This window comes from Mesorhizobium sp. M0047 (genome assembly GCF_040323315.1).
GTDB lineage: Bacteria > Pseudomonadota > Alphaproteobacteria > Rhizobiales > Rhizobiaceae > Mesorhizobium.
The window spans coordinates 1-56,069 of record NZ_JAMYUW010000035.1 but is presented as its reverse complement, the minus strand read 5'-3'; the positions used below and the strand labels follow the sequence as shown (position 1 = coordinate 56,069).

The window sequence follows — 56,069 nt, the reverse complement described above, 5'->3', positions numbered from 1 at the left end:
CGGCGCGACGGGAATGGGCGGGGCGGCCTCGGGACTGTTTGCGGCGGAAGGCGCCAAGGTGGCGATCATCGACCGCAATGGCGAGGCCGCTGCCGCAACCGCGGCGGCGATCCGGGAGCGTGGCCATGTCGCCGTGCATTTCGTCGCCGACGTCTCCGATGAAGGCCAGGTCGAGTCGGCCGTTAAAGGCGCGACTGAAAAGTTCGGTCCGGTCACCGTGCTGTTCAACCATGCCGGCACCATCGTCATCAAACCCTTCCTGGAGACGACGGTACAGGAATGGGATTGGCTGCATGCCGTCAACGTCCGCTCGATGTTCCTGATGACGCGCGCCGTGTTGCCCGGCATGATCGCGGCGGGCGGCGGCTCGATCGTCTGCACCTCGTCGATCTCGGCCGTGGCAGCGACGCCGATGGAGGTGCTCTACGACACCACCAAGGGCGCTTGCCACATGTTCGCGCGCGCCATCGCCGTCGAGTTCCGCGACCGCAACATCCGCTGCAACGCCGTATGCCCCGGCTTCATCCGTACGCCGCACGGCCTGCGCGAGGTCGCCGATTTGGGCAGGCTCGGCGTCGATGTCTCCGACGCCGCGCTGGCCGCGCAACAAGGCCGCATCGGCGAGCCGGAAGAGGTGGCAAGGGCGGCACTCTACCTGGCCAGCGACGAGTCCAGCTTCGTCAACGGCACGCATCTGTTCGTCGACAACGGCTTTACCGCAATGTGATCTTTTCCTCGCCCCCACGAGAGTGGGGGAGAGGTGGCTCGGCGAAGCCGAGACGGAGAGGGGGAAAGGCTCGACCTGTCTTATGGCCTCATAGACAATTCACCAGCGTTGCTCCCCCTCTCCGACCGCTTCGCGGCCACCTCTCCCCCGTTTCACGGGGGCGAGGAACCCAAGTCCTGCTCGCCTACCGCTCTTCCCGTCGAAATGGCTTGAGCAGCGCCGAGGGCGCCACCGCATTGCGCGACATCACCGCCATGGCGACGATGGTGAAAATGAAGGGCAGCATCAGGAACGTTTCGTAGGGGATGTGCCCGAGCCCGCTGGCCTGCATGCGCAGCTGCAAGGCATCGACAAAGGCGAACAGCAGCGCGGCCCCTGCCGAGCGCCACGGATCCCAGCGGCCGAAGACGACCAGTGCGATCGCCACCCAGCCGCGCCCCGACACCACGCCGAAGGTGAAGGCGTTGAACTGCGCCATCGACAGGAAGGCGCCGGCAAGCCCCATCAGCGCGCCGCCGAGGACAACCGCCTGGAAGCGTGTGGCGATGACGCTGACACCGGCCGAATCGGCGGCGCGCGGGTTTTCACCGACCATGCGCACCGACAGGCCCCAAGGCGTGCGGTAGAGCACGAAGGCGGCCAGTGGGATCGCAAGGATCGCCATGTAGACCAGCGCAAACTGGTTGAACACCGCCGGCCCGAGCACCGGGATGCCGGAGAGGACGGGGATCGGCAGCGTCTCGAACCCCTTGATGCTGGGCGGCACCGACTGCTGGCCAAAGATCAGCCGGTAAAGGAAGTAGGCAAGGCCCGACGAGAACAGCGTCACGCCGATGCCGCAGACATGCTGGCTCAAGCCCAGCACCACCGTAAACAGCGCATGCAGCGCGCCCATCAGCATGCCGGTCAGTACCGCCGCCAGCACGCCGAGCCACAGGCTGCCGCTGAGGCTGGCGGCGGTGAAGCCGGTCATCGCCGACAAAAGCATGATGCCTTCGATGCCGAGATTGAGCACTCCGGCGCGCTCGGAGAACATTTCGCCGAGCGTCGCAAACGCCAGCGGCGTGGCGATGCGAATGATGGCGGCGAGGAAGCCTACCTGAAAGATTTGTTCGAACACCGCGCTCATCGGGCAGCCCCGACGCGACGGATGCGATAGGCGGTGAACAGCAGCGCCACCAGCATGGCGAGCAATGCGGTGCCCTGGATGACGTCGCTGAGGAACGCCGGCACGCCGGTTGCTCGCGACATCGCCTCGGCGCCGGTCATGACGGCGGCCAGGAAGGTCGCCGCCGGCACGACACCGAGCGGATTGAGCCGCGCCAGCATGGCAACGACGATGCCAGAATAGCCGTAGCCCGGCGAGATGTCGCTCATCACCTGGAAATGCACGCCGCCGACCTCGCCAACGCCGGCCAGCCCGGCCAGCGCGCCGGACAGCAGAGCGGTCGAGATCAGCACGCGCTCGACATGGATGCCGCCATATCTGGCCGCTTCCTGGTTTTCGCCGGTGACCCTGATCCTGAAACCGAGTGTCGTGCGCACGATCAGGAACCAGATCAGCGGCGCCGCGATCAGCGCCACGAGGACGCCGAGATGCAGCCTTGTGCCCTCGAGCAGCACCGGAAAGTTCGCCGAATCCTCAATCGGCGGTGAGATCGGATAGCCGCTGAACGTGTCCTTCCACGGCCCCTCGATCAGCGCCATCAGCGCATAATAGATGACCGAGTTGAGCAGCAGCGAACTGACGACATCGTCGACCTTGAATTTCACCCGCAGCGTGGCGGGAACAAGGGCTACCGCAGCGCCGGCCGCAGCCCCGGCCACCGCCATCAAGAACATGGCGAGCGGCCCCGGCATGGGGATCGCGCCGACAAAGCAGCTGGCCACGGCGCCGGCCAGCAATTGCCCCTCGGCGCCGATGTTCCAGAATTTGGCCCGGAAGGCGACCGCGACCGCCAGTCCGGTGAAGATCATCGGTGCTGCGCGCACCATGGTTTCGGTAGTAGCATAGCTATCGCCGAGAGATGCCGTGAACATCACGCCATAGGATTCGAGTACGCCGGCGCCGGCTAGCTCGATGAGCCCGCTGCACAGGACAAGCGTGGCGCCGATCGCCAGCAGCGGCAAAGCCAGATTGAACCAGGCAGGAGTGCTTGCGCGGACTTCCAGGCGGAACATTAGGCGGCACCCTCTGTTCGGTCTGTCGAACAAGGATTCTGACGAAGAGGAACCCCCACCCCTAGCCCCTCCCCACAAGGAGGGGAACTCTCGGAGGCGCTGACCACGACAAAACGGCTGAAGTTTGGGCTCGGAAGCTGTGTGAACGGCGCGCGGCAGCATCCCCCTCCCCCTTGTGGGGAGGGGTTGGGGGTGGGGGTCAGCGCCGCCAGAAGGTTCATCTAGACTCTCCCCTCCGCCCCGGTCATCATCAGGCCAAGCCGCGCGATCGTCGCATCGGCGCTGTCGAGCGTGCCGACGATGCGGCCCTCATACATCACCGCGATGCGGTCGCAGAGCACCAGCAGCTCTTCGAGATCCTCGCCGATGACGACGATGCCGCAGCCCTTCGCCCGCATGTCGAGGAATTTCTCGTGGATGAAGCGGGCGGCTCCGATATCGAGGCCGCGCGTCGGCTGCGAGACAACAAGCACCTTCGGATCGAAGGCGAGTTCACGCGCCAGCAGCGCTTTCTGCAGATTGCCGCCGGACAGTGCCCCAGCCCGGGTCATCGGCCCAGGGCACCTGATATCATAGGCCTTGATCTGCTCTTCAGTGAAGGCGCGGATCGCATCCGGCTTGAGCAGGCCCCTGCTGCTGAAAGCGGCGGTGCCGATGCGTGGCAGCACCATCGAATCGGCGAGCGGCAGGTTGGTGACCAGCCCGGTGGTCATGCGGTCTTCCGGGATGCGGCCAAGGCCAAGCGCCTGCACCTCGCGCGGCGAGAAGCGTGTGACCTTGCTGCCGGCGATCGTCATCTGGCCGGCGTCAGGCACACGCGTCCCGGAAATCACCTCCGCCAAGGCACGCTGGCCGTTGCCCGACACGCCGGCAATGCCGAGGATCTCACCGGCACGAACGGCAAGCGACACGTCGCGCAGCGGCGTACCCGAATGATGCGATGTCGAGATGCCCTTGAGGGTGAGCACATCAGCACCGGGCGTCGATGGTCCCCGCGCCGGCGGCACGATCTCGTGTCCGCACATCAATTGCGCCATTGCGGCCGATGTCGTGTTGGCGGGGTCATCGACCCGACCGGCAACGCGGCCATGCCGCAGCACCGTGCAGCGATGCGTCAGCGCCCGCACCTCGTTGAGCTTGTGCGAGATGAAGATGATGCCGAGACCTTGCGCCGCCATCGAGCGCAATGCCGAAAAAAGTCCGTCGACCTCGCTCGGCGCCAGTACCGCCGTCGGTTCGTCGAGGATCAGCAGCCTGGCGCCGCGAAACAGCGCCTTGACGATTTCCAGCCGCTGCTGTTCGCCGACCGACAGCGCCGAGACCGGCTGGTCCGGGTCAAGTGTGAGGCCATGTTGGCGGCCGATCTCTGCCAGCCGTGCCAGCCCAGCGGCGCGGTCGATCCGTCCTGTCTTGCCGGGAATGCCGATCAGAAGGTTTTCCAGCACAGTGAGGCGCGGCGCGAGATGAAAATGCTGGTGCACCATGCCAATGCCGGCAGCCAGCGCATCGGCCGAACTGGTGATCCGCACCGGCTGGCCCTGGATGAGTATCTCGCCGGCGTCGGGCGCATAGGCGCCGAACAGCACATTCATCAGCGTCGTCTTGCCGGCGCCGTTCTCGCCCAGCAGTCCGAGGATTTCGCCGGGAGCGACCCTAAGATCGACAGCCTCGTTGGCCTTGACCGCGCCAAAGCTCTTGGTGATGCCGCGCATTTCGATGAGTGGGGCGGGCAAGGGCAAGGATGCTCCTGATCGGAATTGGAATCGACGGATGGGGCGGCGCTGCACCCCCTCTGGCCTGCCGGCCATCTCCCCCTCAAGGGGGGAGATCGGATGTCACTTTCGGCCTTCGCCAATTTTCCGCCCTGAAAAAACGGCGCGTCAACGAAGCTGCCAATCTCCCCCCTTGAGGGGGAGATGTCCGGCAGGACAGAGGGGGGCGCCTAGCACCACCCCTAAAGGCCGGCCATCAATCCGAAACCGGCGTATTCTCATCCACGTCGACGCGGAAATTGCCTTCGAGAATCTCGGCCTTCTTCTTCTCGACCAACTCCTTGACGTCCGCCGGCAGCGTCTTGTCGAACTTGTGGTAGGGCGCCAGGAACGAGCCGCCCTTGGCCATGCGCGAGAAATCGCCATAATCCTGCGCGGTGAAGACGCCGGCCTTGACCAGTTTGATCGCCTGCTCGACCGTCGGATACATGTCCCAAACGGGACCGGTGATCACGGTGTCAGGGCCGAGGCTCGACTGGTCGGACATATTGGAGATGGCGAGGATCTTCTTGTCCACAGCCGCTTCGATGACGCCGAAGCGCTCGGCGTAGATGACGTCGGCACCGGCGTCGATCTGCGCGACCGCCGCTTCCTTGGCCTTTGGCGGGTCGAAGAAGGAGCCGATGAAGGCGACCTTCTTCTTGATGTTGGGATTGACCTCCTTGGCGCCGGCGAAGAAGGCGTTGACCAGCCGGTTCACCTCCGGAATGCCCATCGCCGCGACCGCGCCGATCGTGCCCGACTTCGACATCTTGCCGGCGATCATGCCGGCGAGATAGGCCGGCTCGTGGATCCAATTGTCGAAAACGCCGAAATTGGGTTCCGCAGGCCCGGCACCCGAGCCGAACAGGAAAGCGGTCTTCGGGAACTGCTTGGCGGTGCGGCGCGACTCGCGCTCGGCGGCGAAGGCATCGCCCAGCACCAATTGATAGCCGCCTTGTGCATATTCGCGCATGACGCGGCTGAAATCGGCCGTCTGCACCTTCTCGGACCATTTGTATTCGATGCCGAGTTCCTTCTCCGCCTTCTGCAAGGCGACATGGATCTGGTTGTCCCACGGCTCCTCGATCGGCGTGGCGAAGATCGCCGCGACCTTCAGCTTCTTGTCCTTGCCGAAGGCAGCGCCTGGCAGCATCGCCGCGGCCAGGCCAAGCGCGCCCAACTCCAGCACATCGCGTCGCGAAAGCCCGTCGCGCTTTATCTGGACTCTGTTCTTCTGGTTTTCCATTGCATTCCCCTCTGTTCGACAGCCGTGTCGAGCCGGCTGTTCGTGAAAATATTCAGACGGGGAACTATGGAACGACGCTGAACTTTTGTCCACGCGGTCAAATTTGGCAAGGCCTGTGATCAAACCCGTTCGAGCGCGATCGCGATGCCCTGGCCGACACCGATACACATGGTTGCCAGCGCAAAACGGCCGCCGCGCTCGCGAAGTTCCAGCGCCGCCGTGCCGGATATGCGTGCGCCCGACATGCCCAAGGGATGGCCGAGCGCGATAGCGCCGCCATTCGGATTGACGTGCCCGGCATCCTCGGCGATGCCGAGTTGGCGCAGCACGGCGATGCCTTGCGAGGCAAAAGCCTCGTTGAGCTCGATGACGTCGAACTGTCTTGGCGTCAGCCCGAGCCGTGCGCAGAGTTTTTGCGTCGCAGGCGCCGGGCCGATCCCCATGATGCGCGGCGCCACGCCTGCGGCGGCACCGCCGAGAATGCGGGCGATTGGCGCCAGGCCATATTTCTTGATGGCAGCCTCCGAGGCAACGATGAGCGCCGCCGCGCCGTCATTGACGCCGGAGGCATTGCCGGCCGTCACCGTACCGCCCTGCCGAAACGGCGTCGGCAGCTTGGCCAGCGCCTCAATCGTGGTTCCGGCACGAGGATGCTCGTCCTTGGTGACGACAACCGCATCGCCCTTGCGCTGCGGGATCGTCACTGGGGTGATTTCCTTGGCCAGCCGGCCATTGGCCCGTGCGGCGACCGCCTTGTCCTGGCTGCGCGCAGCAAAGGCATCCTGGTCCGCGCGGGAGATGGCGAACTCTTCCGCGACGTTCTCGCCAGTCTCCGGCATCGAATCGACGCCATACTGGCTCTTCATCAGCGGATTGACGAAGCGCCAGCCGATGGTGGTGTCGTAAATCTCGGCATTGCGCGAAAACGCCGTGTCGGCCTTGGGCATGACGAAGGGCGCGCGGCTCATCGATTCGACGCCGCCCGCGATCATCAGTTTCGCCTCGCCGGCCTTGATGGCACGCGCGGCACTGGTCAGGGCGTCCATGCCCGAACCGCACAGGCGGTTGACGGTCGAACCCGGAATCTCCTTCGGCAGTCCGGCCAGCAACAGCGCCATGCGCGCCACGTTGCGGTTGTCCTCGCCGGCCTGGTTGGCACAGCCATAGACGACATCGTCGACCGCCTGCCAGTCGATGCCGGGATTGCGCTCGATCAGCGCCCTTAGTGGTATCGCGCCAAGGTCGTCGGTGCGCACCGACGACAGCGAACCACCGAAGCGGCCGATCGGCGTGCGGATGTAATCGCAGATATAGGCCTCGGCCATGTCACGCAGCCTTTGCTTTTCCGGCTCCCTCATGCGCGGCCCTGGTGCGGGCCTGCAGGTCGCGCAATGTCGTGAGTTCGAGTTCGCTTGGCGCCGGTGTTTCGTCAAGCGCCTCAGCGAACTTAACCACCCAGCCACAGGTCTCCCGCACCTGTTCGCGTGTGACGCCGGGATGCAGCGACACGACCGTGAATTCCTTGCTCACGGGATCCGGTTTCCAGATGGCGAGATCGGTGATCAGCAAGGTCGGGCCAGCGGTGTCGATGCCAAGGCGTTGGCGATGATCGCCGCCGTCGCCATGGCCAAAGGAGGTGAAGAAGTCGATCTTCTCGACCATGCCGCGCTTGGTCTGCGCCATGGTGATGTAGATTTCCTTCGACGAGGTCGCGATCTCCGGCGCGCCACCACCGCCGGGCAGCCGGGTCTTGGGGCGAAAATAGTCGCCGATGACCGTGGTGTTGATGTTGCCGAACTTGTCGAGCTGCGCCGCACCGAGGAAGCCGATCGAGATACGGCCGCCCTGCAGCCAGTAGCGGAACATCTCCGGCACCGCGACGGTGGTGACCGCGGTCTCGCACAATTCGCCGTCGCCGATCGACAGCGGCAGCAGGTCGGGCGCTGTACCGATCGTGCCGCTCTCGTAGATCAAGGTGATGTCAGGCGCGTGTGTCAGCCGCGCTACATTGCAGGCAGCGGACGGCGCGCCGATGCCGACAAAGCAGACATCGTCATTCCGCAATGCCCGGCTGGCGGCGATGGTCATCATCTCGTTGGGGGTGAACGACAGCTCGCTCATGCCGCTTTCCTCAGATGTTCGACCCGCTCGGCGAAATCGTCGGCGCTCTTCTCGATGACGTTGGCCTGCATCCACGCCTGGAATTTTTCCCGATCGGCGGCGATCTCGTCCCATTCGAGATAGGCCGCATTGTCGCGAGCATAGTAGCCATGCGCGTAGGACGGGTGCGAGCCGCCGGGCACTACGGATATCGCCGCGATCGTCCAGCGCGGCAGCATGGTCAGGTTGGGGTGCAGATCGTCGAAATTGTCGACCACTTCCTCGACCGTCACCACGGCACGTTTGGCCGCCAGCACAGCTTCCTTCTGGATGCCGATGATGCCCTCGACCAGTACATTGCCCTTCCTGTCGGCCTTCTGCGCATGGATGAAGGTGACGTCTGGCCGGATCGAAGGAACGGCCGCCAGCACCTCGCCGGTGAACGGACAGGTCACTGACTTGATGTTCGGATTGACCGCCGCCAGCCCGGCGCCGCGATAGCCGCGAAACATCGCGCAAGGCAGGCCGGCAGCACCCGCCTCATAGGCGTTGGCCATGCCGGCATGGCTGTGCTCCTCGACCTCGAGCGCGCGCGGATAACCGTTCTCGATGGCATCGCGGGCGCGCCGCAGCAGGCCAACGCCGGGATTGCCGAGATAGGAGAAGACGATTTTCTTCGCCATGCCCATGCCGATCATCTGGTCGTAGATCAGGTCCGGCGTCATGCGGATCAATGTCAGGTCGCGAAACCCCTGGCGGATCGCCTCATGCGCCGCCGCCGTCGGGATCAGATGGGTGAAACCCTCGAAGGCAGCGGTGTCGCCATGGTTCAAATTCTCCGCAACGGCCTGTTTGAGCGGCAGGAACTTGACCATCGCATCGGCTCCGGATTCAAAAAGGTCGTATTGCGAACACGTGTTTCGTATGTGCAGTTAGCATCTACTACATCAGGTTCGTCATCCTCGAGCGACGATGACACCGACGAAGTCCTCAATGCTTAATCCGATCACGCATTGCGTACCACAGCATCCCCAGCACATAGAGCGGACCGCGCAGCGCCGTGCCGCCGGGGAATGGCATTGGGGTCAGCGTCGAGAACAGGTCGAGCCGCGAGGCATCGCCGGTCATCGCTTCGGCCAGCAGCTTGCCCGACAGCGTCGACAGGATGACGCCCTTGCCGGAATAGCCATGCGCGAAATAGACCTCGCCATAGTGCCCGACATGCGGCAGCCGCGATGTCGTCACCGACACCAGCCCGCCCCAGGCGTGATCGATGCGGCAACCCTTCAGCTGCGGGAAAGTGGCTTCCATATGCGGGCGCACGAAGCCGACAATGTCTGCCGGCGGCGACGGCGTGTAGCGCTCGCCGCCGCCGAACAGCAGGCGTCCATCCGCCGACATCCGGTAGTAATTGACAACGAAACGCGTGTCGGACACCGCGACATTGGCCGGGATGACATTGCGTTTGCCCTCCAGCGGCTCGGTGGCGACGATGTAGTTGCCCACCGGCATGATGCGACTGTTGACGCGCGGCTCCAGTCCGTTGAGCAGCGCATCGCCCGCCAGCACGACATGTTTTGCCCGGACCGATCCCTTTGATGTCGAGACCCGGATCGAAGGCTCGCGCTCCAGCCGCACGGCAACCGAATTCTCGTGAATGGTGACGCCGACAGCGACTGCGGCGCGGGCAAGGCCGAGCGTGTAGTTCAGCGGGTGCATGTGGCCGCCAAGCGGCTCGTACATCGCGCCGTGATAGGGCGTATCGACCTTGCTACGTGCCTCCGCCGCCGACAGGATTTCGGCGTGCGGGAACTTCATCACCGTGGCCAGGCACCCGGCCTCTTCCTCAAGGTCTCTGAGATCGGAGCCGTTGACCGCGCCAACCAGATGGCCGGTCAGCCTGAGATCGCAATCGATGGCGTGGCGTTCGATGATATCGAGCACCAGGCCGCGCGCCTCGAAGGCGAGATCGAACAGCAGCTTTGCCCGCTCGGGCCCATAGAGCTTGACCAGACCCTTGGCGCCCTTGCGCAGGCCGGGGATCATCTGGCCGCCATTGCGCCCCGACGCGCCCCAGCCGATCTTACCGCCTTCGAGCAGCACCACCTTCAAGCCGCGCTCGGCGGCATAAAGGGCGGCGGACAGGCCGGTGCAGCCGCCGCCGACCACGACAAGGTCAGCGTCGACATCGCCCTGCAGGGCAGGATGATCCGGCGACGGATTAGCCGTCGCGGCATAGTAGGATTTGCCGATATCCAAACCGGAATTGAAGCCCTCGGAATTGAAGCCCATCATCACACCTTGAGCAGCAGGTGGTCGCGTTCCCAGCTCGTCACCACGGCCTGGAACAGGTCGAGTTCGACGCTCTTGACGCGCAGATAGGTCTGGAAGAAATCCTCGCCGAGCAGTTCCCGCACCGGGTCGCAAGCAGCGAAACGGTCAAGCGCCTCCTCCATGGTCTTCGGCAGCGTGCTTTTGATCTTGTAGGCGTTGCCCGACGCCTCGGCCGACCGTGCGATCTTTTGCTCGACGCCGAGATAGCCGGCAAGCAGCGAGCCGGCGATTGCCAGGTAGGGATTGGAATCAGCTCCCGGAAGCCGGTTCTCCACCCGCCGAGCGGCACGGCCGCCAGCCGGCACGCGTAGGCCGCAGGAGCGATTGTCATGCGACCATTCGATGTTGGCCGGCGCGCTGTGGTTCGGCCTTATGCGGCGGAACGAGTTCACGTTCGGCGCGAACAGCAGCATGATTTCGGGGACATATTTCTGCAGCCCGCCGATGAAATGGCCGAACATCTCGGTATCGGCATCATCAGTGTTGGCAAACAGCGTCTTGCCGGCCTCGTCGATGATGGACATGTGCAGATGCATCGAGCTGCCCGCCTGCGCCGCGATCGGCTTGGCCATGAAGGTGGCATGCATGCCGTTTTGCTGCGCGGCTTGGCGCGTCAGCCGCTTGAACAACAACACCTTGTCGGCCAGCGGCAGCGCATCGCCATGCAGGAAATTGATTTCCAACTGTGCCGTGCCTGACTCGTGGATCAGCGTGCCGAGCGGCAGCCCGGCGGCCGCCGCATAATCATAGATGCGGCGGATCACCGGCTCGAATTCCTCGAGCGCCGCCATGTCATAGGGATGCTGTACGGTTTCAGCTCGGCCATTGCTGCCGACCGGTGCGATCAGCGGCTGGTCGGGATCGGGATTGGGCGCGGTCAGATAGAATTCGAGCTCCGGCGCCACCACTGCTCGCCAGCCGCGCTGGTGGTAAAGATCGAGCACGGCCCGCAGCACATGGCGTGGCGACGCCATCCATGGCCTGCCGTCCATGTGGAAGGCATCGGCAAAGACATAGGCCTTGCCAGCACCGGCGCCGGGCGCCAGGCAGAGCGTCGAAAGGTCCGGCACCATGCGCATGTCTGGGTCGGAATAGGCAAAACCTTCGTCGATCGAGCCGGAATAGCGGCCATCGATGCTGACCAGGAAGGCGCTGCTCGGCAGATAGAGCGCGCGGTCTTCCAGCGCCTGGAGGAACTTGGCCGTCGGTAGGGCCTTGCCGCGCAGGACGCCATTCATGTCGGGCACCAGGCACTCGACCTCGTTGATGCCGTGCTGGGCCAACCAGGCTTTGGGATCGTTGCGGCTGGAGAGCGAGATATTCGTGATTTGGTCAGGCATTTCGTTCATGTCCGTATCCGAGAGAGTATGGCTTGCGCGGCTAAATCCGCTCCAGGTCGCAGCGTCATTTGGGCTGCGTTGTCTCTGAGGCAGGCACGCATGGCGTCGTCGGCCAGCAGGCCGAGAATCGCTCTCTCAGTACTCCTTCGGTCCAGGCATCACGGCCAATATGTTCGCCGACACCGGTCTCGCCCGCCCGGCGGGCCTTGTCGTGCCCGTCCCCGGACCGGGCGCCTCTTACACGCAGTGCCTGCGCGAAGCCGACGCAATTCAATGCAGGTCCGAAACTCGCTTCGGGAAACAGCGCAATGGTCGGGCTGGCTTTACGCGTCAATTAATCCTCGTCATCCGGCCGGCGGATCATGCCGAACAGCGCGGGAGCGGAGAGCCGCAGACGAATGCGAAGCAGATCGGCAGCCAACTCATACTGCCGGCTTTCAAGATGGTCGAGTATATTCACGTGTTCGCGCAGCGATTGCTGCAACCGGAAGACATCGACGATGTCACGGTTGATGTCGGCCGCTGCTCGCTCTGGGTGCGGCGCAGACGCCAGAACTCGCGGGCAATGATCACCTTCGCAGACTGGTTGAAGACGGCCGGACCGGGAAACCAGCCCAATCATGGCCGGGAAACAGCAATGCCGCCGGGCGAGGCCCGGCGGCATCTTTATTAACTGGCTACCGCCGTTTCGGCGACGATTCGCTACGGCGTCGTTTCCGCTTCAATCGCGGCCGCCGTCTGGTCGATCTTATCGGCAAGGACGCCCTGGGCCCAGGCCGTGACCTCGTCGTCGACCGGCTTGTTGGCCATGTCCGTCAGCGCCGCGTCGAGCGATACATCGTCGGTGCCGACCGCTGCCGCCGTCGCCTCGTCATTGGCGGCGGTGACCTCTGCCTCCTGGGCAGTGATTTCGGCTTGCAGATCCGTTATCTTCCCAGGCAAGGCCGCCTGGTCTTCGGTCGACAGCGCGGCAATCTGCTCGGGCTTCAGCGACGTCAGCGCAGTCAACTGCGCATTCAGCGCATCCAACTTGGCTTGGGCCGCTTCAGCCGCGGCCTGGGCGACCTTGGCTTTCGCGGACTGCGTCACGAAAGCCTGGATGGCAGCGAACTTCTTGCTCTTGGAGTTCATGTAAGCATTGATGTTACGCTGCAGCGAATTCAGCCGGCCAAGCTTGGCATGGATGTTCTTCTCCTTGGGCACGGACGAGACCTTTGTGGTCGTGTCGAGCGTGGTGTCGTCCGCTTCGGCCTTGGCCACCTGTCCAGGAGCGGACGACTTGCCGTGCGAAGCGCCGCTGTTGCCATGGCCGTTGCCATTGCCGCCACCGTGGCCATTTCCACCCCCATTGCCGCCGCCGTTACCGTGCCCGTTGCCGCCGGGTCCGTCTATCGCCGGAGACGCCAGGAGCGCCAACGCGGCAAGCGCCGCGAACAGAGTTTTTCGGTTTGTCATGATATCTCCTCGGGGAATCGCCACTCTTCGCCCAACCGCTAGCGACCGTCGTATGAGGAATTCCTAATTGTACAGAGTAAACTTTAGACAAATGCCGTCTCAATACGCGATCTGGAATCGCCGGCATGCGTAACCATCTGATATTTCAAAGGAATGTTCGACCATGGGCCGCCGTGGCACTGAAGTCCCATGCCGATCGGACCATAGTCTTGGCTACCGACCGGCAGCACGGAAAAGTCGTGGGGCAGTCTATCGCAAAGGCGCTGAAACAAAGAGGCTGGCGCCCAAATCATGGTCTCGGCCGATGCTCTCACCGCAAATCGCAGGCCGGCCTGTTCGCACGCTTCGTCGAGATCATCGACGCGCGTATCCGCTAAGTCCGCTATCCCTCGGCTTCCCAGGAACCGGTCTCGGCCATTCGCCTGAGCAACGGGGCCACGCGGAACACGTCCTTGCCAGTCCGCTGATGCCAGTACTCGAGCCGCTCGACGATCCTGGCCGCACCTTCGAGATCGGCCCAGAACATCGGGCCACCCTTGCCGACCGGAAATCCATAGCCGTTGACCCAGACGACATCGATGTCGGACGCGCGGGCCGCGATCCCTTCCTCCAGGATCTTCGCGCCCTCATTGATTAGGGGATAGAGCGTGCGCTCTGTGATTTCTTCCGCACTGATCGCGCGCGGCGCGATGCCCTTTTCGTCCGCCTTGGCGCGGATCAGCGCCTCGACTTTCGGGTCTGGAACCGGTGTGCGCGAACCGTTGTCGTAGAGATAGAACCCCTTGCCGGTCTTCTGGCCGAACCGTCCTTGCTCGCATAGCGTATCGGCGATGACGGCTGTCAGGCCGCGCGCCTTGCGGTTGCGCCAGCCGATGTCGAGCCCGGCCAGATCGCCCATCTGGAACGGTCCCATCGGCCAGCCGAAATCGGTGAACACCTGATCGATCTGGCGCGGGGTCGCGCCTTCCAAAAGAAGCGCTTCGGATTCCGAACCACGTGCCGCCAGCATGCGGTTGCCGACGAAGCCATGGCAGACGCCGACGACCACGGCCACCTTGCCGATCCGCCGCGCCAGGTCGACGACGGTCGCCAATGCATCGGGCGCGGTCCTCTGCGCCCGCACGATCTCCAGCAGCTTCATGACATTGGCCGGCGAGAAGAAGTGCAGGCCGACCACATCCTGCGGGCGCGAGGTCGAGGTGGCGATTTCGTTGATGTCGAGATAGGAGGTGTTGGTGGCGAGGATCGCACCGGGCTTCGCCACCGCTTCGAGCTTGCCGAAGACCTCCTTCTTGACCGCCATGTCCTCGAACACCGCCTCGACGATCAGGTCGCAATCGGCGAGATCGGCATAATCGGTGGAGCCCTTGAACTGGGCGAGCCGCTGGCGCTTGGCATCTTCGCTTAGCGAACCGCGCGTGACGGACACCGAATAATTCTTATCGATGGTTGCCAGCCCACGCTGCAGAGCTTCCCGGCTGGTTTCCAGGAGGGTAACGGGGTAGCCGCCGTTGACGAAAGCCATGGCGATGCCGCCGCCCATCGTGCCGGCGCCGATGACGCCGACGCGGGCGATCCTGCGCTTGTCCTTCGCCGAAATTCTTGCCGCCTCGCGTTCGGCGAAGAACAGATGGCGCTGCGCCCGCGACTGATCGCTGCCCACCAGTTTCACGAACAGCGCACGCTCCGCAGCCAGCGCCGCGTCGAAGGGCAGCGTGACGGCGTTGCGCACCGACAGCGCACAGGCGACCGGCGCCTCGAGGCCGCGCGCCTTCCTGGCGAGGTCCGCAGCCTCGGCGTCGAGAGCCGCGAGGTCGGTCTCTTTGAGCCCGTCATCGCGATCGCGCACCGGGGTGAAGGGACCACCCTTGCGGGCTATTTCCCTGGCGAAGTTCACCGCATGCGTGGTCAGATCGCCTTCGAAGACGGCATCGACCAGGCCCGCTCCATGCGCCTCGGCCGCGCCGATCGGCGCACCGGAAACGATCATCTTCAACGCCTTCATCGCGCCTACCAGGCGCGGCAGCCGCACCGTGCCGCCGCCGCCCGGCAACAGGCCGAGCTTGACCTCGGGCAGGCCGAGCTTTGCGCCGGCGTCGGCAACGCGGAAATGGCAGCCGAGCGCCAATTCCAGTCCGCCGCCGAGCGCAGTGCCATGAATGGCGGCGACGGTCGGCTTGGCGATGGTTTCCAGCGTTTCCACGATGGCGCGCAGATCGGGCTGCTGCATCGGTTTGCCGAATTCGGTGATGTCGGCCCCGGCAACAAAGGTCCGGCCGGCGCAAGCAATGACGATGGCGGCAACCGAAGCATCATCCCGCAAGCCGACCAGCGCCTGCATCAGCGGCTCGCGGACATGAAAGCTCAGCGCGTTGACTGGCGGATTGTCGATGGTGATGACAGCGACATCGCCATCCAGGTTGATCCTGAGGAAATCGGACACGCAAAACCTCCCAGTAATGGTCGTGATTTACAGCGCCACGACGCGGATGGGAACCGGATGCCGGCCTGGCACAATGATTAGCCGTTCGAGGTGCCTGGCCGTCATCATCTCCGAAGCAGCGGATCCTTCACACCCCCCTCTGCCCTTCCGGGTATCTCCCCGCAAGGGGACCGCAAGGGGGGAGATTAACAGCTTCTGCGTCTCGCTCACTTAGCAACGTTGGATATTGGCGAAAGCCGCGATAATGGCCGATCTCCCTCCTTGCGGGGGAGATGTCCGGCAGGACAGAGGGGGGTGCTGTCCTGCCAGCATCGACATTCTCCATTACAAGCCGCGCAGTTACATGGTCAGTTCACCGCAGCGCCTTCTGCCCGCCAGCGGCCGTAATCACCCCGACAATGATCAACCCCGTCAGCAGCAATCGCACGCCGGCGCTGACGCCGAACGTGTTGAGCATGGTCAGCAAAAGCACCAGGAACAGCGCCGCGCCCCAGACGCCGGGGACATTGGCCTTACCGCCGGCCACCGACGTGCCGCCGATGACGACGACGGCGATCGAGGCCAGCAGGTATTCGTTGCCGATGTCGACATTGGCGCCTCGGAAATAGCCGGCGAGCAGCGCACCATCTATGCCGCCCAGCGCGCCCGACAGCATGTAGGTGAGGAAGCGGATGCGGCCGACATTGACGCCGGCGAGCCAGGCGGCGCGGATGTTCTGGCCGATGGCCAGCACCGAGCGGCCATAGACCATACGCTGCAGCGCGATGGCAGCTCCGACAGTGAACAGCACGGTGAGGATCGCCAGCACCGGAATGCCCAGCACCTGCCAGTTCGCGAAATCGGCGAAGCCTGGCGGCGGCTTGATCTGCAGCCCGCGCCCGTAGCTGATGTCGATCGACTGGATAATGAAGCTGGCCGACAGCGTTGCGATGATCGGCGGAATGCGCAGTGCCCAGATCAGCAGATAGTTGGCGCCGCCGATCGCCGCCCCGCAGGCAAGCGCCGCCAGCAGCCCGACCGCGATCATCGAATCGTTGCCGTCCATCACCTTCATGGCGACGGCACTGGCAAGGCCGATATTGGCCGGCAGCGACAGGTCGACATTGCCCGGGCCAAGCGTGATGACGAACATCTGGCCGACACCGACGATGACCGTGAACACCGCCAGCGACAGCGCGGCGGTCACCATGCCGCCGGCGCCGTAGCCGCCGGTAAAGGCGATCGTCGCCAGCCACACCAGCAAGGCGCCGAGAAACGACCAGATCCATGATTTGTTGAGCAGCGATTTCACCGATGCCATCGCTTACCTCTCCCTGCGGCTGATCAGCACCCGCGCCGCCAGCACGATGATCAGGATGGCGCCGTTGGCGGCCACCTGCCAGTCGGGTGGAATGTGCATGAAGGTGAGCAGCGGCGAGGCCGCCAGCGCCAGCGTCAGCGCGCCGATCACCGCGCCGATCGGCGACACCCGCCCACCGACGAACTCGCCGCCGCCCAGGATGACGCCGGCGATCGCCAGCAGCGTGTAGCCATTGCCGATATTGGCGTCGGCCGAGGTGGTGATGCCGATCAGTGCCATGCCCGACAGCACGCCGAACAGGCCGGCTAACGCAAACAGCACGATCTTGGTCTTGAGCAGCGACCAGCCAGCACGCCCGAGCGCCGCCGGATTGCCGCCAGAGCCGCGCAGGATGACGCCATAGGAGGTGCGCATCAGGCCGAAATGGACGATGAAACCGATCAGCAGCGCGGCAATGATCGGGAACGGCACCAAAGGCGGCTTGAACGCCATCAGCCCAAGCAGCCAGTCCGGCGCCTTGCCGCCGGGTTTGGGCAGAATGAGAATCGCCAGGCCCTGCCAGACGAAGCTCATACCGAGCGTCACCACGATCGACGGCAGATTGCGCAGATGGATCAGCGCGCCGAGCAGCGCGTAGACGCCGATCGATCCGAGCAGGATGACGACGCCGATGAGCGGCGCTTCCTTCAGCCATGTCGCGGTGACACAGCCGACAAAGCCGACGAAGGTGCCGATCGACAGGTCGAGCTCATTGCCTGATATGACGAACATCTGCGCGATCGTCGCCAGCGCGATTGGGATCGCCAAATTGAGCATCAAGCTGAAGCCGAAATAGCTGATGGCGCGCGGGTTGAGCCAGGCGATGGCAAGCAGCACCAACGCCAGCGACAGCGCCGGCAGCAGCCCGCGCAACAGGCGGGCGCGGGCCAACGCACCACGCTCGGCGGAAGTCCTGGCAGCGGTTTCGAGACTGGCGGCCGTCATCTCAGGCCGCATCGCCAAACGAGGATTGGATGATCTTCTCTTCGGTCAACTCGTCGCGGCGCAGATTGGCGACGATGCGGCTGTTCTTGAAAACATAGACGTGGTCGCAATTGTCGAGCTCTTCGGTTTCCGTGGTGTACCAGAGGAAGGTGCGGCCGCGGCCTGCTTCCTCGCGCACGAGGTCGTAGACCTCCAGCTTGGTGCCGATATCGACGCCGCGCATCGGATCGTCCATCAGCACGATCTCAGCATCGGACCCTAGGGCGCGGGCAAACAGCGCTTTCTGCTGGTTGCCGCCCGAAAGCGAGAAGATGTTGTTGTTCATATCCGGTGTGCGGATGCCGATCTTCTTCTGCCAGAACTGGGCGAGTTCGGCCTCGCGCTGCGGCGATATCAACAGCCGGTTGCGCAGGCGCGCCAGTGAGCGGATGCCGATATTTTGCGCGATCGACCATTGCGGAAAGATGCCGTCCGCCTGGCGGTCGCCGGCCACCAGCGCCACCGGCGCGGTCACCTCTATGCCGGCCCGGGCGTGCGACGCCGCAGCGAAGATCGCCAGCAGCAGATCGGTCTGGCCATGTCCCGCCAGCCCGGCAAGGCCGATGATCTCGCCGGCGCAGGCGACAAGGTCTGTGCCGTCCTTCTGTGCGGCGGGACGCGCACGGACCCGCAGCGGACTGGCTCCGGGCTTGGCGGCAGCGATTTCAGCGGCGATCCTCTGGCGCGCTTCCGTTCCGCCCATCGCCGTCACCAGCCGGTCGCGGTCAAAGGCGCTGGCAGCATCAGCGACAACCACTTTGCCGTCGCGCATCACCACGATGCGGTCGGCATTGCGCAGCACCTCGCCCAGTACGTGCGAAATCAGGATGCAGCTTTTGCCGCCGGCAACGAAGCGGCGCACGAAAGCCAGCAACTGGCCAGCCGTATGGGAGTCGAGCGACGATGTCGGCTCGTCGAGGATGACGAGGTCGAGCCGATCCTGGATCACCGTGAATGCGCGCGCCACCTCCACCATCTGGCGCCGACCGATCGACAGGTCGCCGACGATGTCCGAGGGCGAGATGCTGTGGCCCGGAAATATCTCGTCAAGCTTGGCGGCGATCAGATCGGCCGCCTTGCGTCGCCAGCCGAAGCCGCGCAGCGAAGCATGGTTGATGCGCGTGTTCTCGGCGACGCTGAGATTGGGGCACAGCGACAGTTCCTGGAACACGCAGCGTATGCCGAGCTGCTGCGCCCGCGACACCGAGTAGTTCGCCTCGATGCCGCCATGCACGCCGATCTGCCCGCTATCGGGCGTCAACGTGCCCGCCACCATGTGCATCAGTGTCGACTTGCCGGCGCCATTGTGGCCGACGAGACCCACGCATTCACCGGGCCCGACATGAAAATCGACGCCGCCCAGTGCGCGAACGGCGCCGAAATGTTTTTCGGCGCCGTTCAGTCTGATGATGTCAGCGTTCCCTTCAGGCATGCTCAACGATATCCGCTCGGCGATACGGACGGCAACGCTGCCGTGATGCTCACTTGATGTTGGCCTTGATGGCCGCGATCGCATCTTCCTGCGTGTATTCGTGGCTGGCAACGCCACCCTTGGGGATCTTCGGCAGCTCGGCCTCGAAATCGTCTTGGGTGAACGCCAGATACGGCACCAGCAGATCGTGCGGAATGTCCGTGCGGCCATCGAGCACCTGCTGCGCCACCCAGAAGGCGAGCGACGAGACGCCGGGCGCGATCGATGCCGACCAGGTCTTGTAGCCATCCTTGTCCTTCTGTTCCTTCCACCATTGCAATTCGTCCTGGCGGTTGCCCATGATGATGGTCGGGCGCGGCTTGCCGGCGGCGGCGAAGGCCTGTGCCGCGCCATAGCCGTCACCGCCCTGGTCGACGATGCCGACGACATCCGGCAGCGAAGGCAAGATGGTCGCCACCGCCTTCTGAGCCGTCGTCTGGTCCCAGTCGCCGGTCACCGAACCGACGATCTTGAACTCCGGATGGGCGGCAACGCCTTCAAGGATGCCGGCATGGATGGCATCGTCGATCGAGGTGCCGGCAAGGCCACGGATTTCCAGCAGGTTGCCGCCCTTGGGCTGGAACTTGGCCATCTGCTCGACTTCCTGCTTGCCCATGTCCTTGAAGTCGACGACGACGCGGTAGGCGCAGGGCTCGGTCACGGTGCCGTCGAAGGAGACAACGACGATGCCGGCATCGCAAGCCTGCTTGATGGCGCCATTGAGCGCATCTGGCGAGGCGGCGTTGATGACGATCGCGTCATAACCCTGCAGGATAAGGTTCTGCACCTGCGCCGCCTGCGTCGGCACTTCCTTGTCGGCGGTGGTGAAGATGTCGGCCGCGCCGACGATCTTGTCGGCGACCGCCTTCTTGGTGACGATGCCATAGCTGTCGAGCATGGCCTGCCGCCAGGAATTGCCGGCATAGTTATTGGAAAAGGCGATCTTCTTGCCACTGGTGTCGGCCAGCGCCGTGCCCGAGGCAAGCATTGCCGCCAGGGCGCCCAGAACGAACAGTTTCTTCATGTCATACTCCTCCCAGATGTGTTGACTGATGCAATTCCCGCCGGCTTTGGCCCGGCCTCACTCCCAACTCTGATTTGAGCACGGATTGTCGCGGACTCAAAACAGTCTCAATCCCGGCACGCGCACCCGGAGCCGGTACAATGACGTCGACGCGGTAATGTAGAGGCTTTGCAGGTCGTCGTCGCCGAAGGTAAAATTCGCGCAATCTTCGGGCGTCCGGATAACGCCCAGAATGGCGCCCGACGCGTCGAAAACATGGATACCACCCGGGCCGGTGCAGTAAAGATTGCCGCGGCTGTCGATCTTCATGCCGTCGGGCGCTCCCAGGCCTTCGCCTTCGGTCACCGCCCAGACCGCGCCGCCGTTGAGATCGCCATTCGGTTCGACGCCGAACACCCTGATGTGTCCGCGGTCGGTGTCGTTGATGAACAGCCGCGACTCGTCCAGCGAAAAGCAAAGTCCGTTCGGCTGCACGAAATCGTCGGCCAGCAAGGTCAGTCGTGCGCCGTCGCCATCGATGCGGTAGACACCCTGGAACTGCAGCTCCTGAGGACGGGCAACGCCATAGAATTCCACCCTGCCGTAGCCAGGATCGGTGAAGTAGATCGATCCGCCGGTGGCAACAACGATGTCGTTCGGGCTATTGAGCTGCTTGCCCTGATGATGTGTCGCGAGCACGGTCACGCTGCCGTTGGCCTCGGCCCGGGTCACGCGGCTCGTCGCGTGCTCACAGGTGATCAGTCGCCCCTGGCGGTCCAGCGTGTTGCCATTGGCCTTATAGCTCGGCTCGCGGAACAGCTCGATCTCGCCCGCCCTACCGCGGCGATACATCCGGCTTTCGGGAATATCCGAGAAGACCAGCCACTTCTCGTAGGGATGCCAGACCGGCCCTTCGAGGAAGCCGAAGCCGCTCGCCAGCGTTTCGATCGCTGCATCGCCAACGACATCGTCGAAGCCGGAATGGCGGGCGCGCGCCGAAACCGACATCACTGGCTCCCGGCGGCGCCGACAGTTGCGCGAACTCGCATGGTAACGAATGACATGAGCGCTCTCCCGATATGGTCTTTTTATGGGTCGAGCGTAGTTGCCGCGCCGGCATGGCGATACGGGTCAAAGCGCACGGCCGACTGTGCGTTTGCACAGTCGGCCGTAGGAGCGGCGATAATCTATAATATTGGCGAACACCCTGTCGCATCGCGGCGTCGGACTAGGGTCGGCGAACACTCAGCAAAAGCATGGTCAATGTCGCACTCGCGCACGCTACCGCTACGAGCGCTATCACGCCGGCAGAGTTGGACTTTTGCCCTGCGCGAAATGAACCGTGCCGCGCAGGCATAGGACTGCGAACCAAGGTCTCCAGATCGGGCCTGCTGCCGTGTCGAATTGAATAGGCGCGCGTGAACTCGGCACCGAGAAGGAAAATTTCCGACGAGTAGTAGACCCAGAGCAATATGACGAGCAGTCCACCGGCGGCGCCATACGAGGACGCAATCGCGCTGGTGCCGATATACCAGCCGATAAGCGATTTTCCCAACGTGAACAGGGCAGCCGTCACGACAGCACCGATCCCGACATCGCGCCATTCCAGGCTTCGGTCGGGCAAAACTTTGTAGATGGCGGCGAACATCAGGGAGATCAGGACAAACGAAACGACGCCGTTGATCACGCTGAGTATGATCGTTCCGAACGGCAGATGGGCGTTGATAAAATCGCCCAGTGCCGAAATCGCAGCGCTTGCAATCAGAGAGACCAGCAGCAGGAAACCGAGCGCGGCCACCAATCCCAGACTGGCGGCTCGTGCCCGCACCAGACGAGACAAGGAGTTGCCCTGCGGTTCGACCTTCCAAATCGTGTTCAACGACTGCTGCATTTCGCCGAAGACGCCAGAGGCGGCCACCAACAAGGTGACGAGCCCAATGATCGCGGCCCAGGTCCCGTACAGCTTGCTGGATACGCTTTCCAGCGCGGTCTGGAGGAGATCAGCACTTTCCGGCCCCATCAGCCCGGAGATCTGGGCAGACAAAGCCAATTGTGCTGCATCATGACCGAAGACGAGACCAGCAACAGCGACCACAATCAGCAAGATCGGCGCCAGCGAGGTGGCGGCATAAAAAGCCATCGCGGCACCATGACTAAGAGCATTATCGTCGATGAAGCCGGCTACGCTTTCACGCACCAAGTGCCATGAATCTGTGATCGAGGGTCGCACTTTGGGTCCGCAGGCAGCAAATTGGAACGCCGTTCATTAGCAATGCGCCAAGCGTTCCGATGTTCCGCCTGGCCGCGCCACTGGTTTCAGGAATTGGATCGGAATCTGCCCAGCCGTGAGGTGAGGCGTGTAGGGGAAGCCTACTCTTGCCCCGCCAGCCAGGCATCGAGCCGGTCCTGTTCGCGGCGCAGCGCATCGATGTTGATCAGGCCGCGCGCCATGGCGAGATAGATCGCCCGCGTCCGTGAGTTGAACACGGAAGCATCGCTGGCGCCGTCCTCCGCCGGCACGATGCCAAGCTTGTCGTAGACATGCTTGATGCGGCTCTGCGCGCCGCGGATCGACAGGCCCCGGCGTGCCGCGATCGCACGGTCGGTCAGGCCGAGCGCAATGTCGATCAGGCTTTCATATTCGCCGTCGGTGATGCCCTCGAATTTGTCTTGGACGCGGTGCTGGATGCCACGTATCTCGCGATCGATGATGCAGTGGCCTTCGCGGAAAACGCCGCGCAAGGCCGAGCGCATGCCTTCCTCCGTCGCCGATTTGAGCACATAGCCATAGACCGAGCCGGGCGGCACGATGCGCGCCACGCCGCGCACATAGGCCTCATCGGCGAAATTCGACCAGAACAGGATGTGCGTGCCGGCGTGGCGGTTCCAGATCGCCCTGGCAACCTCGATCCCTGTCGCCTTCGGCATCTGCAGGTCGAGCACGACATGCGGCGGCTCTCGCTCGGCCGCCAGATTGATGGCGTCCTCGCCATCGCTCGCCTCGATCACCTCGACATCGCCGGGCCATAATTGCTCCACCGTCCGCCGCGCGAAGGTGCGGTGCAGTCCATCGTTCTCGGCGATCATCACAAGCATCACATGGCCTCCGACACGGCGAACTCGCCGGGCGCTGCTGCAGCCGCCGCAATGGGCAATTCCCGAAATGGCTCCCGGTCGATCTCGACGACGACACGCGTGCCGCCGCTCTTGCGACCGGCTTGGCCGATGCGCAGCCGCGCCCCGATAAGGGCGGCCCGTGTGTGCATGTGACCAATGCCGCCATGCGCCGCCGGGTCGACGACGCCGCATCCCTGGCCGTCGTCGGTGATGATCACCCGCAGCACACTCGCCGTCGACGCCAGCAAGACATCGATGTGGTGCGGCGCGGCGTGGCGAACGGCATTGTTGATCGCTTCCTGCACGATCCGGTAGAGCGCGGTGCGGACAGGCTCGGGCAAGCTGTCGGCGCCGCCGTCGCTGGTGTCGGCGATGCGCACGGCGATCGGCGGCTTGGCCCTGGCGACACTGCGGTTGAGGTGCGCCTCGACCGCGTCGCGCAGGCCGAACAGTTCGAGCACGCTCGGCCGCATATCGTCGACGATGTGGCGCAGTTCCGTGAGACAACCGGCAACCTCCTGCTCGAGATCCGCAAGCTGCGCTGCCCGCGCCACGCCCTGGCCACGCAACGCCGAAAGCTGGCGCGCGATGCGGGCGAGGTCGGCGAGCGTCTGGTCGTGCAGGTCCATGGCCATGCGCCGGCGTTCGCGCTCCATGCCTTCTGTCAGCTGCGAGGCGCCGACCCGCAGCAGCTCGACGCGATTGCCTGCCTCGCTCTCGGCCAGCATGGCGCGGCGTGCCTCCTCGGTCTGGATCAGCGCGAAGATATAGGGCGCGATCAGATCCGCGCATTGCTGGGCGACACCGACATCGGCAAGCGTGTAGCAATCAACCTCGTGCCGGCTGATGTTGAGCGCGCCGATGATGCCGCCACGTGCCCTGAGCGGTACGACGATGCGGCTGCGCAGTTGGGCGGCGAAGATCGGCCCATCGATGGCGGTGGCGAAATGGAAGCGCTCGTCGCTCAGTGCGTCGTCGGCGAGCAGATAGGGTACTTCGCCCCACAGCACCGAGCGTATCGGGCTGACTTCGGTTGGCAGCGGATGCTGGGCAAGCTCGCTCCAGCTGGTGTGGAAACCGGCCTCATAACAGGCGTGGCGGCGGCCGTCATGCGACAGCACCGCCAGATCCATGTGGTCGTGCGGAATGAGCGAGCCGATCTCGATGGCTGTCGCGCGGAACGCCGTGCCGGGATCTATATGGCCGGCAAGCGCCCGCGAAATCGCCAGCAGCCGGTCGATCAGGACCAGGGACACCTCCGGCATGGTTTTCACGATCCTCCCGTGCCGGGAAATAGTGGACGCAGGCTGGCACCGCTGTCAACGACGGCTCGGTTGACGGGGCCGATCAACTTGCGGTGCGGTGATTGAAAACGCTTCGCGTCCTGGTCTAGGGAGGCGAGTCAGGAGACCGACGCAGAATGCCAGTGACGCCGACGCCAACCATTGCTCCGGGCGCCCCGGGAATTCCGGCACGATGGACGCCGAGCGCCAAGAGTGTCGAAACGTCGCTTGGCCGGCCACCCGCAGGGAAGCACGCCGATCTTCACTTTTTTCTGGCCCGGGGCCGGCGATTGGGAGAATGTCGGCTTCTCCGTTCTATCGCGCGCCCAGGATAGCCAGGCGATCCTTCCTCGATAAACCCCGCAAATCTCTTCGGAAACAGGGACGAAACCATGCAGATCGGAATGATGGGACTGGGCCGGATGGGCGCCAACATGGTTCGGCGCCTGATGCGTGACGGCCATGAATGCGTCGTCTACGACATCAACCCCGCCAGCGTCGCGGCTCTGGTGACCGACGGGGCGCTAGGGGCGGCTTCAATGGAAGAATTCGTCGGCAAGCTGGCCAAGCCGCGTTGTGTCTGGCTGATGCTGCCGGCGGCCATCACCGGCAGGATCATCGATCAGGTCGCGCCCCTGATGGAGCCGGGCGACATCGTTATCGACGGCGGCAATTCCTACTATCACGACGCCGTCGACCAGGCCGCGAAACTGGCCGCCAAGGGTATCCATCTCGTCGATGTCGGCACCAGTGGCGGTGTCTGGGGGCTGGAGCGTGGCTATTGCCTGATGATCGGCGGGCCCGATGTGGCGGTGCAACACCTCGACTCGATCTTTGCCACGCTGGCGCCGGGCGCCGACGCCGGCTCCAATCTGCTTAGGGATGCCGGAACCGCGCCCTATGGCTATCTGCATTGCGGACCTAGCGGCGCCGGCCACTTCGTCAAGATGGTGCACAACGGCATCGAATATGGCGTCATGGCCGCCTATGCCGAAGGCATGAACATTCTGAAGTCGGCCAATGCCGGCAAGCGCAAACGAACGGCGGACGCCGAGACCAGCCCGTTGGAAAACCCGCAATACTATCAGTTCGACATCGACCTTCCCCAAGTGGCCGAGGTCTGGCGGCATGGCAGCGTCATCGGCTCTTGGCTGCTCGACCTGACGGCCGGCGCATTGAAAGGCGATCCGGGCCTGGCGAATTTCGGCGGCCGCGTCTCGGATTCCGGCGAAGGCCGCTGGACGTTGAAGGCGGCGATCGACACTGGCGTGCCGGCGCCGGTCTTGTCCTCGGCGCTGTTCGACCGCTTCTCCTCGCAAGGCGAATCCGAATTCGCCGACAAGCTGTTGTCCGCCATGCGCTATGCCTTTGGCGGCCATGTCGAAAAGACCGGCAAGTGACGGCGACAGGGGAGACGCGCGCATGAGCCAGGAACGCTCCGACACGCTGGTGCTCTTCGGAGCGACCGGCGACCTCGCCCACAAGAAGATATTTCCAGCGCTTTACCAGATGGTCGCCAAGGGCACGCTCGCCGAACCGGTGATCGGCGTCGCCTTCGACGCCTGGGACATCAAGCAATTGCAGGCCCGCGCCCGCGACGGCATCGTCAATGCGCTGGGCAAGGTCGACGAGAAGGTGTTCGCACAGTTCGCCTCGCAACTGCGCTATGTCAGCGGCGACTACCGCGACGGAGCGACCTTCGAGAAGCTGAAAAGCGCCCTCGGCACGGCACAGCGGCCGATGCATTACATGGCGGTGCCGCCGACCATGTTCGAAACCGTCGTCCAGGGGCTGGAGCAATCGGGCACGGCCCAGGGCGCGCGGCTGATGGTGGAAAAGCCTTTCGGCCACGATCTGCAATCGGCACGCTGGCTAAACCGGGTTCTGCATCTGGTGTTCGACGAACAGTCGATCTTCCGCATCGACCACTATCTCGGCAAGGAAGCGATCCAGAACCTGCTCTATTTCCGCTTCGCCAATTCCCTTCTCGAGCCGATCTGGAACCGCAATTTCGTCGAGAGCGTGCAGATCACCATGGCCGAGGATTTCGGCATCGAGGGTCGTGGCCGCTTCTATGACGATGTCGGCTGCATCAGGGATGTCATCGAGAACCATCTGCTCAACATCCTGTTGCTGCTTGCCATGGAGCCACCCGTCGGCCGTTCCGCCGACGACCTGATCGACGAGAAGGTGCAGGTGCTGCGCGCCATCCGCACGCTGACCAGGGACGATGTCGTGCGCGGCCAATTCACTGGCTATCTCGCTGAACCGGGCGTGGCCCCGAACTCGCCGGTCGAGACCTTAGCGGCGGTGCGCTTCTTCGTCGACACCTGGCGCTGGCAGGACGTGCCGTTCTTCATCCGCGCCGGCAAGAACATGCCGGTGCATGTCACCGAAGTGGTTGTGCGGCTGAAGCGGCCGCCGCTCGACGTCTTCGATCCGATCAAGCCCGCCGACCAGAACTACGTCCGCTTCCGTATCGACCCGCAGGTAGTGATCGCCATCGGCGCGCAGCGCAAGGCGCCGGGCGACGACATGATCGGCGAACAGGTCGAACTGACGGCGCTCGACGACAGCAAGGGCGACATGCCGCCCTATGAGCGGTTGATCGGCGACGCCATGAACGGCAACGGTCAGCTGTTTACCCGCCAGGATGCCAGCGAGTTGGCCTGGCGCATCGTCGGCCCGGTGCTCGGCGACACCACGCCGCCGCATCTCTACGAGCCGGGGACATGGGGTCCGGCGGACGTTATGGGCGGCTTCGGGCCGCCCAACGGCTGGATCGATCCGGAAAAGTGAAAGGGTGACACAATGGCCAAGGCGGTGAAGCAATCGGTATCGGGCTCCGAGAAATCAGGCACTGAAAAGATCGTGCTTTCGATTGATATTGGCGGCTCGCACGTCAAGATCCTGACCAGCGCCGGCGGTGCGGAACGCAGGGCGGACTCCGGACCGGGCCTGACGCCGCAGCAGATGATCGACGCGGTGAAGAAGCTCGCCGAGGGCCTGTCCTATGATGTCATTTCGATGGGCTATCCCGGCCCGGTCAATCATAACAGACCGCTCACCGACCCCGCCAATCTTGGCAAGGGTTGGGCTGGATTTGACTTCGCGAGTGCGTTCGGCAAACCGGTGAAGGTGGTCAACGACGCACTGATGCAGGCCATTGGCAGTTACGAAGGCGGGCGCATGCTGTTCCTCGGGCTCGGCACCGGTCTGGGCGCGGCGATGATTGCGGACAATGTCGCCCAGCCGATGGAACTCGCCCACCTGCCCTATAAGAACGGCAAGAGCTTCGAGGACTATGTCGGCGAACGCGGCCTGGTAAAGCGCGGCAAGAAGAAATGGCGCAGATATGTCTTCGATGTGGTCGAACGGCTCCGTGCCGCCATGCTGCCTGACTATGTCGTCATTGGCGGCGGCAATGTCGACAAGCTCGATGAATTGCCCGCCGACTCCAGGCGCGGCGACAACACACGCGCCTTCGAAGGCGGATTTCGTTTGTGGCGCGACAAGGCGCTGATAGTCTGATATTGTTATTGTTTAATATAGTTGTTCAAAATAACGTGTGATATGATACAAGTCATTGCAGTGCGCAGATTTGCCGATTAGGAATTCCGCGCCACAACAACGCCGCCCGTCCCGTGGATGCACAAAGGACGCTTTAGCATTTTGATTTTGCGCATGATCCTTCGGGGAATCGAATCCGATTTTCAGGTCATTCGCTTTTAGACGGAGAAATAGAGTGATCGACGATAGCAACAGCGCCCGTAAAGACATCGACCTGCTCGAGCTGACCGCTCACATCGTATCCGCTTACGTCGAGAAGAACCGTTTGCCCGTCTCCGGCCTGCCTGACCTCATCGCCAGCGTCAGCGCCTCGATAAGCGGGCTCGGCAAGCCGGTGGCCCCATTGGCTGCTCCGCTGGTTCCGGCGGTCAACCCCAAGAAGTCGGTGACGCCCGATTACATCATCTGCCTCGAAGACGGCAAGAAGTTCAAATCGCTGAAGCGTCACATCGGCGTGCATTTCGGCCTGACGCCGGACGCCTACCGCGCCAAATGGGGCTTGCCGTCGGATTATCCGATGGTCGCCCCCAACTATGCCGCCTCGCGCTCGCTGCTGGCGAAGTCGATCGGTCTTGGCCGCAAGGCCGCCCCCATCAAGGCACCTAAGGGCAGGAAGGCCAAAGTTTCAGCCTGAGGCATGTCGCTCAAAAGCATTTCCTCGGGCTTGACCGAGGGTGCGCAGTAGTTTGGGATAACGACCTCCTAAGGCAAGGACCTATTTCGGCGCTGAGCCAATCAATTGATTGAAGCCTGCCGGCGAATCCGCCTTGGCAGGCTTCATGTTTTTATGGCTTGGATGGGTCGAACGGGTTCGTTGGGGAGTGAGCCATGAACTACACCAGAATGGTGATCGAGAAAGAGGCGCCGGAAGAGTACGGCTACGACCGTATCCGCCACAATCTCTCCGAAAGCTCGATCGCCGACCAGAAGCTCTCCGACATCGGCCTGTCGCTGCCTGATCTCACGCTTTTCTATGGTGAGCATCGCGGCGACAAGGCTTTGCGCGCGCAGATATCGGCGCAGCATGCCGGCATTTCATCAGATGATGTCCTGGTCACCGCCGGCGCCGCAGGCGCGCTGTTCATCATCTCGACCTCGCTTTTGTCGGCGAACGACCATCTCGTCGTCATCAGGCCCAATTACGCCACCAACATCGAAACCCCACGGGCGATCGGCTGTGCCATCGGCTTTGTCGACCTGGCTTTCGAGGAAGGCTTCGCCATCGATGTCGAGCGCGTCAAGGCGGCGATGCAGCCGAACACCAGGCTGATCAGCGTCACCTGCCCGCACAATCCGACCGGCACGATGATAAGCCGGACCGATCTCGATGCGCTGGTGGCGCTGGCCGAAAGCAGCAACTGCCATCTGCTGGTCGACGAGACCTACCGCGACCTCTCCTATGGCAAGCGGCTGCCGTCGGCCGCGTCGCTGAGCCGGAAGGCGATCAGCGTCTCGTCATTGTCCAAGGCCTTCGGCATTCCCGGCATCCGCATCGGCTGGCTGATCACCAGGGATGCGGAGCTTCAGGAAAAGTTCCTCGCCGCCAAGGAGCAGATCGGCATCTGTGGCAGCGTCATCGACGAAGCCATCGCGCGCGGCATGCTCGAGCGCCGCGACGCTTTCCTGGCGACGCTGCTGCCTGAAATGGCGAAGCGCCGCGACATCGTCCAGGCATGGATCGACCGCGAGCCGCTCGTCGACTGGGTGCGGCCGGAAGGTGGCGTCGTCGGCTTCCCCCGCCTGAATGTCGATCACGGTTTCGATCTCGACCGGTTCTATGTGAATCTGCTTGAGAACCACGGCACGTATGTTGGGCCCGGCCACTGGTTCGAGATGGAGAAGCGGTTCTTCCGCATCGGCTTTGGCTGGCCGACGGAAGCCGAACTACGCGGCGGCCTCGACGCAATCTCCGCCGCGCTGCAGCAGTAAACTCCCCGTGCGGTCGATGGAGCAGGTTGAAAATTCCTTGATCCAGCACCGATTTTGACGCATATCCGCGGCGAACTGAGCTAAAAGTTCCGCCAGCCGGACCAGCGCCCATCGTGGAAGTGCCCCGCCAGCTGATGCCATCACAACGGGGCCTCTTGAATCCATGACAACCGAACAGATATTGCCCGACCAGCGCTATGCCGCGTTCCGCCATCGCTCCTTCCTGAGCTATTGGGCGGCGCGTTTCCTCACCACCTTCGCCACCATGATCGTGTCCGTCGCTGTCGGCTGGCAGATGTACGACCTGACCCGGAACCCGCTCGATCTCGGCCTGGTCGGCATCGTCCAGTTCCTGCCTTCGCTGCTGCTGGTGCTGGTCACCGGCGTCGTCGCCGACCGCTTCGGGCGTCGGCTGATCATGGCGCTGGCGGTGGTGCTGGAAGCGATCTGCGCGCTGACGCTGCTGCTTCTGACGCTTCGCGGCATCGGCGGGCCGCTGCCGATTTTCGCCGTGCTTGCCATGTTTGGCATCGCCCGCGCCTTCTTCGGTCCGGCCTCCGCCTCGCTGTTCGCCAATCTGGTGCCGCCTGAGGATTTCGCCAACGCCATCGCCTGGAATTCATCGGCCTGGCAGACGGCGACCATCGTCGGTCCGGTTGCCGGCGGCCTGCTCTACGGCGTGTCGCCGGAAGTGGCCTACGGCACAGCCGCCGTCCTGATGCTTGTGTCCGGGCTGCTGATCTTCACCATCCCGAAGCCGTCGCAACGCACGGAGACCGAAAAGCCGACGATGCAGAACCTGTTCGGTGGGTTCAGCTACATCTGGAGCGAGAAGATCGTGCTGGGGGCTATCTCGCTCGATCTGTTCGCGGTGCTCCTGTCCGGCGCCTCGGCGCTGCTGCCGGTCTACGCGCGCGACATCCTTCAGCTCGGCCCCTGGGGTCTCGGTCTGCTGCGCTCGGCCCCGGGTGTCGGCGCCATCTGCGTCGCCGTCTGGCTGGCCGGCCATCCGATCCGCAACCATGCGGGTTTGATCATGCTCGGCTTTGTCGCCGCGTTCGGCGCCTTCACCGTGCTGTTTGGCCTGTCGACCATCACCTGGCTGTCGATCGTCGCCCTTGCCTTCCTTGGCGCGACCGACATGTTCAGCGTTTACATCAGGGAGACCTTGATCCAGCTGTGGACGCCCGACCATGTGCGTGGCCGCGTCAATGCCGTCAACCAGGTCTTCGTCGGAGCTTCCAACGAGGTCGGCGAATTCCGGGCCGGAACGATGGCAGCACTGATCGGCACGGTACCGGCCGTCGTGGTCGGCGGTTTCGGCGCGATCGTCGTCGCCGGATTGTGGGTGGTGTTGTTCCCTCAACTACGCAGGGTGCGCCATCTCAGCGGGCGCAATTGACGTGTCTTATCGAGCGGCCGGCTTGCCGAAGATCAGACGCAGGAACTCGTCCAGCCATCGCCTGAGATGCATGTCCCAGATCAGCCGGCCGCCGAGATGATCGCGGCCGGGCTGCGCGCCCGGCAGCTCGAAGCGATGCGCGCCGCGCACCACCCAGCGCTGCATCATCACCCTGGTCAGCTCGCCATGGAACTGGATGCCCCAGGCATTGTCACCATAGCGGAAGGCCTGATTGGGATAGGTCTCGGCCGTCGCCAGCAGCGTTGCGTCCTTGGGTAGCGAAAAGCCCTCGCGGTGGAACTGATAGACCATCTCAGGCCAATGCATCAGTTGCTTGCCGGCTTCGGTCGCCTTCAGCGGATACCAGCCGATCTCGACCAGCCCTTCGCCGTGGCCCTCGACCTTGCCGCCGAGATGGTTGACCAGCATCTGCGCGCCAAGGCAGATGCCGAGGCACGGCCGGTTCTCCCTGAGCGGTATTTCCAGCCAACTGGTCTCGCGGCGGACGAATTCATCCTCGTCATTGGCACTCATCGGCCCGCCGAACACCACCGTGCCGGCATGGCCGTCCAGCGTGTCCGGCAAAGTGTCGCCCAGCGGCGGACGTCGAACGTCGAGCTCGAAACCCTCTTCCAGCAGCATATGGCCGACGCGCCCGGGGCTCGAATTCTCCTGATGCAGCACGATCAGTATCTTCGGCTTCGAACTCGTTTGGCGCGGCATGGGAAGGCGAAAACCTATTCGTCGCTCGATGTTCCGGTGGCGCCAGGTGCAAGTGCGGCCGCCTTGCGGCGCGCCTCGACACGGTCGCGGCGCTCGACGCCGATCAGCTCGGCGACGCGCCAGACAGTGTTGTCCTCCAGCTCGTGCAGCTCGCCATCGGCATAGACGATTTCCCACATCAGGCCGATGAAGGCCTTGCGCGCATCGGCATCGAGATGACGCTTCAAGACACTGGTGAAGGCATAGAGGTCGATCGCCTCATTGTCGGCCCGCTCGCCGGCGGCGACAAGCGCTTCAAGTTCGGCACCGCTGATCGAGTAGCTCTGCGCCAGCACCGCCTTGAACCGCTCCCATTCGACATCCTGGCGCACGCCATCGGCGTTCATCACATGGTAGAGCAGCGCCGAAGCCGCAACGCGGGGATCGTCCGTACTGGAACGCGCGCCAGCGCCGGACGGCAAATCCCTGAGAAATGACAGAACGCGTTCAAACATAGATCCATTCCTCAGAGCATGATGCCGAAAAGTGTGAAGCGGTTTTCTCGGACAAACGGGACCCGTTTGTCCAGACATCATGCTCTATTTCCTTGAGTCAGAGGGGCCTGGCGGCCGGCCCAATTCAAAACAACCGAAACCGGCGTGGCGATTTTTCCGCTTCCTCGTCCGGATCGACGCCGGGATCATCCGGCAGCCGCGTATGCTCCTCGGCCGGCTCGACGCCCTCGGCATCTGTCGGCACCGCGGCGAAGGCCGCCGCCGTGATCGGCCTGACATGATCCTCTTGGCTCTCGGTGTCCTTATCCGCGGTCCCGGTCGGGCGGCTTTCATCGATCACCTCGACCGGCCTCTTCTCGCTCGTCGGCTTTGCCAGTGCTTCAACGACCGGCGCCGCACTGGCCGGTGCATCGTCATGGCTGTCGATCAACTGGCCGAGACGCTCCATCGGGGCGCGCCACTCGAAGGCATCTAGCCGACCCGTGATCGGCGATACCGGCGCCCAGCGTTCCGACACCACGCCGTCGGCGACCCAGGCCGGATCGCGCGGCGCCCGTACCGCCCTCGACAGCAGCTGCCGCACCTTACCCTGGTCGCCGGTCTCGGCCTCCTCGATGTCCGCGAGCAGCAGATAGGCGCCCTCGCGGCGGTCCATCCGGATCGCGGACTCGGCCTCGCGGCGGGCGGTCGAGAAGTCCTGCGCGTCGAGTGCGGCGCGCGCCACCGTCATCGACGATTCGGCGTGGTTCTTCTTCATCTCCTGCAGCTTCTTCGCCCGGTTGAGGCGGTCGAGCACGGCGTCACCCGGCCTTGCATGTGTATAGAGCTCGGCGACCTCAGGGTGCGGCTCGGCCTTCCACGCCGCCTCGAGGATCTTTGAGCCCTTGCGCACGTCGTTCTGCTTGAAGAATGCCGCGGCGGCGGCAACGGCGGCGGGCGCGAAGTCCGGCCGAAGCCGGTTGGCCTCGATCGCCGCGGTTCTGGCGGCAGCGGGATCGCTGTCGGCGAGCGCCTGCGCCTTGGCGGTCAACAGCACGGCGCGGCGGCGATTGGCGGCTTCGCGCTCGATCTGCCGTGTCGCCTTCTGCGCGTCGACCAGTTTCAAGGCGCCGTCCCAGTCGCCGCGCGCCGTCAACTCTTCCAGCGTCGATTCGGCGGCCCAGGCCAGCTGCGGCGCCACCGCCGCGGCGCGGCCGGCGTAGTGTCTGGCGGCGTTGCGGTCGCCGAGCCGTTCAGCTTCGAGATAGAGCCCGCGCAGGCCAAGCAGCCGCATTTCGGGATCGTCGAGCATGCTCTCGAATTTCTGCCGCGCTCCTTCATGATCGCCTTCGAGCAGCGACGCCTGCGCCTCCAGCAGATGGATCAGCGGTTCCTGGTCGGAACGGATCAGCTTGGCCGCTTCCTTGGTCTTCTTGCGGGCCAGCGCCCCGTCACCGGCGCCGGCGGCGATCATGCCGGTCGACAGCGCCTGATAGCCGCGATCGCGACGGCGGACGCGGAAATAGCGCGAGATGGTGTAGGGGCTGTTCCAGAGCGACTTGAGCAGCCACCACAGGATCATCACCGCGGCGACGACCGCGACGACAGCCACCGCCGCCACCATCAGGCTGACCTGGTATTGATAGCCGCTGAAGGTGACGACCATGTCGCCCGGACGGTCGGCCAGCCAGGCAAAGCCCAGTCCGAGCGCGAAAACGACGATGAGGAAGCCCAGCAGGCGGATCATTCTGTTGCCCTCATGCCTTCATCGCGCCGGAGATCAGTGCGTCGACCTGCGTTTCGACTTCGATGCGTGCCTTCAGTTTGCCGGCAAAGTCGGCGCCGGCAGCCTTGGCGGCTTGCGGCAGCGTGTCATATTCACTGAGTGCCTTGGCGTAGTCGCCCTTTTTGACCGCCGCTTCCATCCGCGCGACGATCTCGGGCGCTCCAGCACCTTCGACAGCGCCGATCGGCCTGACCTTCACCAGCGATTCGGCGCTCGACAAAAGGTTCTGCAGGAAGCCGGCATTCTCATCGACAGGGGTTGCCGCGGCGACCATGGCAGTGGCGGCGGCATCTGTCTGCGAGGCGATCTCGGTGCGGGTGGAGACGCCCTTTTCAGCATAGGGGCGCAAGGTCGCAAGCTGCGGCGCGTCCGGTGAAATCGCGGCGAGGGTTTCGAGTTCGGCCGCAAACGGCCCGCCACGCTCGAGCGCCGCCTTCAATGCCGACGCGGCGATGGCGAGCGCGATCTTCGGCTGTCCGGCCGTCGCTTCTACCTTGCCGGAAAGTTGCGACACCGACTGCTCCAATGCGGTGAGCCTGCCATCTTGCGCTGTCATCGCCGCGCCTGTCGACTTCGCCAGTGTATCGAGGCCGGCCAGTTTTTCGTTGAGCGGGCCGAGATCGACCGGCGCCGTGCCGCCTGCCTTGCCAAGTGCTGCGACCTCCGATTCAATCTGCTTGATCCTGTCGCCCAGTGCGGCGAGCCCGGCAGTGTCGCCAGCTCCGCCGGATTCGACCGCCGATTTCAGCGCCGCGACATCGGCCCTGACCTGCTCCAAGCCTGAAGACAGCCCGACTATCTTGGCTGCTGCATCGCTGTTGCCGCCAGCTTCCTTCAAGCCGGCGATTTCGCTCTTCAGCGAAGCGATCTCGACATTGACGCCCTCGAGCGAGACACCGGCATTGGAGCCCGGCGCGCCGAGCAGGCCCGCAAATTGCAGCCCCCCGGCGCCGAGCAGCGCGATGACGCCACCGATGATACCGGCAGCGATGCCGTTGAAGCTGCTACGCCTTGCCGGGGGCGGTACCATTTCCTCGTCCCGGGCCTCGGTTTTGGCTTTGTTGCCGTCGGTCTGCGTGCGCTTCGCCGATGCGTCTTCGAAATTGTAGTCGAAGGCTTTGGTTTTGCCGGCCGGCGCGTCGGACGATCCGGGATCGTTGGACGATTCGGGACCGTCGAACGATCCGGGATAGGGGAGCTCAGCCTCACTACTGCCCTTGCCCGCCGCCGCTGGCTGCTCCGATTCGGCGTGGGCGTCGGCATGCTCCCAGGGCTCGAGGTCGGTCTGGTCGGCATGCACCGGCTCATCGGGGCCCTCAGCCTGCGAAGCGTTCTCTGCTTCCTCAGCCTTCGCCTCGTCTGTCTGGGCCCTGGCTGCATCCTCGTCGACGACGCGTGAAACGGCGCCTGGCTCCAGATCGATGGTCACCGGCTCGCGGCGGCTTTTCGAGTGTCGCATCTTCGGCGTCTTGACCATGCCTGGCTCCGCACAATTCGCTTCGTCTCAACGCCTTGCGGCGCACGATAGTTCAAAAAGGGTCTAGCACATCACCAAGCGGTGAAAAGGGGCGGTGTGATGACGCGGCTCAGAGCCGCTCCTGCAAAAGCGCCAGCAGGGCTTCCTCGTCAGGCTGCGCGGCAATGCGGGTTCTTTCGCTTGCGATATCGTCGAGGGCTGCCGCGATGCGCGCCGAAAGCGCGAAAAACCATGTTTTCTCAAACAGCCCTTGCAGAGCGAGCCGGCTGGCCAGCACCTGGATCGCGGCAGCCGCCTTGGTTGAATAGAGCAGCACCGCGTCGACAGGTTGGCCTGCCAACATCGCAACAATGGCCTCGTCCGAATAACCCAATTGCAGGGTGTCATATGTCTCGACGGCACGGACCCGGACGCCCGCCGTCTGCAGCCTCTGTTCGAATGCCGGAAAGCGCACGCGCCCGCAGAGATAGGCAATCGTCTTGCCTGAGTGGTCGCCAGCAAGTCTGTCGGCGAGACCTTCGGCATTACCTGGGCCTTCACTGACAGACAAAAACCCCGCTTCGCGCGCGGCTTTCGCCGTTCTTTCGCCAACGGCGTGGCAAGGCAAGGCTGCGAGCGCCGCGATGAGTTCCTTGGGTGCATGGCGCACGGCGTTGGCGCTGGTAATGGCCACGGCGACGGCATCGTCTGGAACCGCTCTGCCCTCGACCGGCAAAGCCACCGTATCGGTCAAGGGCAGCAGAACCGGCTGGAACCCAGCGGCCCGAAGTTGCCGCGCTGTACGCGAGGCGGCAGGTTCCGGTCTCGTCACAAGGACGCGAAGCATTTCAGAGCCAGCCGTCGAAGAACTTTTCACCGGCCTTGGCCCGTACTGTCCGGGCTGCTTCGGCACCGATGCGGGCGGCGTCGTGCGCAGGTCCCTGCAGCTCGACCGTGTGCGACTGCGTGCCGTCGGGCGAGATGATCAGTCCGGCGAACGACAGTTTTCCGGCCTCGATCGTCGCATAACCAGCGATCGGCGTGCGGCAGGAACCGTCGAGCGCCGCCAGGAAGGCGCGTTCGCAGGCCAGCGCCTGACCGGTCGGCACATCATGGATAGCCGCCAGCATCTTTTCGACATCGCGGTCGCCGATACGCGTTTCGATGCAGATCGCGCCTTGCCCCGGCGCCGGCGGGAAGATGTCGAGCGGTATCAGGTCGGTGACGACATGCTCGAGCCCAAGGCGCTTCAGCCCTGCATAAGCCAGGATGGTGCCGGCGGCGACGCCTTCGTCGAGCTTGCGCAGCCGCGTCTGCACGTTGCCGCGGAACATCACCACGTCGAGATCGGGCCGCATGCGGCGGATCAGCGCCTGCCGCCGCAGCGACGACGAGCCGACTTTCGCTCCCTCCGGCAGTTCGGCGATCGTCTTCGCCGCCTTGCCGACAAAGGCGTCGCGCGCGTCCTCGCGTAGCAGGAAGGCGGACAATTCGAGACCGTCGGGCAGCTGCGTCGGCATGTCCTTCGACGAGTGCACGGCGATGTCGATCCGGCCCGCCAGCAGCGCCTCCTCGATCTCCTTGGTGAACAGGCCCTTGCCACCGGCTTCCGACAGCGGCCGGTCCTGGATGCGGTCGCCGCTGGTCGAGATGACGACAACCTCGAACGCCTCCGCCGGCATGCCGTGCGCGGCCATCAGCCGCGCCTGCGTTTCATGCGCCTGTGCCAGCGCCAGCGGACTGCCGCGTGTTCCGATTCTCAAGGTTGTTTGCATGGCGCGCGGTCCGTGATACCCCCCGGCCTGAGCATTTTGCAGCCAAGTGGAGCCACTTGGCGTCGCAGAAATGCGGCTAAAGTAACCGAGGCCTTTTCCGGCCTTTCTCCTAGCGGGGAAAGGCCTGACAGACAATCTCTTGGGATAGCGACGAATTGATCCGCGTTCTTGGCATAGAGACGAGTTGTGACGAAACCGCAGCCAGCGTCGTGGCGGTAGACGGCGACGCCGCGCCAAAAATCCTGTCCAACATCGTGCTTAGCCAGATCGAGGAACATGCCGCATTCGGCGGCGTCGTGCCGGAGATCGCGGCCCGCGCCCATGTCGAGGCGCTGGACGGCATCATCGAGGCGGCCCTTGCCGATTCGGCCGTCGCGCTCGCTGACATCGATGCGATCGCCGCGACCGCCGGTCCTGGCCTGGTCGGCGGGCTGATCGTCGGGCTGATGACGGCCAAGGCGATCGCCGCGGCGGCCAACAAGCCGCTGATCGCCATCAACCATCTCGAAGGTCATGCCTTGACGGCACGGCTAACCGACGGGCTCGATTTTCCCTATCTGCTGCTGCTGGTCTCCGGCGGCCATACGCAGATTCTCGCCGTGCGTGGCGTCAGTGACTATCAGCGCTGGGCAACCACCATCGACGACGCGCTCGGCGAGGCCTTCGACAAGACGGCCAAGATGCTCGGCCTGCCCTATCCCGGCGGACCGAATGTCGAGACGGCGGCACAGGTCGGCAATGCCTCACGCTTTGTCTTTCCGCGTCCGATGAAGGGCTCGGCACAGCCCGATTTCTCCTTCTCCGGATTGAAGACCGCCGTGCGCCAGGCGGCGACGGCGATTGAGCCCTTGAGCGACCAGGATGTCGCCGACATCTGTGCCTCGTTCCAGGCGGCGGTCGCCGATGCGCTGGCCGACCGCGTTTCTCGCGCGCTGGCCCGCTTTCGAGAAACATTTCCCGCCACCAAGACTCCGGCGCTGGTCGTTGCCGGCGGCGTCGCCGCCAACCGTACGATCAAGGCGATGCTTGAGCGGCTCTGCGCCGCGACCGGCTTCACCTTCATTGCGCCGCCGCTAAAGCTTTGCACCGACAATGCGGCGATGATCGCCTGGGCCGGCATCGAGCGGCTGCGCCAAGACATGGCGCAGGAGAACGGCTTCGATTTCGTGCCGCGCTCGCGCTGGCCACTGGATAGCATCTCGACACCGATGGTCGGCTCCGGCCGGCGCGGAGCCAAGGCATGACCGAGGGGGCCATGAGCGGCAACTACACCGCGCCAAGCGGCTGGCGCGTTGCCGTGCTCGGCGGCGGGGCCTGGGGCACCGCCTTGGCCTTGGCCATGCTGCGCGCCGGCCATTTCGTCCGCCTTTACGCGCGCGACCCGGACACCGTCGCCGCGATCGACCGCGGCGAAAATCCACGCTATCTGCCGGGCATTATGCTCCAGGCCGGCATCGTGGCTACGAGCAACATCCAAGCCGCGCTCGACGGCGCCGATTGCGTGCTGGCAGTGACGCCGGCGCAGTCGCTGCGGGCTACGCTGGCGGCAGCGAAGGACCATATGCCGGCCGGCATCCCGCTCGTTCTCTGCGCCAAGGGCATCGAGCGCGATACCGGTGCCTTGCTGTCGGCAATCGTCGAAGAAATCCTGCCGCAAAATCCGGTCGCGGCTCTGTCGGGTCCAAGCTTCGCCACCGATGTCGCCCGCGGCCTGCCGACGGCCGTGGTCGTCGCCGCCCGCGATGAGGCTCTCGCCGCCGATCTCGCCGCCCGCTTTTCAGCCGAGAACCTGCGCTGTTATTCGAACGACGACCTGATCGGCGTCGAAATCGGCGGCGCTTTGAAGAACGTCTTTGCCATCGCCGCAGGCGCCGTCACCGGCGCCGGGCTCGGCGCCAGCGCCCAGGCCGCCATGGTGACGCGCGGCTTTGTCGAACTGCGCCGCATAGGTGCCGCCTTCGGCGCCAGGCCCGAAACCTTGATGGGGCTTTCCGGCCTTGGCGACCTGCTGCTCACCTGCTCGTCCACCCAGTCGCGCAATTTCGCCTATGGGCTGGCGCTCGGGCAAGGCAAGCCTCTTGCCGGATTGCCGCTGGCCGAAGGCGTGCCGACGGCGGCGATCGCTGCCCGCATTGCCATGGAGCATAATATCGATGCCCCGATCATTGCCGCGGTCGCTGCCATTCTGGACGGCGCTATCACCATCCGGCAGGCTGTGACGGCCTTGATGACCCGGCCGCTGAAGACCGAAACCAACGATTGATCCCACGACATCGATCCAACGACCAGGAGAGAGACCATGCTGTTTGCTGTGATTTGCAAGGACAAGCCGGGAAGCCTGCAAGTGCGCCTTGACACCCGGCCCGAGCACATCGCCTTCCTCGAAGAACTGAACGGCGACAAGAAACTGGCTTTCGCCGGTCCGTTCCTTGACCCCGAAGGCAAGCCCAACGGCAGCCTCGTCGTCGTCGAGGCACCCGACGTGGCGGGTGCACAGGCCCTGTCGGCCGCCGACCCCTACGCCAAGGCCGGGCTGTTCGAGAGCGTCGAAATCCGCCCATGGAACTGGACGTTCAACAAGCCGGCGGCTAGTTAATTCCGGTCGTAGGCGGTGACCCGCGAGGAGGAGCAAAAGAAATGAACTACTGGCTGTTCAAATCCGAACCCTCGGTCTTCTCCTTCGAGGCGTTGAAGGCCAAGGGCAAGGCCGGCACGCAATGGGACGGCGTGCGCAACTACGCCGCACGCAACAACATGAAGGCGATGCAGATCGGCGATCTCGGCTTCTTCTATCATTCCAACGAGGGGCTGAACGTGGTCGGCATCGCCGAGGTCTGCGCGCTGGCCCATCCCGACACCACGACCGACGACCCGCGCTGGGAGTGCGTCGATATCCGCGCCGTCAGGGATGTGCCGAACCCGCCGACGCTGGACGAGGTCAAGGCCAATCCAAAGCTTGCCGACATGGCTCTGGTGCGGCTCGGGCGGCTTTCCGTGCAGCCGGTGACGCCGGCCGAATGGAAGGAAGTCTGCCGCATGGGCGGCTTGACACCGGCTCCGTGACGGCGCTGACGCCGAACAGCGCCAAACAATTCATTCTCGACAACACGGCGCTGATGGCGCCGCCGCACGCGCCGGAAATCCTGCTTCATCTTGCTGATGAAGCACATGAATTGTGGCAGCGGACTGAGGACGAGTTGGTCGAGATCGGCCTGCCGCCGCCCTTCTGGGCCTTTGCCTGGGCCGGCGGCCAAGGCCTTGCCCGCTATATCCTGGACAATCCCGGCACCGTGCGGGGCAAGCGCGTCCTCGACTTCGCCTCCGGCTCCGGCCTTGTCGCCATCGCCGCCGCCAAGGCCGGCGCTGCCAAGGTGATCGCAACTGACATCGATCCGTTCTGCGCGACCGCGATTTGTCTCAATGCCGAGGCCAACGACGTCATAATCGAATTCCTCGGCACGGATTGCATCGGCACCGATGCGGGATGGGACATGATCCTGGCCGGCGACGTTTTCTACGACAGATCATTCGCCGACCGGCTGATGCCGTGGTTCTCAACCCTAGTGGCGCGCGGCGCGGAGATTCTTGTCGGCGACCCCGGCCGGTCGTATATGCCGAAGTCCGGGCTGGAACCCCTTGCGGTCTATGAAGTGGCCGTCACACGGGCTCTGGAGGATACGCTGGTCAAGCGCACGACGGTCTGGCGCTTTGCTTGACGCCATCGCCGAACAGGCGTTCCATCATATCCGCATCTGGAGGGGGGACTCATGGATTTTTCAGCCGTGAACTGGCTGGCGGTGATCGCCGCCGCAATCGTGGCATGGCTGTTCGGCGCCGCCTGGTACATGGGCCTGAGCAAGCCATGGCTGAAAGCCGCCAAACTTGATCCGACCACGATGAAAAAATCGCCTCTGCCCTTCGTGATCAGCTTCATCGCCGAACTGGTCATGGCGTACATATTGGCGCTTGTCGTCGGCGCGATAACGGGCGGCGAGCCGACATTGCTCGCCGGGCTGATCTTCGGCTTCGTGCTTTGGCTGGGCTTTGTCGCCACAACGCTCTCGGTCAACCATCGCTACGAGAATTTCGGCTGGGATCTGACCCTCATCGACGGCGGCCATTGGCTCGGCGTGTTGCTGATCATCGGCGCCGTGATCGGCTGGTTCGGCGCCGCGGCAGCTTGACAGCCTGCCGCAATCTCAGGTCCGCGTCTTGGCGACTTCCTCGAGAATCCAATCGCGAAAGGCGACGATACGCGGATCGTCAGCGGTACTCTCGGGATAGACCAGGAAATACGCGAACTCGGGCGCTACCCGCAGGCCGAGTTCAAAAGGTTGCACCAGCCTTCCCTGGGAAAGGTCGTTCGCCACCATGGCGAAGTCGGCGAGCGCGACGGCATTGCCGTCGAGCGCCGCCTGGACGGCATCTGTAGAGTTTTTGAACACGACAGTTCGGCTGTCGTCGAAATCGTTGACACCGGCGGCCGCCATCCACATCCGCCAGTTCGGCCATGTCACGCCTTGTCGCGACCACTCGATATGGGCAAGCGTGTGGTTGAAAAGATCGCGCGGCTCGCGCAGCGGCGGACCGGAGGTCAACAGGCTCGGGCTGCACACCGGAATGAGGATGTTGTCGAACAGCCGGTGGGCGCGAAGTCCCGGGTATTTGCCGGCACCAAAGCGGATGCCGACATCGATGTCATCAAGTTCGAAATCCCGCAGTTCATAGGCGATGTCGAATCTCAGCTCGATATGGGGCTGATGCTTGCGAAAATGGTCGACGCGACGCATCAGCCATTTTGACGCGAACTGTGCGTCGAGCGTCACCTTCAAAAGGGCCGTACCGCGCGTCAGCTTATGCGCCCGCGAAACGGCCCGGCCAAGCAGGTCGAGCGCATCGGTGGAGGCGTCGAACAGCACAGCGCCCGCCTCGGTCAGCCGAATGGTGCGGCTGGTGCGTGTAAAGAGCACCAGTCCGAGCTGATCCTCGATTTCCTTGATCTGGTGGCTGACGGCGGCTGGCGTCAGTCCCAGCTCATCGGCGGCGCGGGTGAAATTAAGGTGCCGGGCCGCTGCTTCCAGCGTCCTCAAGGCGCGAGTTCCGGGCAGCAGGCGGGTCATCTTATCCTCAAAGAAAACTTGATGATCCAGAGAAAACTACTCGTTTCTCACAGTAATTTCAATATGCCATGATCCAGCCATCGAAGCATTATCAAGCCGGACTTGATGTCCGGAGAGAACGGATCACCCCATGTCCATCATCGCTTTGAATTCATCGACACGCCGTCCGGCCTGGCTGACGGAGGCCCTTGACTGGCTGCGCCATGCCCGGGTCGCGATCAATCTCCCGCACCAGAACGTCGAAGACCTGTCGGATCGGCAGCTGCGCGACGTCGGCGCCAGGCGCAAGGACGTTGCACGCGCCATGGACCGCGAAATGGGCCGCCTCGGCCTTCTCGACATCGGCTGGCAAAGGAATAAGGAGACAGGCAGTAAAGGAATAGGGGGCTAAAGCGCGCCGACGCGCATCCACTCCCTACTCCCTACTCCCTACTCCCTACCTCACCACCCTCACCACCGTCCGATCCGACAGCAGCGGCAAAAGCCGCGCCATGGTTCGCGCCGTCACCGCCACGCAGCCTTGCGTCGGCGTGAAGCCGGGGCGCGCCAGGTGGAAGAAGATAGCGCTGCCGCGGCCGCGCCGGCGTGGCGCCACGTTCCAGTCGAGCACCAGGCAGGCATCGTAGAGCCGGTCGTCGCGCCGCATGCGTTCGTGGCTGGCACCATAGGGGATCTTGACCGGCCTGTTGTAATTGCGGTCGTCAGGCACTTCGCACCAGCCCAGATCAGGCCCGATCGGCGTCATCGTCAGACGGGTCTTGCGGCCGTTGGAGAACTGATCTCCCCGGAAATATCCCGACAGGATCCGCATCGAGGCCAGCGGCGTGGCGCCGTCGCCTTCGCGCTTGTCGGCCGAGATACCGCCGCCCCCCAGCGCGCACGCAAACACCGTTTTGCCAGCCTGCAGCAGGCCCTGGCTTGGATGGCCGGGCCTGGCCCGCACGGTCAGCACGCGCAGCCCTTTTCGCAAAATTGCGCCGGCTGCATTGCGATCGTGTTTTTTCTTGTATGATCGTGCCACGGAACAAATCACTGTGATCGGCTGTTGTGCCGGTCAGCTTCCGCATAAACAGGCAGCGGTCAACTGAATTTTCTTTTCAAAACAACGGATTGATCCATGACTTCACGCACCATTCTAATCGTCGATGACGATGACGACCTGCGCGGCACCCTGGTCGAGCAATTGTCCCTTTACGAGGAATTCGACGTGCTGCAGGAATCGACTGCGGCAAAAGGTGTCGCGACTGCGCGCGGCGGCCTCATCGATCTGCTCATCATGGATGTCGGGCTGCCCGACATGGATGGCCGCGAAGCGGTAAAGATCCTGCGCAAGGGCGGCTACAAGGCGCCCATCATCATGCTCACCGGCCACGACACCGATTCGGACACGATCCTTGGCCTCGAAGCCGGCGCCAACGACTATGTGACGAAGCCGTTCCGTTTCGCTGTGCTGCTCGCGCGCATTCGCGCGCAATTGCGCCAGCATGAGCAGAGCGAGGACGCCACTTTCTCGGTTGGGCCTTACACCTTCAAGCCCAGCCAGAAACTGCTGATCGATCCGCGCGGCGGCAAGGTACGGCTGACGGAAAAGGAGGCCTCGATCATCAAATATCTCTATCGCGCCGACCAGAAGGTGGTGACGCGCGACGTGCTGCTCGAGGAAGTGTGGGGCTACAATTCCGGCGTCACCACGCACACGCTGGAAACTCATGTCTACCGGCTACGCCAGAAGATCGAGCGCGATCCTTCCAATGCGGAAATTCTTGTGACAGAAAGCGGTGGCTACAAGCTGGTTCCTTAAACATTTCATTATCCAATGAGCGGTCTGGGCGGGACTGCTGTCGGGTGCGATCCTGTCGGAGGGGGATTCAGGATCGACTCGTGAAGGAGGGATTGGACTGACCGTTCGGGGACACAGCTAGATGGCGCTGGATGACGACATCCGCATCCTGTCCGCCGTGAGGCTCTTCGAGGGCTTCACGCAGGAACAATTGCGCCTGCTCGCCTTTGGCGCCGAGAACACCAGGCTGCTTGCGAACCACAAGCTTTACCGCGAGGACGACGAGGCCGATTGCGCCTATATCGTGGTCAGTGGGCGTATCGTGCTCTATCGGGAGCAGGATGGCGAACGCATCCCGATCGGCACCGCCGGCCCCGGCACGATCCTGAGCGAACTGGCCTTGATCGCCGACACCAATCGGCTGACCAGCGCATCGGCCGAAATCGATTCCGAAGTGATGCGGCTCAGCCGCAAGATGTTCCGCCGCATCCTGGAGGAATATCCCGAAGTGGCGGTGCAGTTGCACCAGCGAATCCTGGAGGATTTCCAGGCGATGATCCGCCGCATCGAAGAGCTGGCGCCACGCTTCACCGGGTGAGTTGGAGGCGAGATATACGGGTTGACCGTACCGCCGCCCGGACCTGAGGGTTCCGTTGACAGGCAACAGGTGAAATCCTACAGAACCCCTCGAAGGCGGGCCGCCTAACAGGCACCGCCACCACCAGGCTCCTGGGGGAGCGAGGCATGCTGCCAGCTCGGTATGAGACGATCATCCTGTATGCCCGCAACGACGCGTTCGGCGACGGATTGATCCGGATTCCGGCTTTGCGCGCCGCCAGAACCGCGTTCCCCGACAGTTTTATCGTCTACGGAACCACCGGCTCGTCGTCCCTTGAACATGTCCTCGATCGCCATGCCGGCCACTTGGTCGATGCGATCAATGTACGGACGCCTCTGGCGCATCTGGTCGCCAGCCACCGCAAGGGCAAGGGGCGATTGGCCGTTGTCGATTTTCGCATCTCGGCGCGTTGGCTGCTCCAGGCCTCGGCGTCGCTGCTCGGCCGCGGGATCGCCTATGAAGCGAACTTTCCGGGTTTCGCTCTTTCCTGGCGCCCTGGCCAAAGGTCGGAAGCACGACCCGAGCACAATGCATGGCGTTACCACCGCCTCATCGAGCGACTTGCGGGGAAACGGTTGCCTTTCGACCATCGGCTGGAGCCCACCCCGGCCGCGCGGGCGGCGGCTAGGGGCCTGGCGGAGGGTAAGCATGCTCCCTTGATCGTTGTCGCGGCGCATGGCGACGGCGGCAAACGCATGACGGCGGATCAGGTTGTCGCTATCTCCGACAGCTTGATCGCCGACGGGGCAAATCTTCTCTATGTGAAAACCCCGGGGGACGGCCCTGATGTGACAGAACTGGCCCAACGCGTGCCGAAGCTGCAACTTGTCGATTCCGGCACGGTCGAGGGTGTCGATGTCAGCGATGTTCTGCTGGCGCTCGGAGAGTTTGCCGATCTCTACATCGGCGCCGAAGGCGGCACGGCACACCTCATGGCGACGGTGATGACGCCGATGGTCATCGTTAGTGGCGGCGCCAACATGGCCCGTTGGCGGCCGCTTTCCAACTGCGTGGACGTGGTCGAGTCCCGGCATGCGAGTCCATCCGGCCTGGTCGCCAATGTCCCGGCGCCGAAAATCATCGAGGCGGCCCAGCGGATGCTGGCGACGCGCCACCGCGACCATCCCTACCTGCTGGATCACGCGGCAGGCGTATCAGCGCCGCAATTTCGGGACAACGACACGCGCAAAGACAAGGACTTGAAGCGCGCCGTTTGAATTTGTTTGGCGGCAGCGTCAGGCCTGCCTCACCTGAGTATCGACACACCTAATCCAGATCGAACCGCGCGATGACAGGCACATGGTCCGATGGGCGCTCCCAGCCGCGCGCCAGGCGCAGGATCTCGTAGCCGGAAAAGCTGGGCACCAGATTTGGCGACGACCAGACATGGTCGAGCCGCCGGCCGCGGTTAGACGCTTCCCAATCCTGCGCTCGGTAGCTCCACCAGGTGTAGAGCTTCTGCTCATGCGGCACGTTGAGCCGCATCAGGTCGGTCCAGTTGCCGGCGAGGCGCATCGCCTCGAAATTTTCCGTCTCGACCGGCGTGTGGCTGACGACGTTGAGCAGTTGCTTGTGCGACCAGACGTCGTGTTCGAGCGGCGCTATGTTGAGGTCGCCGACCAGTACAGAGCCGGACACCTCGTCATGTTCTGCCCGGATGGCATTCATCTCGGCGACGAAATCGAGTTTGTGCTTGAACTTCCTGTTGATGACGGGATCCGGTTCGTCGCCACCGGCCGGAACGTAGAAATTGTGCAGCAGGATCGCCTTTCCGCCGGCTCGCACCGTCACCGAGAGGTGCCGGCTGTCCTCGATTTCGCAGAAACGCCGCTTCTCGACCACCTCGATCGGCCGCCGCGCCACCGTCGCGACGCCGTGATATCCCTTCTGGCCATGGAAGGCGATGTGCTCGTAGCCGAGCTTGCGGAAGGCTTTTTCGGGAAACAGCTCGTCCGGAACCTTGGTTTCCTGCAGGCAGAGCACGTCAGGCGCATGCTCGACGAGCAGGCGTTCGACGATCGGCATGCGCAGCCGAACGGAGTTGATGTTCCAGGTGGCGATGGAGAAGGGCATTGGCAATCCAGGACAGCGTGCAACCGGCCAGAACCGAAGGGTCCCGGCGGGGAAGACGCCTTTTGACGGAGTCAGCCCGGGAAATTGCCAGCCGCGGGCGGCAAAGACAAGCCGGGCAACGCCCGACGAGGCGCGGCCCGGTGCTTTCCACAGCTATAACGACAGGCTTAGCGCGGCCTGTTGGTGTTGAGCTCGCGGTTCGCCGTGTAGTCGATGGCAAAAGTGTCAGGCGCGAAGCTGACGCCTTCCTTGGTGTTGAAGATCATCACCGTCGTATCCTTGCCCTGCGCGTCGGTGATCGTCCACTGGCGCAAATCGAAGGTTTTCGGATCGAACATCATGGTGATCTTCGAATTGCCGAACACCGATTTGTCGGCGAGCTGGATGGTAGTAAGGTCATCCTCCTGCTTGACGCTTTTGACCCGGTCGCCGGAGAGGTCGATCCTGTCGTCGAGCAGCAGCTTCAAAGGCGTCTTCGACAGCGGATAGAGATCTGACGTGTTGAGCTTCTTGTTCAGGATGACCACCGACTTGCCGTCTGAAATCACCCGGAAGTTTGAAGAGCCATCATAGTTGAAGCGGATCTTGCCGGGCCGTTCGAGGAAGAACTTGCCGCCTGTCTGCTCGCCCTTGGGGCCGAACTGCACGAATTCGCCGCTCATCGATTTGACCGAGGAAAAATGATCGGCGATCTTCTGTGCCGCGGCCGGCACGGCCGCCTGCGCCGAGGCCAGCACCTGGAAGCCGGGCACCGCGTTGAAGGCTGCCGCCCCTGCAATCGCCAGGCCGAGGCCCAGCAACTGACGCCGTGAGGGAGCAACTTTGCCGGGCGCTGAAGGATCATTTCTCATGTCGGTCACTCTCATCTGATTCCTGAGTTGTTCTGTGCTTGGACCGCCAGTTAGGCTGAAATTTGGCGGGTCAAGCGTCCCTCAGTCGGTTCAACGCCTTGAAACGTTCCAGGTTGCCGGACCGGCTGTCACAAGCGTCAGGCCTTCTCGTCAGAATCAGGCCTTCTCGTCAGAACTTGTCGTCTTCGGTCGGCACCAGGATCTCGCGCTTGCCGGCATGGTTGGCCGGGCCGACGATGCCCTCCTTCTCCATCTTCTCGATGATCGAGGCGGCGCGGTTGTAGCCGATGCCCAGCCGGCGCTGGATATAGCTGGTCGAGGCCTTGCCGTCGCGCAGCACAACGGAAACCGCCTGATCGTAAGGATCGTCGGAATCCTCGAAATTGCCGTTGCCGCCACCACCGCCTGAACCGCCCTTGCCGGACGGCTCGTCGTCGTCCTCGCCGTCGTCCTCGGTAATGGCATCGAGATATTCCGGCACGCCCTGCAGCTTCAGATGCGCGACGATCTTCTCGACCTCTTCGTCGGCGACGAACGGGCCGTGCACGCGCTGGATACGGCCGCCGCCGGCCATGTAGAGCATGTCGCCCATGCCGAGCAGCTGCTCGGCGCCTTGTTCGCCCAGGATGGTGCGGCTGTCGATCTTCGACGTGACCTGGAAGGAGATGCGGGTCGGGAAATTGGCCTTGATGGTGCCGGTGATGACGTCGACCGACGGCCGCTGCGTGGCCATGATGACATGGATGCCAGCGGCGCGCGCCATCTGCGCCAGGCGCTGCACGGCACCTTCGATGTCCTTGCCGGCAACCATCATAAGGTCGGCCATCTCGTCGATGATGACGACGATATAGGGCATCGGTTCGAGATCGAGATTCTCGGTCTCGTAGATCGCCTCGCCGGTCTGGCGGTCGAAGCCGGTCTGCACGGTGCGCGAAATCTTTTCGCCCTTCTTGTCCGCCTGGCTGACGCGGGCATTGAAACCGTCGATATTGCGCACGCCGACCTTGGACATCTTGCGGTAGCGGTCCTCCATCTCGCGCACGGTCCATTTCAGCGCCACCACAGCCTTCTTCGGATCGGTGACAACCGGCGTGAGCAGGTGCGGGATGCCGTCATAGACCGACAGTTCCAGCATCTTCGGATCGATCATGATCAGCCGGCAATCCTGCGGCGTCAGCCGGTAGAGCAGCGACAGGATCATGGTGTTGATGGCGACCGATTTGCCCGAGCCGGTGGTGCCGGCGACCAGCACGTGCGGCATCTTGGCGATGTCGACGATGACCGCTTCGCCATTGATGGTCTTGCCCAGCGCCAGCGCCAGCTTGGCTTTCGTCGTCTCGAAATCACGGCTGGCCAGAATCTCCCTGAGATAGACGGTCTCGCGCTTGGCGTTCGGCAGTTCGATGCCGATGGCGTTGCGGCCGGGCACCACGGCGACGCGGCAGGCGATGGCGCTCATCGAGCGGGCGATGTCGTCGGACAGGCCGATAACCCGCGACGATTTGATGCCAGGCGCCGGTTCGAGTTCATAGAGGGTGACCACTGGACCGGGACGGACGGCGATGATCTCGCCCTTGACGCCGAAATCCTCCAGCACGCCTTCGAGCAGGCGCGCATTCTGCTCCAGCGCGTCCTTGGAAAGGCTAGCGTCGCGCACCACGTTCTTCGGTTCCGACAGGAAGTGCAGCGATGGCATTTCGAATTTTTCCGAGCCGATCAGCGATGTCTGCGCCTCGCGCTGGACACGGGCGCCGGGAGCCGGACGCGGTGCCGGTGCCTCGACGCGGGTGGCGGCATCGGAGCGGAACGGCTGGACCTTGGCGGTGCCGCGCCTGATGGGCTCCTGTTCCGGCTCGAAATCCAGATCGTCGTCGGCTTCGAAAATATCGGCATCGTCGGGGTCGAGCGAGACGCTGCGGTCATTGACCATGGCGGCGAAGAATTCGGGCTCGACGCGGGCGCGGCCATCCTGGCTCATCCGCGTTTCAGCGAACTCAGCCGATTCGACCCGTTCGGCGGCGCGCCGCCAGGCGGCGGAGCGCTGTTCCATTTCCGGCTCGTACTCGTCACGCTCCTGCCTTTGGCGCGCGGCGCGGCGGTGCATCCACGCGCGGAACGAGAGCCACCAATGAGTAATTGCCCCGAGCGCCAGGATACCCTCGTCGCCTTCGTCCTCATCATTGTCGAACAAAAGGTCGTCCTCGCGCGGATCTGTAGCGGGCTCGTCCTCCATGACCGCAAAGCCGTTCTTGCGTCCGATCAGCGCCGACCCATGGGCAAAGAGCCACAGCGCGGGTGCGGCCAGCAGGATGGCGATGATGCTGGCGATAAGCCCGGTCGGATAGCCGCCGATGACGACGCTTGGGATCTTCAGCACCATGTCGCCAAACACGCCGCCGAGGCCGGTAGGGAGCGGCCAGGTCTTGGGCGGTACCACACAACCGGCCATTGCCGCGGCCAACAGCGCGAAGCCGAACCAGGACAGCCCGCGCTTGGGCAGCCTGTCGATGCCGCGCGCGGAAAACAGCAGGAACCCCCAGATCACCGTCGGAACCAGCGCTGCGACGGCGGCGAGGCCGAAGAACTGCATAGCCAGATCGGAGAACACGGCACCCGCATAGCCCATGGCGTTGGTGACGGTGTTGTTCGTCGCGTGGGAGAAGCTCGGATCGGCGACGTTCCAGGTGGCAAGGCTGGCGACCCCGAAGGCGGTGAGCGCGAACAGCCCAGCGCCGACCAGCCGCCCGACCTGACGCCGCGCGAAGGCTTGGATGCCGTGCCCCGTATCGGCCAGCGCGAGCGGTGCTGAAGCCCCTGAACGCATGCTCTTCCCCGTCTGTCATGGACTCGCCAGGTGCGTGGCGCACTCCGGCAGATTCGGGTCTCAGACTATCGGTGGGAAGGTTAAAGGCGCATTAACTATAAGGGGTTGAGGTGATCAAACCTCGTTACCACCGGTTGAGCCGCTTGGAATACATGCAGCAGTGCCTTTGAGGCGCTGGCAAACACCATGATGGACGACGGAGCTGGCAGATAGACCTGCCGCGGAACGAGACAATAGCGGGCCTGCGTGCCCGCCATTTGTCCTTTTTTGGCAACAAAAGATCGGGCTGGGGCCCGGCAGGTCAGTTGGCGCCACCGAGCGCCTGCAGGTTTGCGCAGAATTCGGCGTGCGGCTTGCTCATCGCCGCATCCTGCCAAAAAAGAGGCCCGGAAATGATCCGGGCCTCAATGCGTGAACTCCTTTCGAGAGTGTCACGACGGGATGGTTTGGGGGGCCGGCGGGAGGAGGTTCCACCGGCCCCGTGAGGCGGAGCTGGCCTTACGGCACCACTTCGCCATGCTGGGAAATGTCGAGGCCTTCGACCTCTTCCTGGGTCGTCGGACGCAGGCCGACCAGCGCCTTGACGATGTAGAGGATCACGAAGGTTGCAATCCCCGTCCACACGATGGTGACGGCGACGCCGTAGATCTGCTTGCCGAGCGAAGCGCCTGCACTGAGGCTGTTGATCGCCGGATCGGCGAGCACACCGGTGAGCAGAGCGCCGATGACACCGCCGACGCCATGCACGCCGAAGGCATCGAGCGAGTCGTCATAGCCGAACATGTGCTTGACCTTGACCGCCGAGAGGTAGCAGACGACGCCCGCAACGATGCCGACGATGAAGGCGCCCGTCGGGTTGACGAAGCCGGAGGCAGGCGTCACCGCGACCAGGCCGGCGACGGCGCCGGAGATAATGCCGAGCACCGAAGGCTTCTTGGCGACGATCCATTCGGCGAACATCCAGGCGAGTGCCGCGGCTGCGGTCGCAACCTGGGTGTTGAGCATGGCAGCGCCGGCGAGGCCGTCGGCGGCCAGTTCCGAACCGGCGTTGAAGCCGAACCAGCCGACCCACAACAGCGAAGCGCCGATCACCGAATAGACCAGGTTGTGCGGCGCCATGTTGGTGGCTCCGTAGCCTTCACGCTTGCCGAGAACCAGCGCGCAGACGAGACCCGCGACACCGGCGTTGATGTGGACGACCGTGCCGCCGGCAAAGTCGAGCACGCCGGCCGTGCCGAGGAAGCCGCCACCCCAGACCCAATGCGCGATCGGCACGTAGATGACCAGCAGCCACAGCGCCATGAAGATCAGCAGCGCCGAGAACTTGAAGCGTTCGGCGAAGGCGCCGGCAATCAGCGCCGGAGTGATGATGGCGAAGGTCATCTGGAACATCGAGAACACGAATTCAGGAATATTCGCGACGCCCGGCAGCCACAGCGAGGCAGTGGTGATGCCGTGATGGAAGAATTTCGAGGTGCCGCCGAGATAGCTGTTCATGCCGCCGCCGTCGGAAAAGGCCAGCGAATAGCCGAACATGAACCACAGCACCGTCACCAGGCAGGTGATGGCAAAGCTCTGCATGATGGTGGCGAGCACGTTCTTCTTGCGCACCATGCCGCCGTAAAACAGCGCCAGACCCGGGATGGTCATCATCAGCACGAGCGCCGTCGAGGTCAGCATCCAGGCGGTATTGCCGGTGTCGAGCACCGGGGCCGGGGTAGCCGGTGCAGCCGCTGTCGCGGCAGGAGCCGCTTGCTGCGCGAAGGCGGCGACCGTGCCCAACGCCGCAAGAGCGAGCGAACCCAAAAGGGCGGCTCGTCCCGTCGTCTTTAAGGTAGAAGGAATATTCATTGAACTCTCCATTGGAATACGTGATCGCCGCTCAGAGCGCGTCGGTGTCTGTTTCGCCGGTGCGGATGCGCACCGCCTGATCGATGCCGAAAACGAAGATCTTGCCGTCGCCGATCTGGCCGGTCTTGGCGGCTGAGGTGATGGCTTCGACGGCCTTGTCGACCATGTCGGCACTGACCGCGACTTCGATCTTGATCTTCGGCAGGAAGCTGACCGCGTATTCCGCCCCGCGATAGATTTCCGTGTGCCCTTTCTGACGCCCGTAGCCTTTGACTTCGGTGACGGTCAGGCCCTGGATGCCGACGGCGGTAAGCGCTTCGCGGACCTCGTCGAGCTTGAACGGCTTGATGATTGCCATCACGATTTTCATAAGGTTGCACCCTTTGCTGTTGCGGTCCCCCGCGTTTGCACGACTTCACCGATCCTAAAGAGCCGGAGAGTGCCCACGTGGATTCAAGCTCCGTGCCAAGTGCCGAAGCAGGGTGTTAACCCGTTGTAAACAAAGGAATGAAGGCGGCCAAAGCCGTGAGGTGCCCGCAACAACGGCAAAGCATCTGCTTAAAAACTATGCAATTTTCGAAAAATGCCTACTCTGTAGGCGGTCGCTTGAGCCGGATCAGCCCTTCTTGCGCAACCGAGGCAATCAACGTGCCGTCGCGGGCAAACAGCGACCCGCGCGTGAAGCCGCGCGAGCCCTGGGTCGACGGGCTGTCCTGCGTGTAGAGCATCCAATCGTCGAGCGCATGGCTGCGGTGGAACCACATGGCATGGTCGAGGCTCGCCGCCTGGATATCGCGGTCGAAAATGGCGCGGCCGTGCGCAAAGGTCGAGGTGTCGAGCAGCGTCATGTCGGAGAGATAGGCGAGCACCGCCGCCTGGATGGCGCGATCCGCCGGAACCGGACCGGTGGTGCGGATCCAGATATTCTGCTTCGGCTCCAGCTTTTCGCGGCTCGTGTAATGCTTCAGCATCACCGGCTTCATCTCGATCGGCCGGTCGCGCTCCCAATAGCGTTTGATGCCTTCGGGCACCGCCTCGCCGAACTTGCCCAGCAACTCGCGCTGCGACAGCAACGTGTCGGGTCCGGCAACGTCCCGCGGCATCGGCACCTGGTGTTCGAGACCGACCTCATCCTGCTGGAACGAGGCCTCCAGCGAAAAGATCGCCTGGCCGTGCTGGATCGCCACCACGCGCCGCGTGGTGAAGGAGCCGCCGTCGCGGATGCGGTCGACCTCGTACACGATCGGCACCTTGGTGTCGCCGGGCCGCATGAAATAGCCATGCAGCGAATGCACGTGACGATCAGGGTCGACGGTTCGCTGCGCCGCGACCAGTGCCTGGGCGATGGTCTGGCCGCCGAAGACGCGCTGCCAGTCGAGCAAGGGACTGTGACCACGATACAGATTGTGTTCCAGTTTCTCGAGGTCGAGAATGCCGAGAAGCTCGTCCATGGCTGCCGTCATATTTCGTGCCCTCGCCGCAGAAGTGTTATGGCGGTTTCCGACAGGACGGACAGGCAGTCAAGGGCGCAAGACGCGGCTGGCGCGCAAGGAGCGAAGTTGATGCAACGCAAGGTGGACACGAAAACCAAGTCTGGACTCGATGTTCTGGTCGCCGGCGCCGGTTATGTCGGCCTGGCCAGCGCCGTATCGCTGAAGCAGGCACGTCCGGGCCTTGCTGTCGCTCTCGTCGATGCCGCGCCGGCCGGTGTCTGGCAAAGGGATGGCCGCGCTTCGGCCATTGCCGCCGCCGCCGGCCGCATGCTCGACCAGCTCGGCGTGTGGGCAGAGATAGCGCCGCAGGCCCAGGCGATCACCGAGATGATCATCACCGATTCGCGCACCTCCGATCCGGTGCGTCCGGTCTTCCTGACCTTCGACGGCGAAGTGGCGCCGGGCGAGCCATTTGCGCATATGGTCGCCAACAAAGTGCTGAACGGCGCCTTGCGGGCCCGCGCCGAGAAACTCGGCATCGACATCATCGAAGGCGTGGCGGTGCAGGGTTTCGAGACCAACGGCGGTGGCATCACCGTGCATCTCGCCGACGGTGCGACACTGAAGGCGCGGCTGCTGGTCGCCGCCGACGGCGTCAACTCCACGCTGCGCGACATGGCCGGCATCAAGACGGTGAAGTGGGAATATGGCCAGTCCGGGATCGTCTGCACGGTCGCGCATGAACGCCCGCACAATGGCCGCGCCGAAGAACATTTCCTGCCGGCCGGCCCTTTCGCGACATTGCCGCTCAAGCCCAGCGAGGACGGCACCAATCGCTCGTCGATCGTTTGGGTCGAGCGTACGCAGGATGCCGAGAAGCTGGTGGCCGGCGACGACCTCGTCTTCGAGCATGAACTCGAACAGCGCTTTGGTCTGAAGCTTGGCGAAATCCGTGTTGCCGACAAGCCGCGTGCCTGGCCGCTCGGCCTCACCATCGCCCGCGCCTTCGTCGCTCCGCGCATCGCGCTCGCCGGCGACGCCGCCCACGGCATCCATCCGATCGCCGGGCAGGGCCTCAATCTCGGCTTCAAGGATGTCGCCGCACTTGCCGAGGTGATCGTCGAGGCCGACCGGATCGGCCAGGATATTGGCGCGCTCGACGTGCTCGAACGCTACCAGCAATGGCGCCGCTTCGACACGGTCCAGATGGGCATCACGACGGATGTGCTGAACCGGCTGTTTTCCAACGACATCGGCCCGCTGCGCACCGTCCGCGACATCGGTCTCGGCTTGGTCGAACGCATGCCGCGCCTGAAGGAGTTCTTCATCCGCCAGGCATCGGGGCTGTCTGCTACCACGCCTCGATTGTTGAAGGGCGAAGCGATCTGATCGGGGTCACAGCTCTAGCTCTATACTAGTAGCGCTCGCAAACCATGGAGATTGGCAAAGCCTCCCCAACGTCGTCATCCCAGGGCGAAGCAGGGGCGAAGCTCCGTCGCGAAGACCCTGGGATCCTGTGTGTTGTTGCCATGCTATGGTTGAGGTGGGAAGGGATCGAGCCATGCCACGGCCTGTCCTCGAAAGGACGACCAGGATCCTCTCGGTCTCCTTCCCACCTCAACCATAG

The 56,069-nt window shown here is 63.7% G+C and carries 53 protein-coding genes (1 of these 53 running past the window's edge); 20 read left to right on the top strand and 33 right to left on the bottom strand.

Features of this window, described 5'->3' with window-relative positions; all coding sequences use genetic code 11:
• On the top strand, nt 1–727 hold the 3' portion of the coding sequence (locus tag NKJ89_RS26490) for an SDR family NAD(P)-dependent oxidoreductase (protein WP_352606910.1). Its footprint begins 41 nt before the window's first position; 727 of the gene's 768 nt are visible here — the last part of the coding sequence; the start codon falls outside the window, past its left edge; its stop codon occupies nt 725–727.
• A gap of 184 nt (nt 728–911) precedes the next feature.
• On the opposite strand, the gene NKJ89_RS26485 is transcribed toward NKJ89_RS26490, so the two are convergent.
• From NKJ89_RS26485 to NKJ89_RS26445, 9 genes are all read right to left on the bottom strand, one after another.
• A complete protein-coding gene (locus NKJ89_RS26485; RefSeq protein ID WP_023760895.1) occupies nt 912–1,856 on the bottom strand; it encodes an ABC transporter permease in 945 nt (314 codons plus the stop codon).
• Nucleotides 1,853–2,908, bottom strand: coding sequence for an ABC transporter permease (locus NKJ89_RS26480; RefSeq protein WP_352606908.1), 1,056 nt, complete (start codon nt 2,906–2,908; stop codon nt 1,853–1,855). The genes NKJ89_RS26485 and NKJ89_RS26480 overlap by 4 nt, the downstream gene beginning before the upstream one ends.
• Before the next feature lie 221 nt (nt 2,909–3,129).
• Nucleotides 3,130–4,641, bottom strand: coding sequence for an ABC transporter ATP-binding protein (locus NKJ89_RS26475; protein ID WP_352606906.1), 1,512 nt, complete (start codon nt 4,639–4,641; stop codon nt 3,130–3,132).
• Nucleotides 4,642–4,876: 235 nt separating this feature from the next.
• Nucleotides 4,877–5,908 carry a BMP family protein gene (locus NKJ89_RS26470; RefSeq protein WP_352606904.1) on the bottom strand — a complete coding sequence of 344 codons (1,032 nt, stop codon included), beginning with the start codon at nt 5,906–5,908 and terminating at the stop codon, nt 4,877–4,879.
• A 119-nt stretch (nt 5,909–6,027) separates the two neighbouring features.
• Nucleotides 6,028–7,233 carry a 3-oxoadipyl-CoA thiolase gene (pcaF, locus tag NKJ89_RS26465; protein WP_352606948.1) on the bottom strand — a complete coding sequence of 402 codons (1,206 nt, stop codon included), beginning with the start codon at nt 7,231–7,233 and terminating at the stop codon, nt 6,028–6,030.
• A gap of 1 nt (nt 7,234) precedes the next feature.
• A complete protein-coding gene (locus tag NKJ89_RS26460; protein ID WP_352606902.1) occupies nt 7,235–8,029 on the bottom strand; it encodes a CoA-transferase subunit beta in 795 nt (264 codons plus the stop codon).
• Nucleotides 8,026–8,883 carry a CoA transferase subunit A gene (locus NKJ89_RS26455; RefSeq protein ID WP_352606900.1) on the bottom strand — a complete coding sequence of 286 codons (858 nt, stop codon included), beginning with the start codon at nt 8,881–8,883 and terminating at the stop codon, nt 8,026–8,028. The genes NKJ89_RS26460 and NKJ89_RS26455 overlap by 4 nt, the downstream gene beginning before the upstream one ends.
• Nucleotides 8,884–8,998: 115 nt before the next feature.
• Nucleotides 8,999–10,300 carry an NAD(P)/FAD-dependent oxidoreductase gene (locus NKJ89_RS26450; protein WP_502904156.1) on the bottom strand — a complete coding sequence of 434 codons (1,302 nt, stop codon included), beginning with the start codon at nt 10,298–10,300 and terminating at the stop codon, nt 8,999–9,001.
• 2 nt (nt 10,301–10,302) lie between these two features.
• Nucleotides 10,303–11,682, bottom strand: a complete 1,380-nt coding sequence (locus NKJ89_RS26445) for a glutamine synthetase family protein (RefSeq protein WP_352606946.1) — start codon at nt 11,680–11,682, stop codon at nt 10,303–10,305.
• A gap of 169 nt (nt 11,683–11,851) precedes the next feature.
• Between NKJ89_RS26445 and NKJ89_RS26440 the strand changes: the two genes are divergently transcribed.
• Nucleotides 11,852–12,355, top strand: coding sequence for a hypothetical protein (locus NKJ89_RS26440; RefSeq protein WP_352606896.1), 504 nt, complete (start codon nt 11,852–11,854; stop codon nt 12,353–12,355).
• A 29-nt stretch (nt 12,356–12,384) separates the two neighbouring features.
• Here the strand turns inward: NKJ89_RS26440 and NKJ89_RS26435 are convergent, their stop codons facing one another.
• On the bottom strand, nt 12,385–13,137 hold the full coding sequence (locus NKJ89_RS26435; protein WP_352606895.1) for a hypothetical protein: 753 nt from the start codon (nt 13,135–13,137) through the stop codon (nt 12,385–12,387).
• A gap of 125 nt (nt 13,138–13,262) precedes the next feature.
• Here NKJ89_RS26435 and NKJ89_RS26430 point away from each other — a divergent pair, with 125 nt between their 5' ends.
• Nucleotides 13,263–13,514: a hypothetical protein gene (locus tag NKJ89_RS26430; RefSeq protein ID WP_352606893.1), complete on the top strand. Its 252-nt coding sequence runs from the start codon at nt 13,263–13,265 to the stop codon at nt 13,512–13,514.
• Between the two features lie 5 nt (nt 13,515–13,519).
• Here NKJ89_RS26430 and NKJ89_RS26425 read toward each other — a convergent pair whose 3' ends face one another.
• From NKJ89_RS26425 to NKJ89_RS26385, 9 genes are all read right to left on the bottom strand, one after another.
• Nucleotides 13,520–15,580, bottom strand: a complete 2,061-nt coding sequence (locus NKJ89_RS26425; protein ID WP_352606891.1) for a 3-hydroxyacyl-CoA dehydrogenase NAD-binding domain-containing protein — start codon at nt 15,578–15,580, stop codon at nt 13,520–13,522.
• A 352-nt stretch (nt 15,581–15,932) separates the two neighbouring features.
• Nucleotides 15,933–16,880, bottom strand: a complete 948-nt coding sequence (locus tag NKJ89_RS26420; RefSeq protein ID WP_352606890.1) for an ABC transporter permease — start codon at nt 16,878–16,880, stop codon at nt 15,933–15,935.
• Between the two features lie 3 nt (nt 16,881–16,883).
• Nucleotides 16,884–17,864: an ABC transporter permease gene (locus NKJ89_RS26415; RefSeq protein WP_352606888.1), complete on the bottom strand. Its 981-nt coding sequence runs from the start codon at nt 17,862–17,864 to the stop codon at nt 16,884–16,886.
• A 1-nt stretch (nt 17,865) separates the two neighbouring features.
• On the bottom strand, nt 17,866–19,335 hold the full coding sequence (locus NKJ89_RS26410; protein WP_352606886.1) for a sugar ABC transporter ATP-binding protein: 1,470 nt from the start codon (nt 19,333–19,335) through the stop codon (nt 17,866–17,868).
• A 49-nt stretch (nt 19,336–19,384) separates the two neighbouring features.
• Nucleotides 19,385–20,398 (bottom strand): ABC transporter substrate-binding protein, encoded by a 1,014-nt coding sequence (locus tag NKJ89_RS26405; RefSeq protein ID WP_352606884.1) that lies wholly within the window; start codon nt 20,396–20,398, stop codon nt 19,385–19,387.
• Nucleotides 20,399–20,494: 96 nt separating this feature from the next.
• Nucleotides 20,495–21,385: an SMP-30/gluconolactonase/LRE family protein gene (locus NKJ89_RS26400; protein ID WP_352606882.1), complete on the bottom strand. Its 891-nt coding sequence runs from the start codon at nt 21,383–21,385 to the stop codon at nt 20,495–20,497.
• Nucleotides 21,386–21,605: 220 nt separating this feature from the next.
• Nucleotides 21,606–22,574 carry a YihY/virulence factor BrkB family protein gene (locus NKJ89_RS26395; protein WP_352606944.1) on the bottom strand — a complete coding sequence of 323 codons (969 nt, stop codon included), beginning with the start codon at nt 22,572–22,574 and terminating at the stop codon, nt 21,606–21,608.
• A 173-nt stretch (nt 22,575–22,747) separates the two neighbouring features.
• Nucleotides 22,748–23,473 carry a response regulator gene (locus tag NKJ89_RS26390; RefSeq protein WP_352606880.1) on the bottom strand — a complete coding sequence of 242 codons (726 nt, stop codon included), beginning with the start codon at nt 23,471–23,473 and terminating at the stop codon, nt 22,748–22,750.
• Complete coding sequence (locus NKJ89_RS26385; RefSeq protein ID WP_352606878.1) at nt 23,473–24,759, bottom strand: sensor histidine kinase; 1,287 nt, start codon at nt 24,757–24,759, stop codon at nt 23,473–23,475. Before NKJ89_RS26385 ends, NKJ89_RS26390 begins: the two co-directional genes overlap by 1 nt.
• 410 nt (nt 24,760–25,169) lie before the next feature.
• On the opposite strand from NKJ89_RS26385, the gene gnd reads away from it, so the two are divergent.
• From gnd to NKJ89_RS26355, 6 genes are all read left to right on the top strand, one after another.
• A complete protein-coding gene (gnd, locus tag NKJ89_RS26380) occupies nt 25,170–26,177 on the top strand; it encodes a phosphogluconate dehydrogenase (NAD(+)-dependent, decarboxylating) (protein ID WP_352606876.1) in 1,008 nt (335 codons plus the stop codon).
• A 22-nt stretch (nt 26,178–26,199) separates the two neighbouring features.
• On the top strand, nt 26,200–27,576 hold the full coding sequence (gene zwf, locus NKJ89_RS26375; protein WP_352606874.1) for a glucose-6-phosphate dehydrogenase: 1,377 nt from the start codon (nt 26,200–26,202) through the stop codon (nt 27,574–27,576).
• A gap of 12 nt (nt 27,577–27,588) precedes the next feature.
• Nucleotides 27,589–28,308, top strand: coding sequence for an ROK family protein (locus NKJ89_RS26370; RefSeq protein ID WP_352606872.1), 720 nt, complete (start codon nt 27,589–27,591; stop codon nt 28,306–28,308).
• A gap of 214 nt (nt 28,309–28,522) precedes the next feature.
• Nucleotides 28,523–28,981: a Ros/MucR family transcriptional regulator gene (locus NKJ89_RS26365; protein WP_023760920.1), complete on the top strand. Its 459-nt coding sequence runs from the start codon at nt 28,523–28,525 to the stop codon at nt 28,979–28,981.
• A gap of 194 nt (nt 28,982–29,175) precedes the next feature.
• A complete protein-coding gene (locus NKJ89_RS26360; protein WP_023760921.1) occupies nt 29,176–30,276 on the top strand; it encodes an aminotransferase class I/II-fold pyridoxal phosphate-dependent enzyme in 1,101 nt (366 codons plus the stop codon).
• 163 nt (nt 30,277–30,439) lie between these two features.
• The gene (locus tag NKJ89_RS26355; RefSeq protein WP_352606870.1) at nt 30,440–31,678 is read left to right on the top strand and encodes an MFS transporter; all 1,239 of its coding nucleotides are present in this window, start codon (nt 30,440–30,442) and stop codon (nt 31,676–31,678) included.
• A 6-nt stretch (nt 31,679–31,684) separates the two neighbouring features.
• On the opposite strand, the gene NKJ89_RS26350 is transcribed toward NKJ89_RS26355, so the two are convergent.
• From NKJ89_RS26350 to hemC, 6 genes are all read right to left on the bottom strand, one after another.
• Nucleotides 31,685–32,401, bottom strand: a complete 717-nt coding sequence (locus NKJ89_RS26350) for a glutamine amidotransferase (RefSeq protein WP_023760923.1) — start codon at nt 32,399–32,401, stop codon at nt 31,685–31,687.
• Nucleotides 32,402–32,415: 14 nt separating this feature from the next.
• Nucleotides 32,416–32,895, bottom strand: coding sequence for a tellurite resistance TerB family protein (locus tag NKJ89_RS26345; protein ID WP_352606868.1), 480 nt, complete (start codon nt 32,893–32,895; stop codon nt 32,416–32,418).
• Between the two features lie 124 nt (nt 32,896–33,019).
• Nucleotides 33,020–34,621, bottom strand: a complete 1,602-nt coding sequence (locus NKJ89_RS26340; RefSeq protein WP_352606866.1) for a heme biosynthesis protein HemY — start codon at nt 34,619–34,621, stop codon at nt 33,020–33,022.
• A gap of 10 nt (nt 34,622–34,631) precedes the next feature.
• The gene (locus NKJ89_RS26335; protein ID WP_352606864.1) at nt 34,632–36,137 is read right to left on the bottom strand and encodes a COG4223 family protein; all 1,506 of its coding nucleotides are present in this window, start codon (nt 36,135–36,137) and stop codon (nt 34,632–34,634) included.
• Between the two features lie 109 nt (nt 36,138–36,246).
• Nucleotides 36,247–36,963: a uroporphyrinogen-III synthase gene (locus NKJ89_RS26330; RefSeq protein WP_352606862.1), complete on the bottom strand. Its 717-nt coding sequence runs from the start codon at nt 36,961–36,963 to the stop codon at nt 36,247–36,249.
• A gap of 1 nt (nt 36,964) precedes the next feature.
• Nucleotides 36,965–37,891 carry a hydroxymethylbilane synthase gene (gene hemC, locus NKJ89_RS26325; RefSeq protein ID WP_352606860.1) on the bottom strand — a complete coding sequence of 309 codons (927 nt, stop codon included), beginning with the start codon at nt 37,889–37,891 and terminating at the stop codon, nt 36,965–36,967.
• A gap of 158 nt (nt 37,892–38,049) precedes the next feature.
• On the opposite strand from hemC, the gene tsaD reads away from it, so the two are divergent.
• Genes tsaD through NKJ89_RS26295 form a run of 6 tightly spaced genes read left to right on the top strand, consistent with a single transcriptional unit; the run spans nt 38,050 to nt 42,075 of the window.
• Entirely contained in the window at nt 38,050–39,135 is a 1,086-nt protein-coding gene (gene tsaD / locus NKJ89_RS26320) for a tRNA (adenosine(37)-N6)-threonylcarbamoyltransferase complex transferase subunit TsaD (protein WP_352606942.1), read from the top strand.
• Nucleotides 39,132–40,154, top strand: coding sequence for an NAD(P)H-dependent glycerol-3-phosphate dehydrogenase (locus NKJ89_RS26315; protein ID WP_352606858.1), 1,023 nt, complete (start codon nt 39,132–39,134; stop codon nt 40,152–40,154). Before tsaD ends, NKJ89_RS26315 begins: the two co-directional genes overlap by 4 nt.
• Nucleotides 40,155–40,190: 36 nt before the next feature.
• Nucleotides 40,191–40,487: a YciI-like protein gene (locus NKJ89_RS26310; RefSeq protein ID WP_352606856.1), complete on the top strand. Its 297-nt coding sequence runs from the start codon at nt 40,191–40,193 to the stop codon at nt 40,485–40,487.
• A 41-nt stretch (nt 40,488–40,528) separates the two neighbouring features.
• Complete coding sequence (locus NKJ89_RS26305; RefSeq protein ID WP_352606854.1) at nt 40,529–40,954, top strand: EVE domain-containing protein; 426 nt, start codon at nt 40,529–40,531, stop codon at nt 40,952–40,954.
• A gap of 53 nt (nt 40,955–41,007) precedes the next feature.
• On the top strand, nt 41,008–41,607 hold the full coding sequence (locus tag NKJ89_RS26300) for a class I SAM-dependent methyltransferase (RefSeq protein WP_352606940.1): 600 nt from the start codon (nt 41,008–41,010) through the stop codon (nt 41,605–41,607).
• A gap of 51 nt (nt 41,608–41,658) precedes the next feature.
• Complete coding sequence (locus NKJ89_RS26295) at nt 41,659–42,075, top strand: DUF1761 domain-containing protein (RefSeq protein WP_352606852.1); 417 nt, start codon at nt 41,659–41,661, stop codon at nt 42,073–42,075.
• Between the two features lie 15 nt (nt 42,076–42,090).
• On the opposite strand, the gene gcvA is transcribed toward NKJ89_RS26295, so the two are convergent.
• A complete protein-coding gene (gcvA, locus tag NKJ89_RS26290; protein WP_352606850.1) occupies nt 42,091–43,011 on the bottom strand; it encodes a transcriptional regulator GcvA in 921 nt (306 codons plus the stop codon).
• Between the two features lie 130 nt (nt 43,012–43,141).
• Between gcvA and NKJ89_RS26285 the strand changes: the two genes are divergently transcribed.
• The gene (locus NKJ89_RS26285) at nt 43,142–43,402 is read left to right on the top strand and encodes a hypothetical protein (protein WP_023760935.1); all 261 of its coding nucleotides are present in this window, start codon (nt 43,142–43,144) and stop codon (nt 43,400–43,402) included.
• A 45-nt stretch (nt 43,403–43,447) separates the two neighbouring features.
• On the opposite strand, the gene NKJ89_RS26280 is transcribed toward NKJ89_RS26285, so the two are convergent.
• Nucleotides 43,448–43,984: a L,D-transpeptidase family protein gene (locus NKJ89_RS26280; protein ID WP_352606938.1), complete on the bottom strand. Its 537-nt coding sequence runs from the start codon at nt 43,982–43,984 to the stop codon at nt 43,448–43,450.
• A gap of 144 nt (nt 43,985–44,128) precedes the next feature.
• Between NKJ89_RS26280 and NKJ89_RS26275 the strand changes: the two genes are divergently transcribed.
• The 3 genes from NKJ89_RS26275 to NKJ89_RS26265 all read left to right on the top strand — a co-directional run bounded on the left by NKJ89_RS26275 (nt 44,129) and on the right by NKJ89_RS26265 (nt 46,627).
• Nucleotides 44,129–44,812 (top strand): response regulator transcription factor, encoded by a 684-nt coding sequence (locus NKJ89_RS26275; protein WP_023760937.1) that lies wholly within the window; start codon nt 44,129–44,131, stop codon nt 44,810–44,812.
• 121 nt (nt 44,813–44,933) lie between these two features.
• The gene (locus tag NKJ89_RS26270) at nt 44,934–45,389 is read left to right on the top strand and encodes a cyclic nucleotide-binding domain-containing protein (RefSeq protein ID WP_352606848.1); all 456 of its coding nucleotides are present in this window, start codon (nt 44,934–44,936) and stop codon (nt 45,387–45,389) included.
• Between the two features lie 146 nt (nt 45,390–45,535).
• Nucleotides 45,536–46,627 (top strand): glycosyltransferase family 9 protein, encoded by a 1,092-nt coding sequence (locus NKJ89_RS26265; RefSeq protein WP_352606846.1) that lies wholly within the window; start codon nt 45,536–45,538, stop codon nt 46,625–46,627.
• Between the two features lie 49 nt (nt 46,628–46,676).
• On the opposite strand, the gene NKJ89_RS26260 is transcribed toward NKJ89_RS26265, so the two are convergent.
• The 6 genes from NKJ89_RS26260 to tesB form a co-directional block, all read right to left on the bottom strand.
• Nucleotides 46,677–47,483, bottom strand: a complete 807-nt coding sequence (locus NKJ89_RS26260; protein WP_352606844.1) for an exodeoxyribonuclease III — start codon at nt 47,481–47,483, stop codon at nt 46,677–46,679.
• Nucleotides 47,484–47,650: 167 nt separating this feature from the next.
• Nucleotides 47,651–48,349 (bottom strand): outer-membrane lipoprotein carrier protein LolA, encoded by a 699-nt coding sequence (locus tag NKJ89_RS26255; RefSeq protein ID WP_502904155.1) that lies wholly within the window; start codon nt 48,347–48,349, stop codon nt 47,651–47,653.
• A gap of 154 nt (nt 48,350–48,503) precedes the next feature.
• On the bottom strand, nt 48,504–51,158 hold the full coding sequence (locus NKJ89_RS26250) for a DNA translocase FtsK (RefSeq protein WP_352606842.1): 2,655 nt from the start codon (nt 51,156–51,158) through the stop codon (nt 48,504–48,506).
• Between the two features lie 498 nt (nt 51,159–51,656).
• Nucleotides 51,657–53,009, bottom strand: a complete 1,353-nt coding sequence (locus NKJ89_RS26245) for an ammonium transporter (RefSeq protein ID WP_352606840.1) — start codon at nt 53,007–53,009, stop codon at nt 51,657–51,659.
• A gap of 31 nt (nt 53,010–53,040) precedes the next feature.
• A complete protein-coding gene (locus NKJ89_RS26240) occupies nt 53,041–53,379 on the bottom strand; it encodes a P-II family nitrogen regulator (RefSeq protein WP_023760944.1) in 339 nt (112 codons plus the stop codon).
• A gap of 217 nt (nt 53,380–53,596) precedes the next feature.
• Nucleotides 53,597–54,472, bottom strand: a complete 876-nt coding sequence (gene tesB / locus NKJ89_RS26235; protein WP_352606838.1) for an acyl-CoA thioesterase II — start codon at nt 54,470–54,472, stop codon at nt 53,597–53,599.
• Nucleotides 54,473–54,571: 99 nt separating this feature from the next.
• On the opposite strand from tesB, the gene NKJ89_RS26230 reads away from it, so the two are divergent.
• Nucleotides 54,572–55,831: a ubiquinone biosynthesis hydroxylase gene (locus tag NKJ89_RS26230; protein WP_352606836.1), complete on the top strand. Its 1,260-nt coding sequence runs from the start codon at nt 54,572–54,574 to the stop codon at nt 55,829–55,831.
• Nucleotides 55,832–56,069 lie beyond the last annotated feature (238 nt).

Excerpts from the sequence above, each read along its gene's own strand:
- NKJ89_RS26485 (WP_023760895.1), bottom strand. The coding sequence starts at position 1,856 with ATGAGCGCGGTGTTCGAACAAATCTTTCAGGTAGGCTTCCTCGCCGCC.
- NKJ89_RS26480 (WP_352606908.1), bottom strand. The coding sequence starts at position 2,908 with ATGTTCCGCCTGGAAGTCCGCGCAAGCACTCCTGCCTGGTTCAATCTG.
- NKJ89_RS26470 (WP_352606904.1), bottom strand. The coding sequence starts at position 5,908 with ATGGAAAACCAGAAGAACAGAGTCCAGATAAAGCGCGACGGGCTTTCG.
- pcaF (WP_352606948.1), bottom strand. The coding sequence starts at position 7,233 with ATGGCCGAGGCCTATATCTGCGATTACATCCGCACGCCGATCGGCCGC.
- NKJ89_RS26460 (WP_352606902.1), bottom strand. The coding sequence starts at position 8,029 with ATGAGCGAGCTGTCGTTCACCCCCAACGAGATGATGACCATCGCCGCC.
- NKJ89_RS26455 (WP_352606900.1), bottom strand. The coding sequence starts at position 8,883 with ATGGTCAAGTTCCTGCCGCTCAAACAGGCCGTTGCGGAGAATTTGAAC.
- NKJ89_RS26450 (WP_502904156.1), bottom strand. The coding sequence starts at position 10,300 with ATGGGCTTCAATTCCGAGGGCTTCAATTCCGGTTTGGATATCGGCAAA.
- NKJ89_RS26445 (WP_352606946.1), bottom strand. The coding sequence starts at position 11,682 with ATGCCTGACCAAATCACGAATATCTCGCTCTCCAGCCGCAACGATCCC.
- NKJ89_RS26440 (WP_352606896.1), top strand. The coding sequence starts at position 11,852 with ATGTTCGCCGACACCGGTCTCGCCCGCCCGGCGGGCCTTGTCGTGCCC.
- NKJ89_RS26435 (WP_352606895.1), bottom strand. The coding sequence starts at position 13,137 with ATGACAAACCGAAAAACTCTGTTCGCGGCGCTTGCCGCGTTGGCGCTC.
- NKJ89_RS26430 (WP_352606893.1), top strand. The coding sequence starts at position 13,263 with ATGCGTAACCATCTGATATTTCAAAGGAATGTTCGACCATGGGCCGCC.
- NKJ89_RS26420 (WP_352606890.1), bottom strand. The coding sequence starts at position 16,880 with ATGGCATCGGTGAAATCGCTGCTCAACAAATCATGGATCTGGTCGTTT.
- NKJ89_RS26415 (WP_352606888.1), bottom strand. The coding sequence starts at position 17,864 with ATGACGGCCGCCAGTCTCGAAACCGCTGCCAGGACTTCCGCCGAGCGT.
- NKJ89_RS26410 (WP_352606886.1), bottom strand. The coding sequence starts at position 19,335 with ATGCCTGAAGGGAACGCTGACATCATCAGACTGAACGGCGCCGAAAAA.
- NKJ89_RS26405 (WP_352606884.1), bottom strand. The coding sequence starts at position 20,398 with ATGAAGAAACTGTTCGTTCTGGGCGCCCTGGCGGCAATGCTTGCCTCG.
- NKJ89_RS26400 (WP_352606882.1), bottom strand. The coding sequence starts at position 21,385 with ATGTCGGTTTCGGCGCGCGCCCGCCATTCCGGCTTCGACGATGTCGTT.
- NKJ89_RS26390 (WP_352606880.1), bottom strand. The coding sequence starts at position 23,473 with ATGCTTGTGATGATCGCCGAGAACGATGGACTGCACCGCACCTTCGCG.
- NKJ89_RS26385 (WP_352606878.1), bottom strand. The coding sequence starts at position 24,759 with ATGCCGGAGGTGTCCCTGGTCCTGATCGACCGGCTGCTGGCGATTTCG.
- gnd (WP_352606876.1), top strand. The coding sequence starts at position 25,170 with ATGCAGATCGGAATGATGGGACTGGGCCGGATGGGCGCCAACATGGTT.
- zwf (WP_352606874.1), top strand. The coding sequence starts at position 26,200 with ATGAGCCAGGAACGCTCCGACACGCTGGTGCTCTTCGGAGCGACCGGC.
- NKJ89_RS26370 (WP_352606872.1), top strand. The coding sequence starts at position 27,589 with ATGGCCAAGGCGGTGAAGCAATCGGTATCGGGCTCCGAGAAATCAGGC.
- NKJ89_RS26360 (WP_023760921.1), top strand. The coding sequence starts at position 29,176 with ATGAACTACACCAGAATGGTGATCGAGAAAGAGGCGCCGGAAGAGTAC.
- NKJ89_RS26355 (WP_352606870.1), top strand. The coding sequence starts at position 30,440 with ATGACAACCGAACAGATATTGCCCGACCAGCGCTATGCCGCGTTCCGC.
- NKJ89_RS26350 (WP_023760923.1), bottom strand. The coding sequence starts at position 32,401 with ATGCCGCGCCAAACGAGTTCGAAGCCGAAGATACTGATCGTGCTGCAT.
- NKJ89_RS26345 (WP_352606868.1), bottom strand. The coding sequence starts at position 32,895 with ATGTTTGAACGCGTTCTGTCATTTCTCAGGGATTTGCCGTCCGGCGCT.
- NKJ89_RS26340 (WP_352606866.1), bottom strand. The coding sequence starts at position 34,621 with ATGATCCGCCTGCTGGGCTTCCTCATCGTCGTTTTCGCGCTCGGACTG.
- NKJ89_RS26335 (WP_352606864.1), bottom strand. The coding sequence starts at position 36,137 with ATGGTCAAGACGCCGAAGATGCGACACTCGAAAAGCCGCCGCGAGCCG.
- NKJ89_RS26330 (WP_352606862.1), bottom strand. The coding sequence starts at position 36,963 with ATGCTTCGCGTCCTTGTGACGAGACCGGAACCTGCCGCCTCGCGTACA.
- hemC (WP_352606860.1), bottom strand. The coding sequence starts at position 37,891 with ATGCAAACAACCTTGAGAATCGGAACACGCGGCAGTCCGCTGGCGCTG.
- NKJ89_RS26315 (WP_352606858.1), top strand. The coding sequence starts at position 39,132 with ATGACCGAGGGGGCCATGAGCGGCAACTACACCGCGCCAAGCGGCTGG.
- NKJ89_RS26310 (WP_352606856.1), top strand. The coding sequence starts at position 40,191 with ATGCTGTTTGCTGTGATTTGCAAGGACAAGCCGGGAAGCCTGCAAGTG.
- NKJ89_RS26305 (WP_352606854.1), top strand. The coding sequence starts at position 40,529 with ATGAACTACTGGCTGTTCAAATCCGAACCCTCGGTCTTCTCCTTCGAG.
- NKJ89_RS26300 (WP_352606940.1), top strand. The coding sequence starts at position 41,008 with ATGGCGCCGCCGCACGCGCCGGAAATCCTGCTTCATCTTGCTGATGAA.
- NKJ89_RS26295 (WP_352606852.1), top strand. The coding sequence starts at position 41,659 with ATGGATTTTTCAGCCGTGAACTGGCTGGCGGTGATCGCCGCCGCAATC.
- gcvA (WP_352606850.1), bottom strand. The coding sequence starts at position 43,011 with ATGACCCGCCTGCTGCCCGGAACTCGCGCCTTGAGGACGCTGGAAGCA.
- NKJ89_RS26285 (WP_023760935.1), top strand. The coding sequence starts at position 43,142 with ATGTCCATCATCGCTTTGAATTCATCGACACGCCGTCCGGCCTGGCTG.
- NKJ89_RS26275 (WP_023760937.1), top strand. The coding sequence starts at position 44,129 with ATGACTTCACGCACCATTCTAATCGTCGATGACGATGACGACCTGCGC.
- NKJ89_RS26270 (WP_352606848.1), top strand. The coding sequence starts at position 44,934 with ATGGCGCTGGATGACGACATCCGCATCCTGTCCGCCGTGAGGCTCTTC.
- NKJ89_RS26265 (WP_352606846.1), top strand. The coding sequence starts at position 45,536 with ATGCTGCCAGCTCGGTATGAGACGATCATCCTGTATGCCCGCAACGAC.
- NKJ89_RS26260 (WP_352606844.1), bottom strand. The coding sequence starts at position 47,483 with ATGCCCTTCTCCATCGCCACCTGGAACATCAACTCCGTTCGGCTGCGC.
- NKJ89_RS26255 (WP_502904155.1), bottom strand. The coding sequence starts at position 48,349 with ATGAGAGTGACCGACATGAGAAATGATCCTTCAGCGCCCGGCAAAGTT.
- NKJ89_RS26250 (WP_352606842.1), bottom strand. The coding sequence starts at position 51,158 with ATGCGTTCAGGGGCTTCAGCACCGCTCGCGCTGGCCGATACGGGGCAC.
- NKJ89_RS26245 (WP_352606840.1), bottom strand. The coding sequence starts at position 53,009 with ATGAATATTCCTTCTACCTTAAAGACGACGGGACGAGCCGCCCTTTTG.
- NKJ89_RS26240 (WP_023760944.1), bottom strand. The coding sequence starts at position 53,379 with ATGAAAATCGTGATGGCAATCATCAAGCCGTTCAAGCTCGACGAGGTC.
- tesB (WP_352606838.1), bottom strand. The coding sequence starts at position 54,472 with ATGACGGCAGCCATGGACGAGCTTCTCGGCATTCTCGACCTCGAGAAA.
- NKJ89_RS26230 (WP_352606836.1), top strand. The coding sequence starts at position 54,572 with ATGCAACGCAAGGTGGACACGAAAACCAAGTCTGGACTCGATGTTCTG.